The organism is Bacillus cereus group sp. BfR-BA-01430 (assembly GCF_022663115.1).
GTDB lineage: Bacteria > Bacillota > Bacilli > Bacillales > Bacillaceae_G > Bacillus_A > Bacillus_A cereus_BD.
This window is the reverse complement of the sequence record NZ_JAKUEW010000020.1, coordinates 1-49,222: the sequence shown is the minus strand read 5'-3', so window position 1 is coordinate 49,222 and position 49,222 is coordinate 1. Positions and strand designations below refer to the sequence as shown.

Genomic DNA, 49,222 nt, shown 5'->3' with positions numbered 1-49,222 from the left:
ATCAATGGACACTCAAAAAAATGGCTCCGGTACAATACCGGAACCATCTTTTAAGTGCTTGATTTTTAAAGGTCTTTTTATTAAACTGTCCATTTTATAGGGTACAGTTCAGTTTTAGGTTCTCCAGAAGTAGAAGGACAAGGAACAACAACGCATGAAACAGGTGCTTATAAAGTACCTTCATCAAATAAGAAACAGAAGCGAAGTTAACATATAAAATGAGTCATTCGTTCGAATGACTCATTTTATATGTTTTTATTTCTATTATTTTTTCATTTCTTTTATCATTTTATCTACATCTTTGTCTAAGCGTTCGAAATAGAAAAACCATAATAAGCTAACGAACAAGCAATATATCGCCATAATGCATAGATTATCTGTTATATTTTCCGCAAGGGATTTAGAAGTGAAAAAAATTCCCCGAATAAGGGAAATAATAAAGTAAGTAAGAGGACCGATAAAATGGACGAGTATGTATAGTGATTTTTTTACTTTCGTATGAGTCATTTGACATGGCTCCTTTTCATTCAAAATATCCATTTAAACTTAATAGTTTTTATCAGTGCTGCCCGCCCTTAGTTGTTATCAAGATGTTATTTTTTAATAATATCTTCAAGCTCATTGTAAAATTTTTTAAGCTGTATTGGGTTATGAATCAATATTTGGGCATCATATTTACTAATATGTTTTCTCACTCGGAATTTTAGCAAAATAGATCTTCCGTATCGTTCCAATAGTAAATTGAACTCGGGTTGATCATTTAGTAATCGTATGTTTTCGCGAATCCTTAATTGTCTTTCATGTGGATTTCCCAACAAAATGTTTAAAATCATTTGTAAAAATAGCAATGAAATCACCCTTTATATATGCGCTTAAAATTATATATTTCTGTATATTCTAATTATAACAAAAATAAAAAAGAAAAGAAATAAGACTTCTTTTCTCTTTGTTTAGTTCATTTACATATTGTCGATACTAAAACATAGCTATTTTTTCAATAAACGAAACGCTTTTTCTGTATTAGCAAAGTGAAGCTTCACAAATTCAGGAAGACGCTCTTTTCCTAATTTTTGAATGAGTTTAGCTGCGGCAATATCCACTTGCATACCTGCACCTTTTGGAATTGGCATACCTGCTTTTTTACTAAGTTTATCAAATTGTTTTACGAATGAATAACGAGCCAGAATAGATGCCGCTGCAACAGCTAAATGTATACTTTCGCCTTTTGTAGCAAAATAAACATTGTCACGTTGTACCTCTTTTTGTTTTGTTAAATATTTATAGTATGTATTAGGTTGTGTGAATTGATCGATTAAGATGCCGTCTGGCTTCGTCGGTGCAATTTTCGCTAATAAGTTGGTAATGGCCTTATTATGCAGTAAAGCTTTTAATTTCCCTTGGTTGTTTCCTTTATCAAACAGCTCGTTATATTTTTCGTTATGAAGAACGAGGGAGCTGTAAGGAACAACGTGAAGGAGTTGTTTAGCAATTGCAATAATTTGAGCATCATTTAAGTTTTTAGAATCTTTTACACCAAGTTCTTTTAAAAGTGGAATTTGTTTTGCATCTACGTATGCAGCGACAACTGTCATCGGACCGAAGTAATCTCCCGTACCAACTTCATCAGACCCTATAATAGACATTGTACCGATGGAAGCGGGCGGTGCATAACGATGTGAATCGACCGCTTTTTTTACAGCTGATTTCGGTGCTTGAGAGACAGTTTGCCAACGAGAAGCCTCTGCTTCAGCGCGTCCACCTTGAAACATAACTTTTCCTGATTTATAAGCAGTAATTGTACAAGATGATACTTTCGCCATAAAGATACCGCCTTGCGGAACTGTTGGACTAATTGCTTGTTTGTATTGTTTTTTCATCTCTTCAATGACTGTAGAACTTGTTTGTAATACGATAGAATTTGACAAAATGATCGCTCCTTTTTCAATAGTGTTATTTTTATCATATCGGATTATTCTTTCTGTTTCCATATTGGGAAAGTTCATGGTATGATAAACTTTAGGATTCTGTACGTGATTGGAGGCCGGTGAGTTGTCACAACAAAAGGGAAAGAAAAGTCGAATTAATGTAGAAATCTATGGTCAACAGTACTCAGTTGTTGGCGATGAAAGTACAAGTCATATCCGCATGGTAGCAGCGATTGTGGATGATAAAATGCGCGAACTCAATGCCAAGAATCCTTCGCTTGATACGAGTAGACTAGCGGTATTGACGGCGGTAAACGTCATACACGATTACATAAAATTAAAAGAAGAACATGAAAAACTGAAAGAAAGTATGAGACAAAAAGGAATGGAATAACATGGTTGATATCATTATCATTTTATTGCTTGTTATGGGATTTTTCCTCGGTTTAAGAAGAGGATTTATTCTACAACTTGTAAAGTTAACAAGCTTTATTATCGCATGCCTTGTTGCATACTGGTACTGTAAAGATTTAGCGCCAGCGCTAGCGAAAATGATTCCGTATCCGTTTGATCAAAATGTATCCGTTCCAGAATGGATCGATGCAAACAATATGGAGACAGTTTTTTATCAAGCAATTGCGTTTATTGTACTATTCATTGTTACAAAGATTGCACTTTCATTGCTTGGTAATTTGCTAAATATGTTTGCGGAAATACCAGTGTTAAAGCAAATGAATGCATTTGCTGGAGCAATTCTTGGTTTTTTAGAAGTATACATTATTTTGTTTGTTTTAATTATTATTGGAACGATTCTTCCGATTGAACAAGTGCAAACACCATTACAACAATCATCAATTAGCAAAATAATTGTAGACGATACACCGATTCTTTCTGAAAAGGTGAAGGAACTATGGCAGACAGGTAGCAGAGTATAACTTCTCTTTTTCGGAAAGAGAAGTTTTTTTCTATGAAGGAAAGGCGGGGAACATATGAAAATAAATAAAAAACAAGTTATTAAATTATTAGAGACAATCGCTCTTTTTATGGAATTAAAAGGCGAGAATCCATTTAAAATATCCGCGTTTCGTAAAGCGGCAGCAGCGTTAGAAAGTGATGATCGTAGCCTTTCTGAAATTGAAGATTTTACAAAGATTCCAGGCATCGGAAAAGGAACTGCAGCAGTTATTCAAGAATATATGGAAGCTGGAACGTCAGAGGTATTGCAAGAACTTGAAAAAGAAGTTCCTAGTAGCTTATTGCCATTATTAAAACTTCCAGGACTCGGTGGTAAGAAAGTAGCGAAACTTTATAAAGAACTTGGTGTTGTTGACATGGAAACATTAAAGCAAGCTTGTGAAGACAAGAAAGTACAGGAGCTTGCTGGGTTTGGGAAGAAGACGGAAGAGAAAATACTAGAAGCAATTGCGCAAGCTGGTTCTCGCCCTGAACGTTTACCGATTGCAATGGTACTTCCTATTGCCGGGGAAATAGAAGAGAAATTGTCGAATATTGCAGAAGTAATTCGTTTTTCGCGCGCTGGTAGTTTACGCCGCGTTCGGGAGACTGTGAAAGATTTAGACTTCATTATTGCAACGACAGAACCAGCAGCAGTACGTGAACATTTGCTTCAATTTGATAATATGATTGAAGTGATTGCAAGCGGCGATACAAAAGTATCTGTACGCCTGCAATATGAGTATGATATTTCAATTGATTTTCGCCTTGTGAAACCTGAGGAATTTATTACAACGCTTCACCATTTTACAGGTTCAAAAGATCATAACGTAAGAATGCGTCAAATCGCAAAAGATAATGGTGAAAAGATTAGTGAGTATGGTGTGGAAAATTTAGAGACAGGTGAAGTGAAAACATTTGAAACAGAAGAAGAGTTTTTTGCTCATTTCAACCTTCCGTTTATTCCGCCAGAAGTACGTGAGGATGGAAAAGAGATCGAACTCATTAAGGAATACCCAAACTTAATTCAGTTCTCTGATATACAAGGTGATCTTCATATGCATACAACATGGAGTGATGGCGCTTTTTCCATTGAAGAAATGGTACAAGCATGCCGCGAGCGTGGCTATAAATTTATGGCAATTACGGATCACTCCCAATATTTAAAAGTAGCGAATGGCTTAACGAAAGAGCGACTTCGTGAACAAGCAAAAGAAATTGAGCGCATCAATGCAAAATACCCAGATATCACAATTTTACGTGGGATTGAAATGGACATACTGCCAGATGCGACATTAGATTTTGATGATGAGGTATTAGCGGAGCTTGATTATGTAATTGGTGCGATTCATTCCAGCTTCTCACAAGACCGTGAAACAATTATGAAACGTTTGCGTGCCGCAATTGAAAATAAGCATGTAACAATGATTGCTCATCCAACAGGACGTCTTCTTGGACGCCGTGAGGGGTATGATGTAGACACAGATCTATTAATTGAGCTCGCAAAAGAAACAAATACTGTTTTAGAATTAAATGCAAATCCGAACCGTCTAGATTTAAGTGCGAAATTATTAAAACAGGCACAAGATGCTGGTGTGAAAATAGCAATTAATACAGATGCTCATACACTTGAGATGTTAGAAGATATGGAAACAGGTGTAGCGGCAGCACGTAAAGGTTGGATTCAAAAAGATACCGTGATTAACACATGGGATATTGAACGTTTATTAGATTTTATGAAACGTAATAAGTAACACAAGGGGGACAGGCAACTTATGTTAGAACGAACGTTGCGTGTATTAGAATATGACAAAGTAAAAGAACAGTTACTTGAGCATACAGCTTCTTCGCTTGGTCGAGATAAAGTAAAGCGTCTTATGCCAAGCACAGACTTTGAAGAAATTGTGGAAATGCAAGATACAACTGATGAGGCGGCGAAAGTAATCCGTTTAAAAGGGCATGCACCACTCGGCGGGATTTTTGACATTCGACCGAATGTAAAGCGTGCAAAAATAGGAAGTATGCTGAGCCCGCATGAATTGCTTGATATCGCAAGTACAATGTATGGCAGCCGTCAAATGAAACGATTCATTGAAGATATGGTTGATAATGGCGCCCAGCTTCCGATTTTAGAAACTCATGTTGCGCAAATTGTATCTTTATATGATTTAGAAAAGAAAATTACAGGCTGTATTGGAGATGGTGGCGAAGTACTCGATAGCGCTAGCGATAAATTGCGTGGTATTCGCAATCAAATTCGTACAGCGGAAAGTCGCATTCGTGAGAAGCTCGAAAATATGACGCGCTCTTCAAATGCACAAAAGATGTTATCAGATGCCATTGTAACGATCCGTAACGATCGCTATGTAATTCCGGTTAAGCAGGAATATCGCGGCGTATATGGTGGGATTGTTCATGACCAATCTGCATCAGGACAAACGTTATTTATTGAACCACAAGTCATCGTGGAACTGAATAACGCCTTGCAAGAAGCACGTGTGAAAGAGAAACAAGAAGTAGAACGTATTTTAATGATGCTTACAGAAGAAGTAGCAGCAGAAGCTGATATCGTATTAGCGAATGTCGAAGTGATTGCGAATCTTGATTTTATCTTTGCGAAAGCTTTGTATGCGAAACGAATGAAAGCGACAAAACCGATTGTCAATAATGAGCGTTATATGGATTTACGCCAAGCACGTCATCCGCTTATCGATCCAAAAGTGATTGTGCCAAATGATATTATGCTTGGTAAAGACTTTACAACAATTGTCATTACAGGTCCGAACACAGGTGGTAAAACAGTTACGTTAAAAACGGTTGGAATATGCGTATTAATGGCACAATCTGGTCTTCATATTCCCGTACAAGAGGAATCAGAAATTTGCGTATTTAAAAATATTTTTGCCGATATCGGTGACGAGCAATCCATTGAACAAAGTTTAAGTACATTCTCTTCCCATATGGTTAACATTGTCGATATTTTAGAGAAAGCTGATTTTGAAAGCTTAGTGCTATTTGACGAATTAGGTGCTGGAACAGACCCGCAAGAAGGGGCAGCTCTTGCCATTTCTATCTTAGATGAAGTATATAATCGCGGTGCGCGCGTTGTTGCAACAACGCACTATCCAGAATTGAAAGCATATGGATATAATCGTGATCAAGTCATTAACGCAAGTGTGGAATTTGATGTAAATACATTGAGTCCAACTTACAAATTATTAATTGGGGTACCAGGACGTAGTAATGCTTTTGAAATTTCGAAACGCCTTGGATTATCTGAACGCGTAATTAATCGTGCTCGCAATCATATTAGTACAGATACAAATAAGATCGAAAATATGATTGCGAAATTAGAAGAAAGCCAAAAGAGTGCAGAACGTGATTGGAAAGAAGCAGAAGAGCTTCGTAAGCAGTCTGAAAAGCTTCATCGCGAATTGCAACGCCAAATTATTGAATTTAATGAAGAACGTGATGAACGATTATTAAAAGCGCAAAAAGAAGGAGAAGAAAAGGTCGAAGCTGCGAAGAAAGAAGCAGAAGAGATTATTCGTGAACTTCGTCAATTGCGTAAAGCGCAGCTTGCCAATGTGAAAGATCATGAATTGATTGAAGCGAAAAGCCGCCTAGAAGGGGCAGCGCCTGAACTTGTGAAAAAACAAAAAGTAAAAGTGAAAAATACAGCGCCAAAACAACAGTTAAGACCGGGCGATGAAGTAAAAGTATTAACGTTTGGCCAAAAAGGTCAACTTCTAAAAAAAGTAAGTGATAATGAGTGGAACGTTCAGATTGGGATTCTGAAGATGAAAGTAAAAGAATCTGATATGGAATATATTAATACACCAAAGCAGCTTGAGAAAAAAGCAGTTGCAACAGTAAAAGGACGGGACTACCATGTTTCCTTAGAACTGGATCTTCGCGGTGAACGTTTTGAAAATGCGATGATGCGTGTTGAAAAGTATTTAGATGATGCACAGCTTGCTAACTATCCGCGTGTATCGATTATTCACGGTAAAGGAACAGGAGCGCTTCGACAAGGTGTACAAGACTACTTGAAGAACCATCGCGGCGTGAAAAGTTTCCGCTACGGCGATATGGGCGAGGGAGGCCTTGGCGTCACAGTTGTCGAATTAAAATAGCAAAAAGCCAAATAAAGGGGTAAACCATTATGTTTATGGACAAACTTGCAAAAGTATTGTTAGCATGTTGCGGCATATTTTTGATGATTGGGGTTATTTATTTAATGGTTTTTGCAAAGTAAAAAAGTGTCAATCTCGGCATCATACTATGCTTTGAGATTGATGCTTTTTCTTTTCGGACAATCTATAAGAAAAAGGAATAGACAATGAAAATTAACCAATTTATAAGTGAAGCACTCTCCTGTTCAAGGCGAGAAACAGACCGTCTTATTAAAGCTGGGCGCGTCGCAATGAATGATAAAGTTTGTGCGCATGGTGTACTTGTAAAGCCTGATGATGTTGTAACGGTTGATGGAAAAGTTATTGAAAAAGAAGAAAAAGAAAAAGTATATATCGCCTTTCATAAACCAGTTGGAATTACTTGCACAGCTGCAGAACATATCGAAGGGAATATTATTGGTTATATCAACTATCCCGAAAGAATCTTTCCAGTTGGTCGCTTAGATAAAGCATCAGAAGGGTTAATTTTACTAACAAATGATGGGAAGATTGCCAATCAAATTTTACACGGAGACCATGAACATGAGAAAGAATATGTCGTAACTGTTGATAAGCCGTTTACGGATTGGTTTATTCATAGTATGAGCTGCGGTGTGAAAATTAAAGATGGAATGACAAAACCTTGTAAAGTAACAGAAGTAGATTGCTCTACATTTCGCATCGTTTTAACACAAGGAATGAATCGACAAATTCGGAGAATGAGCCGTGCTTTCGGTTATACAGTAACAAAACTAAAGCGCGTTCGAATTATGAACATAAAATTAGGTGAGCTTGAGGTTGGAAAGTGGCGCTACCTTACCGATGAAGAGTTACAAGAGTTACGAGGAGCATTATAGGGAGAGTTGTTTGCTCCGTATGTTTTTTATCCCGCTATTTTAGGCCACCTCAAGATGTAGAGAAAAGCAAGGAAGATAGGTGGGAGTAGGGCTGCCGTAACAGCCCGATTGGTGAGGGCTCATAATCCGTGGGGGATGAAGAAAACCCACACGGATTAAAGTTTCACTTTATCAGAAAAAATAAAACTGTTGCTTTTTTTTCAAATAGCCCATATAATAAAAAAACAACAAGTTTCGACAATATATTTTGTAAAAGTAATGATGAGGACATGAGTTATTTTTTACGATTCTCAGAGAGGGAGGCCTTAGGCTGTGAGCTTCCTAATACGAAAAGATAAACTTACCACCTCTAAACTTCAAGAGTGAACTGCATGTGCATTGTAATTCTTGGCGGATAAAACCGTTATCAATTTACACGAGCTATAAAATGAATTTTTTGTTATACATTCATTTTATTAGAATAAGGGTGGAACCACGATTTCAACACTCGTCCCTTTGTTAGGGACGGGTGTTTTTTGCGTTCTTTTGTAAAGGAAGGACGATATGGAAAAGGGTATGTAATGAATTTTGTTTCTGAATATTCTGTTTGTTCAAGGAGGTAAATGAAAGTGAAGTCATCTTTAAAGGTATCTGAAATATTTGCAATCAGTTTAATGTTATTTGCACTTTTCTTTGGTGCAGGAAATATGATTTTTCCACCAGCATTAGGACAAGGGGCTGGAACAAATGTATGGATTGCGTTATTTGGGTTTGTCATTACAGGTGTGGGACTTCCATTACTTGGGGTCATCGCGATTGCTTTAAAAGGAGATATTAATAAACTCGCAGGTCGTGTACATCCTTTATTTGCACTTGTTTTCATCGTTGCGATTTATTTATGTTTAGGTGTATTTGTGAGTGTACCACGTACAGGCACAGTTGCTTATGAAATGGCAGTTGCTCCATTTTTACCAACTGAAGTAGCTGGTGCAAAGTATCCACTTGTTATATTTACATTTATTTTCTTTGCTGTTACATTTTATTTAGCATTGAACCCATCAAAATTAGTGGGACGCATCGGAAAAGTATTAACACCGATTTTATTAGCAATTATTGCAATTATTGTTGTGAAAGCATTGATTTCTCCAATTGGAGAGTTCCGTGCACCGACTGAAACTTATAAAGATCCACTTTTCAAAGGGTTTATTGATGGATATTTAACCTTAGATGGATTAGCGGCGCTTGTTTTTGGAAATGTCGTTGTGAATACGTTAAAAGGAAAAGGTGTTACAGATAAGAAAAGTATTGCACGAGTGACAATTATTGCAGGGATCGTTGCTGCACTTGCCTTATTCCTTATTTATTTAGCGCTTGCTTATTTAGGAGCTTCTAGTGTTTCTCTCGGAATGGGGGAAAACGGTGGTGTGATTTTAACAAATATTGTACATCATTTATTTGGTGGATATGGCATTTTATTACTAGGTGTAGCAATCGCAGCGGCATGTTTAACAACATCTGTTGGAATCGTTGCAGCGTGCGGAGAGTTCTTTTCAGGATTACTACCAAAGCTTTCTTATCAAACAGTCATTTTTATTTTCTGTGCATTAGCATTTGTGGTAGCAAACCTTGGGTTAACACAGCTCATTGCATTAGCATTACCAATTTTAATTACACTGTATCCAATTGGGATTGTGTTGATTATCTTATCTCTTGTTGAAAATTATATTCCGATTCCATTAGCAATGTACGTAGGAGGTATGATAGGAGCATTTGCAATTAGCCTGTTTGATGGTTTACACAATGCTCATATTGAATTTGCAACACTTGCACCTATTTTAGAAAAAATACCACTTTATAGCGTTGGAATGGGTTGGCTAATTCCGGGAATCATTGGTATGTTTGTCGGATATATTGTGTCTATGTTTCAAAAGAGAGCAGTTGTGATAGAGAAGTAAGCGACAGGAGTGTTTTGAAGAAGGAGCTTGTTGTACTTACAAAGTGATAATATGGTATAGTGAAACGAGGCTGCTTTTTCAGCCTCGTTTTTCGTGCTTCCTAATCCATTAGAAAGCATTTAAATAGAAAGGAAGTCATTATATGAGATCTGAAGTTGCTGTGAAAATAAAACCAAAATTTATAAAACAATTGAAAAGTGGCTATCCACTCATTTTAAAAGAGGCAATTCAAAATGTAAATGACATACAAGAAGAAGGAACGATTCTTAACATATTAGATGAGAAAAATCAATTTCTTGGAAAAGGATATTACGGTAAGCAAAATAAAGGATATGGTTGGATTTTAACGAGAAAAGAGCAAGAACACATTGACCAAGCTTTCTTTGAACGAAAAATAAAGTCAGCGTTACATAAGAGAAAAGGTTTTTATAAATCAAATGATACAACAGCATTCCGCGTTCTAAATGGTGAAGGTGATGGTCTTGGCGGTGTAATCATTGATTATTATGCTGGGTTTTATGTGATTAGCTGGTATAGCGAAGGGATATATTCCTTTAAAAATGAAATTATTGGAGCCCTTCAAAAGGTAGCAAATTTCAAAGGAATCTATCAGAAGAAGCGCTTTGATACAAAAGGGAAATATATTGAAGAAGATGACTTTGTAATAGGAGAGCGCGGTGAATTCCCTCTTTTAGTGAAAGAGAACGGTGTAAACTTTGCGGTGTATTTAAATGATGGTGCAATGGTAGGGGTATTTTTAGATCAGCGTAACGTTCGAAAACAAATTCGTGATACGTATGCAAAGGGCAGAACGGTTTTAAATATGTTCTCTTATACAGGTGCGTTCTCCGTATTCGCAGCCCTTGGAGGAGCAATCAAAACGACAAGTGTCGACTTAGCAAATCGCAGTTTAAGTAAAACAATTGAACAATTTAGCGTAAATGGCATTGACTATGAAGCACAAGATATTATCGTGGAGGACGTATTCCATTACTTTAAATACGCAGCGAAGAAACAGATGAAGTTTGATATGGTTGTACTAGATCCACCAAGCTTTGCACGTTCGAAAAAATATACATTTCGTGCAGCAAAAGACTATAAAAACTTATTAAAAGAAACAATTGCCATTACAGAAAACAACGGTATCATCGTTGCTTCTACAAACTGTAGTACATTTGATATGAAAAAATTTAAAGGCTTTATCAGTGCAGCTTTTAAAGAGATGAATGGTAAATATAAAATTTTAGAAGAACATTCCTTACCAGAAGATTTCCGTACAATCGATCAATTTAAAGAAGGTAACTATTTAAAAGTAGTCTTTATTGAAAAGCTTAAAGGATAATCCTAAAAAAGAAGCTCAATCGTAAATGAGCTTCTTTTTTATTGGACAATATGCTGCACGCGGCCAACTTGTCCGTCTTGCAATCGAACTTTAATCCCGTGTGGATGAGATGGTGAGTTTGTTAAAATATCTTTTACAATCCCTCGAGTGAGAGTACCAGTCCGTTGATCTTTCTTTAAGACAATATCTACTTCTAGACCAGGTGAAATATTCGCTCGTTTTTGCCCGTTCATTTATACACCTGTACGTCTACGTTGATTATTTGGCTTTTTTGTTTGTTGACTTTGTAATTTTTTCGTTGCCTGGTCTTTATTTTTCATACTTGCTCCATTTTTGTTTCCTTGCTTTTTCTTCGCAAGTTGCTCGCGCATTAAATCCGCCAAGCTTACTTTTTTATTTTCTGACATAGTGAGTCTCCTTTATATAAAGTACATTGCAAACATGAGTCGCGAATTTCATCATATCATTGTTAGAGAAGGAAAGGAAGTTGGTTTGCACATTCATATAATTCTTTCCACTTTATAGCAGTTACGATACAATAAAATTGTTAATGTTTGTAAAAAGGGGATAGGAGCATGCCACATCATATTTTATTAATAGAAGATGACATTTCGATTCAGGAAATGGTTGAGAAATATTTATTAAAAGAGGGATTTCAAGTTACAATTGCTTCTGATGGAGAAGAAGGCGTTGCGAAATTTTTTAATGGAACATTTGACTTGATTATTCTTGATATTATGATGCCAAAGCTAGATGGTTTAGAAGTTGTGAGAATCATTCGCGAAAAAAGTGCTGTACCAATTTTAATGATGTCCGCAAAAGATACAGATGTCGATAAGGCGGTGGGGTTAGGACTTGGTGCAGATGATTACATTTGCAAACCATTCTCTATGATTGAATTGGCAGCGAGAGCAAAGGCAAGTATTCGAAGATTTACAAAGTATTCAGTTGTGGAGCAAAAAGAAGAAATGATTGTGATTGGTGATTTGAAAATAGATCCGATTAACTTCACTGTGCATAAAAAAGAAAAACGGTTAAAACTCACTTTAAAGGAATTCGAAATTTTAAAATTGTTCGTAAAGAATCAAAATCGTGTATTTACAAAAGCACAAATATATAATCTCATTTGGAATGAAGAATACTATGGCGATGATAATGTTATTAACGTTCATATGAGAAGGTTACGTGAGAAAATTGAAACAGATCCATCCAATCCAGAATATATTAAAACATTATGGGGAATTGGCTATAAGTTGGAAGTGATATAGCATGTTTTTTCTGTTCATGATTGTTATTTTTATATTATTAGGTGTCATTTATTTTCAATATAGAATAGGGAAAAGCAAGAGTGCGAATATACGTTATACGTATGAAAAATTAGAGAATATTATAAAGCAACAAACTGGTGAGAAATTATTAGTTGTAACGGATGATAAAGAACTACAGCAATTATTAGTAGCAATTAATCATTTATTAGATGCGAAACAAAAAACAAATGCGAATCATGCGAAGGTTGAAATTTCGATGAGAAAGATGCTTTCTAACATTTCTCATGATTTGAAAACGCCGCTCACTGTTATTCTTGGATATACGGAAATGTTAAATAAAGATAAAACGATGAACAAAGAAGAACAACAAATACTGTTAGAAAAGGTACATGTAAAAACGCTAGAAGTAATGGAACTTATTCATAAATTCTTTGATTTGGCGAGATTAGAATCTGGAGATAAAGCAATTGAAATAACAAAGGTGAATATGAATGAAGTGTGCCGAGAAAAGATTTTAACGTTTTATGATTTCATAACGACGAAAGGGTTTGAGGTACATATTGATATACCGGAGAAAAATATGTATGCATTTGGGAATGCAGAAGTATTAGGTCGTGTATTAAATAATTTAATATCCAATGCCATTACGTATGGATATGATGGAAAAATACTTGGTATTACGTTAAGAGATGATGGACGATATGTATATGTTGATGTATGGGACCGCGGTAAAGGAATTAATGAATCGCATATTGATAAAGTATTTGAGCGTATGTATACGTTAGAGGATTCAAGGAATCGACTATATCAAGGTAGTGGTCTTGGACTTACGATTACAAAACGACTGGTAGAAGCTTTAGGGGGAGAAATTCACCTTTTTAGTAAACCGTATGAAAAAACAGTATTTACGATTATGCTGAGAAAAATCGATTTTTAGCTTGTAGAAATAGGATTCTACAAGCTTTTTTTGAACGTAAGGAATTTGTAAGGAAGGGGTAAGAAAAAAGAGACCTTCATTGTCTATGCTAGAAATATAAAGTGATACGAAAGGAGAAAATGAAATGACATATATATTAAAAACGAATCAGTTAACAAAGGTGTTTCAAGGAAAAGAAGTAATTTCGGGCGTAAATATGCATGTGAAAAAAGGAGAAATTTACGGGTTTTTAGGACCAAATGGTGCCGGTAAAACAACGATTATGAAAATGATTGTAAATTTAATGAAACCAACGAGCGGAGATATTGAAATTTTTGGCGAGAAGTTAACAGGTACATCATATGAAGTGTTAAAACGTATGGGAATGATTATCGAGTACCCTATTTTTTATGAAAAATTAACAGCTCAAGAAAATTTATATCTTCATTGTGAATATATGGGTTACTACGATAAGAATGGAATTGAGCAGGCGTTACATCTTGTCAATTTACAAAACGTGGAGAATAAGAAAGTAAAAGACTTTTCATTAGGGATGAAACAAAGATTAGGAATTGCAAGAGCCATTTTAACGAAGCCGGAGTTACTAATTTTAGATGAACCAATCAATGGTTTAGATCCAGTCGGGATTAGGGAATTACGTGACTTATTAAAAATGCTTTGTAAAGAATATGGAATGACTTTATTAGTCTCTAGTCATATTTTAGGAGAAATGGAGCAAATGGCAGATACAATTGGGGTCATTCAAAATGGAAAATTGATAAAAGAAGTTTCAATGAAGAGTATTAATGGAAAACAAACGGAGTATATTGAAATTTCGGTTCCAGATGTGAAGCGTGCAGCTTACATGTTAGAAAATAAACTTCACATAACGAATTACAAAATAATGAGTGGAAATATGATTCGTGTGTATGAAATGACAGTGACGCAGCAAGAAATTTCTAAAACATTAATTATGAATGATGTGGAAATTGAAAGTATAAACAAAAAACATAGTTCATTAGAAGAGTATTTTTTAAATATTGTGAATGGAGAGGGTATTCGTGCTTAATTTAATGAGGCTTGAACTTATAAAATTTAAGTTGTGGCCGATTATAAGAGGGGCGCTTATTGCGATATGTGTTTTTTCTCTATTTGTAATATTACTTATGTTTGATGGTGAGTTTACACATTATGATGAAGTATTTAGATTCATTGATATTTTTATGAGAGGAATCTATATTATGTTTGGCGCGAGTTTAATTGCAAAATTTATTATTCAAGAGTTTCAAACGAAAACAATGACAGTTATGTTTATGTACCCAATTAATCGTAAAAAAATGATGATGGCTAAAATGTGTATTATTATGATCGTTACCTTGCTTCTTATTCTCATTTCTGAAGCGATTGTTTTTTGTCTTTTTTATATATTGAATTTATATCAACCAGTTATTACAGAATCACTCACGCTAGCAATCGTTAGTAAAAACGCCATTATGCTATTTGTACACGCAGTAGCAGCAACTGGAATTAGCTTAATTCCCATTTACTTCGGGATGAAGAACTATTCAGTACGTACAACGTTTATATCAGCAATTATCATTATGTGTCTTGTAACGTCAAGTATAAATGGTGAATATTCTTTATTTCATATTATCGCGATTCCTCTTGCGCTAGCTTGTGTAGGGTTGTTTATTGCGTATAGAGCGATAAGGAAAATTGAACAAGTAGATTTGTATAAATAAAAGAAGTTTGTCAACGTAGAAAGAGATCAATTAGTGGAGGAAACAATTATGTTAAAACTTATGAAACTAGAGTGGAGAAAACATCATTTATCTCGTTATTTTACAAGTGTTGCAATTTGTATCGTAGCCATTTTTGCTGTTGTTAGCCTTATGGCATGGGGATCTAAAGTTGAAGAGGATGTCATGTTCTCTGATTATGCTGGATTCATGTCTTTAGCAAATATTTTTATTAGAATCACATTTATCATTTTTGCGGCTGTTATGTTGTCGCGCTTAATTATTGATGAGTATAAGAATAAAACAATGCAATTATTGTTCGTGTATCCGTTACAACGAAAAACGTTGATACAAGCTAAATTGGCAATCGTTTTTGGATTTTGCTTTGTAAGTACAATTATGGCTACATTTCTAATTAGTATATTGTTATTCTTTTTGAATCCAATCATGGGTTTACTTGAAGTGCCTGTTACGATAAGTGATATCATTGTTACCATTCCTGCTACCTTTATAAACGGATTTATGATAGCGGGAATCAGTTTAGTTCCTTTATATTTTGGTATGAGAAAAAAATCAACACCGACAACCATTACTTCCGCTACCATTATCGGATTTTTAGTGAATGGATCCGTTGGTGATGCAAATAGTTCCATGAGTTTATTTGATTTTATAATTGTACCAATTGTGCTTTGTATATTAGGATTTTTCATTAGTTATTTTTCGTATCGTAAAGTTGATAAAGCAGATGTATCGTAAAGAAAGATATGACCACGACTAAAATGAACTGGAGAATAAAAAGTGAAGAAAATGATAGTAGCCGCTATTTTCATAATTGTAGTTGTTGGTATAGTTTTTAGTCTCAAGGAAGTAAGAGGAAAGAGTTTTGAAAAGAAAATTTCTTTTGCAGTAGATAGTGGGGAAGAAATAGAAGTAAATAATGAAAGTTGGAATGTTGAGTTTAAAAATACGGAATCCAAAAAAGTAACAATCACAGCTGAAGGGAAACAAAAAGATAAGAAGAATGCCCCTGTAGCGATTAAAAATGATGGGAAGAAAATGATAGTAAATCAACAAGATCAAAAAGGAGGATTTATTGAAGGATTCAGCTTTGGAAAGAAAGGTACTATTTATATTTCTATTCCAAAGGCTGGAGTAGATACAATTACTTTGAATAATAGTTCTGGTGATATAAAAATAAATGATATAAAGACTAAAAATGTTATATTTTCAAATAGATCGGGAGTGCAAAAGATTGAAGGGCTATTCGCAGAAAAAGGGACGTTTTCATCAAAAGAGGGGGAACTCAGTTTAAAAGATAGCTCAGTAGAAGAACTATCTGTATCTTCTACTATTGGTGATAACTACATTACAAATGTAACCACTTCTAAGCTGAAAGCCACTTCAATAGATGGTGAAGTATCCATTAAAGATATAAAGGAAGAAAAATCATTATTTATAGAGACGAAGTCAGGAGATATCGGAGTGTCTTATAATAAAGCACCTACTTCATTAAAGATTACGGCTAGTAGTAATTCATCCGATATAACAGTGAATTTAGCCGGGTTTAAGAAAAAGACGAATACGGAAAAGTTAAAAGAAGGTACGATTGGTAATGCATTAAATAAAGTGGAGCTTTTAAGTAAACAAGGAACTATAAATATAAATTCATGACCTTGATTTTCTTTGATTTACTTTAAGTATTGTTTTGCTAGGAATAGAAGCAGTGTTCAACATAGTAAATAGAATCAGGGGAACTGATTATGGATTTGTTGCTACTTAATCTAATAGGAGGGATTATAGCCCTTTTAATCGGAGGAATTTTATATTACAGACGCCCTGAGCAGAAAGTTTTTTTACTTTTAATGGCGATAGGGGTAGTAGATATCATTATAACTGGAATGAGAATGCTTTTAAAATAGAAGGAGGGGTGAAGAAGATGTTGCAACTTATGAAGCTAGAAATGAAGAAATGTAAGCTTGGGTGGTATGTGAAGGGAGCAATCATCGCAAATATAGTGATGGTTGCGCTGTTGTTTTTTGTAAGCTATGTGTCACAAATTGAAGGAGATGTAGAACTAAGAAATCCTCAAATGATGCTTTCAATGGCTAGTGCAATGGTGCGAGGAACATTTATTGTCTTTGCAGGAGTATTAATTGCAAAACTAGTAATTGAAGAATATAAAAACAAAACAATATTACTTATGTTTTCTTATCCAATTAATCGAAAAAAAATCATTGCTAGTAAGTTATTAATCACGGCAATGTTAACGTTTGTAACAGTTTTCTTATCCAATATTTTTGTAATAGGTGTCTTCTTTATTTTGAATCGTTATATGCTAGTTATTCCGAATACAATAACGATAGCGGAGTTGATGCAAGAAGGGATAAAAGTGATTCCTTTTTCCATTGCAGCTGCAGGAGCAGGTTTAATTCCATTGTATTTTGGTATGCGTAAACATTCTGTTCCAACAACGATTTTGTCTTCCTTAATTGTTGTGATGATCGCATGTCAAAGTCAACCAGAGTTCTCATTAGCGACCTTTTTGCCACTTCAATTCGCGCTTGCGGCTATTGGCATTATGATTGCTTCTTATGGAATTAGAAATATTGAGAATGAAGATGCACTGTAAAGTTCCACATGAAACAAGTGACAGAAAAAGACAAGGTTCTCAATCGAAGGCACTGAAAAAGTGATTGCTTTGAAAAAATAACGTGTGTTTTATCAATATACAGAAAACATAAAGGAGTCCATCACCTGTATATAGTAGGTGGTGGACTCCTTTTTCTTATTAGGTAGACTTTTTCAGTGGCCTCTTCTCAATCCTTTGTCTTTTTCCGTTATTACATTTTGGGAGCTTCCATTCCTGCAGCTGCCCATTCTTCCTTTGCAGGGCCGTAAATACCAGGAACTTTCAAACCGGCTTGGCGCATAAGTACAGTCATTTGACCACGATGATGATTTTGGTGGTTGATTAAAGTCATTAAAAAGATAGAATTAGGCATTGGACGCCCAAAGAAGTCATTTATTGTAGCTAAATCTTTATCAGTCCACTGTGTTTGAATCGCTTCAACAAATGATGCATTTACTTTACGATAATTCTCCGCAATTGTTTTTGTAGAAGTTGGAACAGGATAATCTTTTGTTTCGCCTTCAAATGTTAATCCTGTACCTGATAGCATAACAGGAACTGCCGTAACAATATGCCAAGCAACTCTACCTAAAGTCCAATGGTCAGGCGTAATTTCTTGTGTTAACGATTCATCAGTTAATGCATCTAATACTTTTTGTGTAGAATCAGCCTCGTATTTCCATGTTTTTAAAAAGCCCTCAATTGTTTGAAACATGTTATCCCCCCTATAGTTATTCAAATGATAAATTCACGAGAGGAGACATTTTTCCTTCTTTTTTATTTGATCCTGTAAAAGCCCGATTGGTGAGGACGGATGAAAGATTCATTTTATGCTACATTGATGTAGTGTGTACACATATTTAGGAAGTAATGTTGAAGAAGAGCGGATTCAGTGAAAAAGAAAGACAAAAGTATAAGCAAAAATAGCATTTGCTGCATGTAATAACTATTAGGATATAGGGAATAAATTGTTGTGTATAAAAGATTGGTTGTAGACCGAATCAGCTAACGTTTTATTCGGTTACTAGAGTGTATGTTAAAGATAAAAAATGAAGGAAGGAATCACTATGTCTCAATGGTACAATCATTTTCATACAAATTGTGGTTGTAATAAAACAACATATATTCATTCATGTTGTTTTAGCTGCGATGGGACGGTTCCTAAAATTGGTCCAACCGGCCCAACGGGAATAACAGGAGTGACGGGTCCAACCGGTCCAACGGGAATAACAGGAGTGACGGGTCCAACCGGCCCAACGGGAATAACAGGAGTGACGGGTCCAACCGGTCCAACGGGAATAGCAGGAGTAACCGGCCCAACCGGTCCGACAGGTGTTAGTGTAACGGCAACGTACGCTTTTGCCAATAATACATCTGGTGGCGCTATATCTGTTCTTCTTGGTGGAACGAATGTACCGCTTCCAAATAATCAAAATATTGGTCCAGGTATTACTGTTTCTGGTGGGAATACTGTATTTACTGTTGCAAGTGCAGGGAACTACTATATTTCATATACAATTAATATAACAGCTTCGTTATTAGTAAGTTCTCGAATTACTGTTAATGGCTCACCGCTTGCGGGAACCATTAATTCTCCACTAGTGGCAACAACTTCATTTAGCGCGACAATTATTACAAAGCTTGCGGCTGGTGATGCGATTAGTTTGCAGCTATTTGGATTATTGGCTGTTGCAACTTTATCAACTAGTACCCCTGGAGCCGTTTTGACGATTATTAGATTGAGTTGACTTGGAATTAGAAAGATTAGGTAACTAGGTTCCCTCTATTGTAATGAACGAATAGGGGAACAAGTACATAAAAAGTATCGAATAGTTACATAAAAGTCAGAATATTATGATTGTAACAAGGTGATGGCTATAATATAATGAAAACAATCATCATGAATGGGCATTCATTTTATAGTTATGAAAATGAAAGGAGGAATAGGAATGGAAAAGCCTTGGTTACAGTATTACCCAGAGGAAATTCCACATACCATTGCTTATGATACGCAGCCTCTTCCTATATATTTAGAGCAGATGTCTTCACGATACCCAGAAAAGAAAGCGCTTCATTTTTTAGGGAAGGATATTACTTTTTCAGAATTGAATAGCAAGGTGAGGCAGTTTGCAAACTTTATTCAGAAACTGGGAGTGAAAAAAGGTGATAGAGTAGCGATTATGTTACCCAATTGCCCGCAAGCTGTCATAGGATATTATGGAACGCTACTTGCAGGGGGGATCGTTGTACAAACGAACCCTCTTTATACAGAAAGGGAGCTAGAGTATCAACTACACGATTCTGGAGCGAAGGTCATTCTTTGTATGGATTTCGTATTTCCAAAGGTTACAAGCGTTCAATCCACTACAAAACTTGAACATATCATTGTAACTCGCATTGCTGATTTCTTACCATTTCCTAAAAATCTTATCTATCCATTCATTCAAAGGAAGCAAACAAATCTCATCGTAAAAGTTGAAGAAAGCCATATGATTCACCTATGGAATGCAGTCGAAAAAGAGCGTGATACAGCGGTAGATATACTTTGTGATCCTGAAAATGATCTAGCCCTTTTACAATATACGGGGGGGACGACAGGATTTCCAAAAGGAGTTATGTTAACGCATAAAAATCTTATATCGAACACTTTAATGGGAATTCATTGGTTATATAATTGTGTAGAAGGGGAGGAAGTTGTTCTTGGTGTGCTGCCGTTTTTCCATGTATACGGGATGACTGCTGTTATGAATTTAAGTATTATGCAAGGGTATAAAATGGTACTGATTCCAAAGTTCGATATGAAAATGGTTTTTGAAACAATAAAGAAGCATAAAGTTACGCTATTTCCAGGAGCTCCGACCATTTATATTGCTCTTTTAAATAGTCCGCTTCTCAAAGAATATGATATATCTTCTATTCGTGCTTGTATTAGTGGTTCTGCTCCATTACCTGTAGAAGTACAGGAGAAGTTCGAAAGGATTACTGGTGGTAAGTTAGTAGAAGGCTATGGACTGACAGAATCATCACCGGTTACTCATAGTAATTTTCTATGGGAAAAACGTGTGTCAGGAAGTATTGGTGTTCCGTGGCCAGATACGGATGCACGTATTGTATCGCTTGAAACAGGAGAAATATTGCCGCCAGGTGAAATTGGTGAGATTGTGGTCAAAGGCCCTCAAATTATGCAAGGGTATTGGAATAAACCTGAAGAGACAGCAGCAGTATTGCAAGATGGCTGGTTGCATACGGGTGATGTTGGTTATATGGATGAGGAAGGATTTTTTTATGTGAAAGATCGTAAAAAAGATATGATAGTTGCCAGTGGTTTTAATGTGTACCCACGCGAGGTAGAAGAAGTACTATATGAATATGATAAAGTACAAGAAGTGGTTGTAATCGGAATTCCTGATCCGTATCGCGGTGAAACTGTAAAGGCTTATATTGTCTTAAAAGAAGATGAAGTTTGCTCCGAAGAAGAATTGGATCGATTTGCTCGTAAATATTTAGCTGCTTATAAGGTCCCAAAAGTATATGAGTTTCGAAGTGAATTACCAAAGACAACAGTTGGTAAGATTTTACGACGAGCTCTTATTGAAGAAGAGAAAAAAAAGAAAGAGGAGGAACAAACGGGCTAAGGCCCTTTCTTTTTGAAAATATAGGATTGACAATATTTTAAATAGTCAGTAATATTAAAATATGAATGACTACTCATTCAGTCATCTTCTTGAAGGGGACAGTAAAGTGAAAAAGAATAGACCGAAATATAATCAAATTATTGATGCTGCAGTGATTGTGATTGCAGAAAATGGATACCATCAAGCGCAAGTTTCGAAAATTGCAAAGCAAGCTGGCGTAGCTGATGGGACAATTTATTTGTATTTTAAAAATAAAGAAGATATATTAATTTCCTTATTCCAAGAGAAGATGGGAGAATTTATCGAAACAATTCGTCAAAAAACAGCAGGAATTGAAAGCGCTGTAGAGAAGTTATTTATGTTGGTAGAAATGCACTTCTTGCTGTTATCACAAAATGATTCTCTTGCTATTGTTACGCAACTAGAGCTTAGACAATCCAATCAAGAACTACGCCTTAAAATAAATGAGGTACTAAAAGGATATTTACAAGTCATCGATGAAATTTTAGAAACAGGTATAAGACAAGGAGAATTTAGAGCGAATTTGAATGTTCGTGTAGCAAGGCAAATGATCTTTGGAACAGTAGATGAGGTTGTAACCAATTGGGTAATGAGCGATCATAAATATGATTTGGTCGCACTTTCAAAAACGGTACATGAGCTACTTGTTTTAGCTTGTGGTTATCGTCAATAATGGGAGGGATCAAGTTGAAATTCCTATCTGTAGCAGTTGAAGATCATATTGCAGTGGTGACGTTCAATCATCCGCCAGCTAATGCAATGTCTTCACAAGTTATGCATGACGTAACTGAATTAATTGATCAAGTTGAAAAAGACGACAATATTCGTGTTGTTGTTCTTCATGGGGAAGGTCGCTTCTTCTCAGCAGGGGCAGATATTAAGGAATTTACTTCTGTTGAGGAAGCAAAGCAAGCGACAGAGCTGGCACAGCTTGGACAAGTTACATTTGAGCGCGTAGAAAAGTGTTCAAAACCAGTTATTGCGGCAATTCATGGAGCGGCACTTGGCGGTGGCCTTGAGTTTGCTATGTCTTGCCATATGCGTTTTGCAACTGAAAGTGCAAAGCTTGGTTTACCTGAGCTAACACTAGGATTAATCCCTGGATTTGCAGGAACACAACGATTACCTCGTTATGTTGGAAAAGCAAAAGCTTGTGAAATGATGTTAACAAGCACGCCGATTACTGGTGCACAAGCATTAGAATGGGGTCTTGTAAATGGGGTGTTCTCTGAAGAATCCTTGTTGGAGGAGACGATCAAAATTGCAAAACAAATTGCAGGGAAAAGTCCTGCGACAGTTCGCGCTGTGCTAGAGTTATTGCAAACGACGAAATCATCCCAATATTATGAGGGTGTGCAACGTGAAGCGCAAATCTTCGGAGAAGTATTTACAAGCGAGGATGGAAGAGAAGGTGTAGCGGCATTTTTAGAAAAGCGCAAGCCTTCATTTAGCGGTAGGTAGTACATTATTTTTTTAATATAAATTAACAGAATATTTAAATTGACGGAATCTTTCTGAAAAAATAAGGGGGTAAATGGAATGAACATCTACGTACTCATGAAACGAACATTTGATACAGAAGAGAAAATTGTAATTAAGAATGGTGCAATTTATGATGGCGAAGCGGAATTCATCATCAACCCTTACGATGAATATGCGATTGAAGAAGCCATTCAAGTAAGAGATGCGCATGGCGGTGAAATTACAGTTGTAACAGTTGGTGGTGAAGATAGCGAAAAAGAACTTCGCACTGCGCTAGCAATGGGTTGCGACAAAGCGGTATTAATTAATATTGAAGATGATGTGGAAAATGGTGATCAATTTACAACAGCAAAAATACTTGCAGAGTATTTAAAAGATAAAGAAGCAGATTTGATTTTAGGTGGAAACGTAGCGATTGATGGTGCATCTGGACAAGTTGGTCCTCGTGTAGCGGAAGCGCTAAATATGCCATATGTAACAACAATTACAAAGCTTGAAATTGATGGTGCAAAAGTGAAGATTGAGCGCGACGTTGAGGGAGATACAGAAGTGATTGAAACATCGTTACCGCTTTTAGTAACTGCGCAGCAAGGTTTAAATGAACCTCGTTATCCATCACTGCCAGGTATTATGAAAGCGAAGAAAAAGCCGCTTGAAGACATAGAATTAGATGATTTAGATTTAGAAGAAGAAGATGTGGAGGCAAAAACAAAAACAATTGAAATCTACTTACCTCCTAAGAAAGATGCAGGTAAAGTGTTACAAGGCGAGCTGCAAGATCAAGTAAAAGAACTTGTATCATTGCTCCATACAGAAGCAAAAGTAATCTAATAAAATACGAAATTATATATGCAGGAGGGAAAATCTATGGCTCGTAAAGTATTAGTAATGGGTGAGGTTCGTGACGGATCACTACGTAACGTTTCATTTGAGGCAATCGCAGCAGCGAAAACAATTGCAGAAGGTGGAGAAGTAGTTGGCCTTCTGATTGGAGAAAGTGTTGCTAGTTTGGCAAGTGAATTGATTCATTACGGTGCAGATCGCGTTGTGACAGTTGAAAGTGATACATTAAAATCATATACATCCGATGGTTATGCGCAAGCATTTTTAGTTGTATACGATGAAGAAAAACCAGAGGGGATTGTATTTGGGCATACAGCACTTGGAAAAGACTTATCGCCAAAATTAGCCGCAAAACTAGAAGCGGGACTTGTTTCTGATGTAACTGCTTTAGAAGTTGCTGGCGGTAATGTTGTATTCACTCGTCCAATTTATTCTGGTAAAGCATTTGAGAAGAAAATCGTAACAGATGGTATTTTGTTTGCAACAGTGCGCCCAAACAATATTACGCCGCTGGAAAAAGATGAGTCGCGTACGGGCGACGTATCATCTATTGCAGTCGATGTAAAAGATTTGCGTACGATTATTCAAGATGTTGTTCGTAAAACAACAACAGGTGTAGATCTTTCGGAAGCGAAAGTAATCGTTGCCGGTGGACGCGGAGTGAAAAGTGAAGATGGTTTTAAACCGTTACAAGAATTAGCTGATGTTTTAGGAGGGGCTGTTGGAGCATCTCGTGGAGCTTGTGATGCAGAATATTGCGACTACTCATTACAAATTGGGCAAACAGGTAAAGTTGTTACACCAGATTTATACATTGCATGTGGTATTTCCGGTGCGATTCAACATTTAGCTGGTATGTCTAACTCGAAAGTAATCGTTGCAATTAATAAAGACCCAGAAGCAAGTATTTTTAAAGTAGCTGACTATGGTATTGTTGGTGACTTATTTGAAGTCGTACCACTTTTAACAGAGGAGTTTAAAAAGTTAAAAGTACATTCTTAATTTGATGCTCTTTGTGTTTCAAGTGAATGACCCCTATAGATAAGAAAAGGTGGGAGATCTCTTGTCTCTCACTTTTTTCATATGTATTCTATATTTTTGTATAGTATAAAGGTACATTTTTTTGTTACAATACATAACGATACATAATATTCGCCACGTATATAAGATAATGATATACTCTTGGTAGAATACACTTGAAGGAGGAAATAAAATGGCAATTGTAAACGCAACTGACCAAAGCTTCGCATCTGAAACAAGCGAAGGTGTTGTATTATTAGATTTTTGGGCACCATGGTGTGGACCTTGTAAAATGATCGCTCCTGTATTAGAAGAAATCGATGCAGAATTAGGCGATAAAGTAAAAGTAGTAAAAGTAGATGTTGATGAAAATCAAGAAACTGCTCGTCAATTCGAAGTAATGAGCATTCCTGCTCTTTTCGTTTTAAAAGATGGTAAAGTAGTTGATCAAACATTAGGTTACAAACCAAAAGAAGCGTTAGTAGAATTAGTTTCTAAACACTTCTAAAAAGAAAAACGTTGCCCTGTTGGCAGCGTTTTTTCTTTTTATCAAAACCATTTTTCATTCATTTGTTTTAAAAAAAGTTCGGTTATTTGAAAACCAGGCCCTTCCCCTATAATAGAGTCTATGCCACAATGAGGACAAACAGCTGTATTGTTGTTATCCCACCATTCCACGATTTCTATTGGATGAAAAATTTTTAAACAATAAAAACAGCCGCATATGCAATCCTTTTCTAAGTAAGTTCTATTATGAGAGGAAAAATAGTGAGCATTTATGAATTGTTTTTCCATTATCATTCTCCATCTTCTTTTTCCGATATACTCATTACTTTATATGTAAATTATTTTTGAATCCATTATGCGTTAAGGAGAAGGAAAAGTCTATCGTAATTTGCATGTAACATTATAAATATAAATAGAAGAGATTTTCCTTTTTTCTTATTTTCCGTTACAATGAAAGAACGTATGTTGGGGAGTAACAGATATGTTTCTCTATATAAATAACAAGGATACACATGGAGAATGGAGGTATGAGAGTGCACGAACATTTAAAAGAGAAGTTAGCGATTTTACCAGACCAACCAGGTTGTTATTTAATGAAGGATAAGCAAGGAACGGTTATATATGTCGGAAAGGCGAAAGTATTAAAAAATCGTGTGCGCTCGTATTTTACCGGTTCACATGATGGGAAGACGCTTCGCCTTGTTGGAGAGATTGCTGACTTTGAATACATTGTGACTTCTTCCAATTTAGAAGCGCTTATTTTAGAATTAAATTTAATTAAAAAGTATGATCCACGCTATAATATTAAATTAAAAGATGATAAAACATATCCGTTTATTAAAATTACTGGAGAGAAGCAGCCGCGTTTACTGATTACACGAAATGTGAAAAAGGATAAAGGAAAGTATTTTGGCCCTTATCCGAACTCACAGTCTGCACATGAAACGAAAAAATTACTAGATCGTATGTATCCGCTTCGGAAATGTACAAAAATGCCGGATAAAGTATGTCTATATTATCATATGGGGCAATGTTTAGCGCCTTGTGTGAACGAAGTAACAGATGAACAAAATAAAGAAATCGTTGATAAAATTACAAAATTTTTAAATGGTGGGCATAAAGAAATCCGTTCAGAATTAGAAGCGAAAATGTATGAGGCATCTGAGAAATTGGAATTTGAACGGGCGAAAGAACTGCGCGATCAAATTGCTCATATGGATGCAATTATGGAAAAGCAAAAGATGATTATGAACGATATTGTGGATCGTGATGTATTTGGATATGCAGTAGATAAAGGGTGGATGTGCGTGCAAGTCTTCTTCATTCGAAAAGGGAAGTTGATTGAGCGTGACGTTTCTATGTTTCCGATTTATGATGAACCAGAGGAAGGATTTCTAACATTTATTGGCCAATTTTATGAGCAAAACAATCATTTTAAACCGAAAGAAATCGCCGTTCCAGGAAGTATTGATCCTGAATTAGTAGAGCGTTTTTTAGAAGTGGATGTAACGCAGCCAAAGCGCGGGAAGAAAAAAGAACTTGTTGAACTGGCAAATAAAAATGCGAAAATTGCTTTAGAAGAGAAATTTTATTTAATTGAACGTGATGAAGAGCGTACAGTAAAAGCAATTGAAAATTTAGGAGAACAGTTAGGAATTGACACACCATATCGGATTGAAGCGTTTGATAACTCAAATATTCAAGGAGCCAATCCTGTATCGGCAATGATTGTATTTATAGATGGAAAGCCTGCGAAAAAGGAATATCGTAAATATAAAATCAAAACGGTTCAAGGCCCTGATGATTATGAATCGATGCGGGAAGTTGTGCGTCGCCGCTATACAAGAGCATTAAAAGAAGGATTACCGCTTCCTGATTTAATTGTAATTGATGGCGGGAAAGGGCATCTTGCAGCGGCAAGTGATGTTTTAGAAAATGAGCTTGGATTATATATTCCGATGGCTGGACTTGTGAAAGATGAGAAGCACCGAACATCTCATTTAATCATCGGTGATCCACCAGAGCCTGTTATGCTAGAAAGAAATAGTCAAGAGTTTTATTTATTACAACGAATTCAAGATGAGGTCCATCGATTTGCGATTACATTCCATCGGCAGCTGCATGGAAAGTCAGTTATTCAATCTGCTTTAGATGGAATTCCAGGAGTGGGAGAAAAGAGAAAGAAAGTATTGTTAAAGCATTTTGGTTCCTTGAAAAAAATGAAGGAAGCTTCTGTAGGGGAATTTATGGAGGCGGGAATACCGCAACATGTAGCGGAAACCATTTATTCTTATTTAACGAACAACAAGACATTGTAGTTTACAATGTCTTCTGTTTTTTGTTATAATTTCAGAAGATTTAAAATAATATTATGTGAATGAATGTACAAAATGTAAAACAGTCAACTAAACATATGTGTCTAGTTGACTGCTAGTAGAGAGATTATACTTCAATGATGTCTTTTACATCCCATTTTACAAGGAATGTGATAGAATCCGAACGCTTCTTTTGTTCTTCATAGGATTCTGCAACAACATTTCGTTGCTTTTGAATTTGTTCAGCAATAAAGCCAGCTTCTAATTGATAAGAAGAATGGCGTTTTTGTTTTTCACGTTCTATGATAAGTGGGCCAGTTAGCTGAAAATGCATTTCTCGTCGTTTATGCTCGATGATACTTAAAGTACCCCAGCCAGCTTTTTCAAAAAAATGAATCACTTCTTCAATTGTTTCTAGTGGGTATTTTCTAGCTAAGTTTCTACCAGCCCAATATAAAATTTCATTTAATTCTTTACCGATTAAATCAGGCAATAATTCCTCACGAAGTAACTCATAAGCGAACGCGTTCAAAGAAATATCCTGTAAAGATTCTATATCGACTTTATTTTTGCTCACAATATTCCCCTCTTTCTATAGGGATTATTATATAACATTTCTCGTTTATAAAAACAGCACTTTCTACGGGAAAATATGAATATATAGGAAGAAAAAAAGAATTGGCAAATTATATGCAAATTATGTATACGTTTTCTTGACGCTTCGACAAAAATAGGAGTAAAATGAACTTGGTATCAAATTATGCTGAAATATTTCGAATAATTTTTTCAGTTTTTCTTATAGCAATAGTGAAAAAACATTATTGTTATAAACTATTCTGAAAGCAGCAGTCAAACATTCAAGGGGGGTAATGGGGACATGAAAGGCCGCGAGTATACGTTTCGTAAGTGGCACTCATTAATGGGAGTCATCCCGGTTGGTGTCTTTTTGACGCAACACTTAGTAGTAAATAATTTTGCAACAAGAGGAGCAGAGGCTTTTAACAAAGCTGCCCATTTTATGGAGCTCCTTCCATTCCGGTATGCGCTAGAGATTTTTGTCATCTTTTTACCGATACTGTACCATGCGATATATGGATTATATATTGCCTTTACAGCTAAGAATAATGCAATATCATACAGCTATTTCCGCAACTGGATGTTCGTTTTCCAAAGAATCTCAGGGGTTATCACTCTTATCTTTATCTCCTGGCATGTTTGGGAAACTCGTATTCAAGCTGCGATGGGACAGCAAGTGAACTATGATATGATGGCGAATATTTTAGGCAATCCTGTTATGTTTGGTTTCTATTTAGTTGGAGTTGTATCAACAATTTTCCACTTTGCAAATGGACTATGGACATTCTGCATTAGCTGGGGAATTACAGTATCACCACGTTCGCAACGTATCTCTACTTATATAACTTTGGCAATTTTCTTAGGTTTATCTTATGTAGGTGTGAGTGCATTATTAGCGTTTGTTGATCCGCAGCTAGCAAATCAGTAAGGAGTGGGAGAGCATGAAAGGGAAACTTATAGTAGTCGGCGGTGGCTTGGCTGGCTTAATGGCAACGATTAAAGCGGCAGAAGCAGGAGTAAACGTGGAACTGTTTTCTTTAGTACCAGTAAAACGTTCGCATTCTGTATGTGCCCAAGGTGGTATTAACGGTGCCGTAAATACGAAAGGTGAAGGGGATTCTCCATGGATCCACTTTGACGATACAATTTATGGTGGGGACTTTTTAGCGAATCAACCACCAGTTAAAGCAATGTGTGAAGCAGCACCTGGTATTATTCATTTAATGGATCGTATGGGTGTTATGTTCAACCGTACAGAAGAGGGTCTTCTTGATTTCCGTCGTTTCGGTGGAACGCAACATCATCGTACAGCATTCGCTGGTGCAACGACTGGACAACAGTTATTGTACGCATTAGATGAACAAGTGCGTCGTCATGAAGTAGCAGGACTTGTAACGAAATATGAAGGTTGGGATTTCTTACGAGCTGTTATGGATGATGAAGGTGTATGCCGAGGAATCGTTGCACAAGATTTACAATCTATGGAGATTAAAAGTTTCCGAGCTGATGCCGTGATTATGGCAACAGGGGGCCCTGGTATCATCTTCGGAAAATCTACAAACTCTATTATTAATACAGGTACAGCAGCATCAGCTATCTATCAACAAGGTGCATATTATGCAAATGGTGAGTTCATTCAAATTCATCCAACAGCAATTCCTGGTGATGACAAATTACGCTTAATGAGTGAATCCGCACGTGGTGAAGGTGGTCGTGTTTGGACATATAAAGATGGTAAACCATGGTACTTCTTAGAAGAGAAATATCCTGCATATGGAAACCTTGTACCTCGTGATATCGCAACACGTGAAATCTTTGACGTATGTGTGGAGCAAAAACTAGGTATTAATGGTGAAAATATGGTATATCTAGATCTTTCTCATAAAGATCCGAAAGAACTAGATATTAAACTTGGTGGAATCATTGAAATCTATGAGAAATTTACAGGTGATGACCCTCGTAAACTACCGATGAAAATCTTCCCAGCTGTTCATTACTCAATGGGTGGATTATGGGTAGATTATAAGCAAATGACGAATATTCCAGGGTTGTTTGCAGCAGGTGAGTGTGATTATTCTATGCACGGCGCAAACCGACTTGGAGCAAACTCTTTACTATCTGCAATTTACGGTGGTATGGTAGCCGGTCCAAGTGCAATTGAATATATAAAAGGTCTATCAAAAGCATCGGATACTGTTTCATCAGCTGTCTATGAACAAAATGAATTAATCGAAACAGAGAAATTTAACAATATTTTATCATTAGATGGTAATGAAAATGCTTATATTCTTCATAAAGAACTTGGAGAATGGATGACGGATAATGTAACGGTAGTTCGTGAAAATAAAAAACTACTAGAAACAGATGATAAAATTCAAGAGTTAATGGAGCGTTATAAACGCATTAACATTAACGATACAGCGAAATGGAGTAACCAAGGGGCTTCATTTACACGTCAACTTGCAAATATGCTTCAGTTAGCACGTGTTATTACAATTGGGGCATATAACCGTAACGAAAGTCGTGGAGCACATTATAAACCAGAATTCCCAGAGCGTGATGACGCGAACTTCTTGAAAACAACAATGGCGAAATTTGATGGCGAAGGAAATGCACCAGCATTCCATTATGAAGATGTTGATATTTCATTAATCAAACCGCGTAAGCGTGATTACACTTCAAAACACGAAGTAGCTTCTAAGGGTGAAGAGAAGGGGGATAAACAACATGCCTGAGAAAACAATCCGCCTCATCATTACACGACAAGACGGACCGAATTCACAGCCATATGATCAAGAATTTGAAATTCCATATCGTCCTAATATGAACATTATTTCAGCGCTTATGGAAATTCGTCGTAACCCAGTTGATGCAAAAGGAAATCATACAACTCCAGTTGCATGGGATATGAACTGTTTAGAAGAAGTGTGCGGTGCTTGTTCTATGGTGATTAATGGTAGACCACGCCAATCATGTACAGCTCTTATTGATAAATTAGAGCAACCAGTTCGCTTACAACCGATGAAAACATTCCCTGTTGTACGTGACTTACAAGTTGATCGTAGTCGCATGTTTAATGCGTTAAAACGGGTAAAAGCTTGGATTCCAATTGATGGAACATATGACTTGGGAGCAGGACCAAGAATGCCAGAGAAAAAACGCCAATGGGCATACGAACTTTCAAAATGTATGACTTGTGGAGTTTGCTTAGAATCATGTCCGAATGTAAATAGTAAATCTGATTTTATCGGACCTGCACCATTGTCACAAGCGCGTTTGTTCAATGCACATCCAACCGGTGAAATGCATAAGGCAGATCGCTTACGTGCCATTATGGGTGATGGTGGACTTGCTAACTGTGGTAACTCGCAAAACTGCGTACAGTCATGTCCGAAAGGAATTCCATTGACAACATCTATTGCAGCTTTAAACCGTGATACAACAATTCAATCATTTAAGGATTTCTTTGGTAGCGATAATAACTATTAATAAATATTGCCTCTTCGATTTGAAGAGGCAATATTTATATAGATGCTTTTTTAAACTGACTTTTAAATTTTCTGTTTATTCAAAAAAGGAGAGTTGATTATGAAGCAAATTTCGTATATCGAAGATTTTGAGAAATGGGAATGTGGTTTTTCATTTTATATTCCTGTAAAAGTTCGTTTTGGTGAAACCGATATGTTTGGTCATATGAATAACAGTGTAGCTTTTACGTATTTTGAAGAAGCGCGGATTGAATTTTTTAAAGAGCTTGGTTTTATGCAAGAGTGGACGCATGAGTCATCTGAAACAATGATTGTAGTTGCGGATCTTCAGTGTAATTTTTTAAAGCAAATTTTCTTTGATGAACGCTTAAAAGTATATGTGAAAGCTGGAGCAGTGGGAAATTCATCATTAGACTTACACTATATGGTGAAAAATGAGTCTGGCGAAATTTGTTTAGTGGGCCGCGGAGCAATGGTACAAGTGTCTAAGAAAACAGGAAAAGGAGAATCATGGTTTAAGGAATGGAAGCAAAAATTATTGCAAAAATAAAGAGAGCGGAATCGCTCTCTTTATTTATTATCATCCATTGCTTCTTCTAATGTTAAGTGGTGTTTATATAAGTATGTAGCATACGGATTTCCAACATAGCGTAGATGCCATGGCTCATATGCGTATCCGGTTATATCTGTTTTATCTTCTAAGTATCGAATGACAAAGCCAAACTCATGAGCATGTGCTGCAACCCATTTCCCTTCTTTTGTATCTCCGAAAATAGGTTCTAATTGGTATTTTGCTGATTTAGAACTAATATCCATTGCAAGCCCAGTTTGATGTTCGCTTGTTCCAGGAATTGCGCTAACAGAGTCAGCTTCAGCTTTTCCTTGGCGTCTAATATATGTGTTATGTAAAGATTGTTGTCGTTTATAAGAACGGTATCCCGAAACGGCTATTAGCTCTAATCCCTCTTCTTTTGCAGCTTGGAACATGTTCTCAAGGGCGATGGCAGCGTTTTTGCGAAGTAATGTTTTTTCTTTATCTTTAGGAGCGGTAAAGGAAACATTTGGTTTTATTAAATCCTTCGGTATATGGCCATCTGGCAATTTACGATGCTTATTTACTAAGACAAGTGGTGAATCTGGGTTTGTAACGAGAGAAACATTATCATCTATTTTTTGAGCTGTATGAGCTGCTTTTGGAAAGGAAGGAATTTCTGTTTTTGAATGTTTCACATGCTTTTGATCTTCGACAGCTTTCACTTCATTTCGCGTTAATGAGTGAGAGTTGAAATAAGCGAAGGATGTGATACCGATTATAGCGGTAGCGGTAGAAATAAAAACTATTTTTTTCATAAAGGTGCTTATTCTCAGTCCTTTCTTAATAAAGTTATATTGTTTTTATTATAAATCTAGTTTGTAGAAAAAGAAATATAAGAGTCGTAACGTAATAGAATTGCAAAGAAAATGTCAGAAAATGTGTAAATATGTAGTTTTTTTTAGAATAATATTTCTAAAATCTTTCATGAAATCAATTTTTTATGTAATATATATACATAAGAAGATGTAACGATTATTAAGAGTGGATGACTTCTTGGATAAGCTAGGAGTGAATGGAAATGGATTTTGCAACATTTATTGGAATTATATTAGGTTTGGTTGCAGTAATAGTAGGGATGTTTTTTAAGGGAGCTGAAGTAACAGCTTTATTAAACCCTGCTGCAGCAATTATTATTTTTGTTGGAACAATAGCAGCAGTATGTATTGCGTTTCCAATGAATCAATTGAAAAGAGTTCCGAAGTTATTTAAGGTTCTTTTTGGTTCAAATAAAAAAGATTTAAGTTATGAACAATTGTTGGAGTCATTTGTTCAATGGACATCCGAAAGTCGGAAGTACGGTATTTTATCTTTAGAACAACAATTAGATGGCATTCAAGATGAATTTCTATTACGTGGTATGAAATTTGTTATTGATGGTGTGTCAGCTGAAGATTTAGAGCGAATTTTAGAAGCTGAATTGGAAGCAATGGAGGAACGTCATGCAAAAGGTGCAGCTATATTTTCGCAAGCTGGTACATATGCACCGACGCTTGGGGTTTTAGGGGCTGTAATTGGCCTTGTAGCTGCTCTAGGTAATTTAACCGATATTGAGAAACTAGGGCATGCGATTTCAGGGGCGTTTATCGCGACCATTTTTGGTATTTTCTCAGGGTATGTATTATGGCATCCATTTGCCAATAAATTAAAGCAAAAATCTGCAGCAGAATTAGAAAAGAAACGATTAATTATCGATTGTTTATTAATGTTACAAGAAGGTACATATCCATTTATTATGAAAAATCGTATTTTAGGCGCACTTTCTGCTTCTGAGCGTAAAAAGCTAGAAAAAGGAGCGGAAAAAAATGAGGAGTAAAAAGAGTAGAAGAGGGAAAAAGAAAAAACATGAGGAACATATTGATGAAACATGGCTTATTCCATATTCTGATATGTTAACATTGTTATTTGCTCTTTTTATTGTTTTGTTTGCTATGAGTAGCCTTGATGCAGAGAAATTTAAACAGATGGCCCTTTCTTTCCGAAGTGAACTAGCAGGTGGAACCGGAAATAAAGAATTTTTAAGTGACCAGAAACCAAAAAAGAAAGAAGAGTTATCAGCGGACAGTTTGGAATCTGAAAATATCAAAAAACAAGCAGAAGCAGAAGCAAAAGCAGAAGCAGAAGTAAAACAGCGAGAAATGAACGAATTAAAAGCTGTACAAAAAAGTATTGATCAATATATTGGAGAAAAACAATTATCATCTTCTTTTAAAACAAAGCTAACGGAACAAGGCTTGATGATAACGATATTAGAGAATGTATTATTTGATTCGGGCAAAGCAGATGTGAAACCAGAATCGCTAAATATTGCGAACGAGATGTCTAATTTGTTACTTTCAGCTGCTCCGCGTGAAATTACGGTATCAGGTCATACAGATAATGTACCTATAACCAACTCTCAATTTTCATCAAACTGGGAATTAAGTACACAGCGAGCTGTAAATTTCATGCAAGTGTTGCTTCAAAATAAACAGTTAGATCCAGCGAAATTTAGTGCAACTGGATATGGGGAATATCGTCCGGCTACTTCAAATGATACATCGGAAGGGAAAGCAAAGAATCGACGTGTAGAAGTGTTTATCTTACCTTTACAAGGAACGATAAAGTAGGAGAATGTCTTCAGCTTGCAATATAGTAGATAAAAGAAAAGGATGGTGAAAGCCATCCTTTTCTTATTTTTCATCAAATGATTGTAAGCTGTTTCGACGAATTTTATCTTTCTCTGTATTGGATTTTTTGAAGTTGCAAATAAGTGATTTTATATCATATAGCAAAATGTAATATTTATCTTAAATTTTATATATAATATTATATATCTATATGATTATAATTGATAATAGGTAGTTTTCAATTTACAATTTTAAGTGAATGATGGATAGATTAGGTAGATGAGAAATGAAATATCATGATAGAGAAGGGGAGGAGTTATCATTTGAGTTTACATATACAAAAGTTAACAAAAATATTTGGCGAATCAAAAGCAGTTAATCAATTACATATTTCATTACCGAAGGGAGAAGTATTAGGACTACTTGGCCGAAACGGTGCAGGAAAAACAACGACGATCAAAATGCTTCTCGGTTTATTAACGCCGAATGAAGGGTCCATTATATGGGATGGGAAAGCTATTTCTGAAAGTGGTGTAACGATTGGGTATCTTCCGGAAGAAAGAGGTTTGTATACAAAAAGTAGAGTAGTAGATCAACTTCGCTATTTTGGTAGATTAGAAGGAATGACGAAAAAAGAAGTAGACCGCGCGATTGATTGCTGGTTAGAAAAACTCGCCATTCCGGAATATAAATATAAAATGGCAGGAGAGCTTTCAAAAGGAAATCAACAAAAAATACAATTAATTGCTGCGCTTCTTCACAATCCAGAGCTTCTTATTTTAGATGAGCCATTTAGCGGGCTCGATCCAGTTAATGCTGGAATGCTCGCAAATATAATTGAAGAGCAAATACAAAAGGGAAAAACAATTATTTTATCAAGCCATCGTATGGAACAAGTGGAAGCGTTTTGTCAACACGTCTGTATTTTAAAGAAAGGAGAAGCGGTTGTAGAAGGGAAACTAAGCGACATAAAAAAAGAATACGGTTTTCGTAATTTAACAATTGAAGATGTGATAGAAAATGAACAGGCATTGCAAGCCTTACATATTTCGTACGAAAAAGAACAAGGATTGCTCTATGTAAAGGTTCATGATGATGCAGAAGCCTTAATGATTTTGCAGAACTTACAAGGACAAGGTGTGAGCTTAAGGCAGTTTAAAATGCTTGAACCGACATTAAACGAAATATTTGTAGAAAGGGCGAAATAGTGATGCGTAAATTTTCTCATGTATTCTCATTTTATTTTAGGGAATCATTTCTATCTAAAAAGACATTAATTACGAGCGGTATTTTATTTTTACTTATATTTGGTGTCTTTGCTTTTAATCACTTTACATCTGGTGGAGATGAAAGTAAGGAGAAAGATAAGATTGCAATTGTAGGGGAAACGTCTACTTATAAAGTACAAGAAGATGAATTAAATAAGTTGTTACCAGGTGCGAAGGCAAAATTGGGTACGAAAGAAGAGTATGATAAGTTACATAAGCAAGTTGAAGAAGGTGATTTAGATGGCTTGTTTCATATAACAGAAAAGAATGGAATCCCAGAAGTGAAATATATATATAGTGGATTTCCAAGCGAAGCAGAATCTGCGGTTATAACAAAGTATTTAAAACAACAATATACGCAACTAACGATTACTACTCATAATATTTCACCGGATGTAGCACAGAAATTACAGGTGGAAATTCCACTAAAAGAAGAAGCGATAAAAGATCGTGCGAGTATATTTGGTATCGGGTATTTCTTTACATTTATACTATACATGTTTATTCTCATGTACGGGAATGCGATTGGAACGAGTATTGCATCCGAAAAGGCTTCTCGCGTTATGGAAGTTATGATTCCGAAAGTAAAACCAATCATATTGATGTATGCAAAAGTTATAGCAACAATTGCAACGGCCTTATCCCAGCTATTAATTGCAGCTTGTGGATTTTTCATTCCATATGCAATTGGTTGGGTTGATTTTGACAATTCCGGGATGTTCGGACTGTTTCTAAATTTTGAGGCGTTAAATTCATTTGTCATTAGTATGTTCTTAATCTACTTTGTGACAGGATATTTATTGTATGCAATGCTATATGCAGCTGTGGGAGCAGTTGTATCTAAAACGGAAGATTTGCAAACTGTTGCAACGCCAATTATATTTTTAGCAATGGGCGCACTTTTCATTAGTATTAAAGCATTGACAGATCCAAATAGTACACTTGTTTTCATTAGTTCTTATATTCCATTCTTTACACCGATGGTTACATTCTCGCGTATTGTTGCTGGTGAGGCAGGGGCTATAGAGATTAGTACTACATTAGCGATTTTAGTCGTAACGATTGTAATCATTAATTGGATTGCAAGTCGCATTTATGTCAATGGTGTTATGAACTACTCTGATAAAGTGAAATTTAAAGATTTAGCTAAATTTATGAAGCGTCAATAATGATAAAAGCATGATTTTCTAAGAGAATCATGCTTTTTCTTTCTGTATAAAGAAGAAATGGTATATAATAGTATGTATGTTTTTTGATAGAATGAACGTAAAGGAGGGTGTGCAGATGGGAATTAGTAGCCGTTTTACAGTAGGTGTTCATATGTTAACGTTACTTGCGATCGATCGAAACTCTCGCTGTACCTCTGAATGGATTGCTGGTAGTGTAAATACAAATCCAGTTGTGATTCGCCGAATTACAGGAATGTTGAAAAGAGCAGGTCTTGTTGATGTTCAAGCTGGAAAAGGTGGTACATCACTTGCTCGTGATTTAGATGAAATTACATTACTTGATGTATATAAAGCGGTGGAAGTAGTAGAAGAAGGACATTTATTTTCCTTCCATGAAAATCCAAATGTCGAATGTCCAGTCGGAGCGAATATTCAATCGGTATTAGAAGTTATTTTAATACAAGCGCAAGAAGCAATGGAACATGTACTTGCGAATGTAACAGTACAGCAGCTTGTGACAAGCTTGCAATCGAAAATGCAAAAATAAACAAGCGAGCCTTTTCACATAAGGCTCGCTTGTTTATTTATCATATTATTTTTCAGTATTCAATACAAATTTCCCTACAATAGCAGCAACGATACCACCAATAATTGGGGCAACAATAAATACCCATAATTGAGATACAGCCTCTCCGCCAGCGAATAAAGCTGGTGCAATACTACGAGCTGGGTTAACTGACGCATCTGTTAAATGATAGGAACAAGCACCGAATAACGGTGCTAATAAGAGCGTGGCATAAGTAATAAACAGATAAGATAAGCTAAAAATCCTGTTCCAAAGCATAAGACAGCAATAACCCAAAGGATACGAATCATACTAGAGCTTATATCAAAATATTCACCTAAACCACCACATACACCGAATAGCATTTTATCAGTTTCAGACTTACGTAGCTGTTTTGCCACTATACGATCCTCTCCTTTCATATATGAATCACCTATTTTTATATATCGGTGATTCTGTTTCCTTTTATTGTATATGGAAAAATATAGAGGGACAATTAAATGATATGAAATACAAACGCGATATATATGTATCTCATGCTAAATGAAGTAAAATTATTTTAATTTTTAGTTGATTATACAATAAGAGAGATGAAATAGAAAAGGGCTTCGTTTTAGGCCCTTTTTATTTATAGATTTCACATGAAAGAATAAATTGCATACAAATGTGTATTCGCACACAAAATGTAGCCTATTTTCATTCACCACTCGTGCGCTTTGTTCATACAATATCTTGACTAAATAAAACACCCAATTTACACATGTACAGCTCTGGCTTAAGCAAGGAGGGTTATACCAGTTGAAGGATAAAGCGTATCAATCTAAACCGTTACTCACAAAGAGAGAGAGAGAAGTATTTGAATTATTAGTTCAAGATAAAACAACAAAAGAAATTGCAAGTGAACTATTTATTAGTGAAAAGACCGTACGCAACCATATATCAAATGTAATGTATAATTATAACTAGTGAATATAATCATAAAAAATTTTCTCAACATTCTTCTGAAAATAGGGGAATACATGTTCTTATTTGTATGATAGAATATTTTGTAAATAGTGGGAGAAGGCGTTATCTGGTTGAAATAAAGGGGGCTTTTCAATTGAGATTTCACAAAAAAATTATTGGAATAATTGAAGATCGAGAAGATTTAAGCTTGAGTTATGTAGCCGAACAAATCGGAGTATCTAGACAATATATGTCAAAATTTAAAAATAAAGGGGCAATCGGTCTTTGTCAGCTCGTTAAGTTATCACACATACTAAGTGATAAGGATAAAACATCTAAAGAAACAATGGTCGAATGGTGTTTAGAGCTAGACACCACTGAATCTATAAAACAAAGTTTTGAATATGCATGTGTAACACGTAATGTTGAGCTTTTAGAAAAATTACTCACAAGGCACAAGGATGAAACAGGAACCATACGTGAATATGTGTCTGTTTATGGAATCTTGCACCAATATATTATTGGGGAAGTTCATGGAACGGAAATTATTAACCAACTAAAGAAAATCGGACACCCGAAAGATAAGCTCTTAAACATTCTGATGGATATTATGAAGTGTTATAATTATTTCCATTTGAAAAAATATAATTTAATGTTGGAATTAATCCAAGAAATTGAGAAACAGGTTATGGCTGTTGATAGCGATAGAAAATCTTATATAAAAGAATGTTATATATATCGAGTGGCGGAAATTTTTGCTCCAGTATATTTACACTATAATCATTTAGATTTAGCAAGAAAATTCGCGAATGTGATAATAGATGCTAATATTAGTGAAAAGACTATTTCAGATGCACTATACATATTAGGTATGTCATATTTAGGAGAGGACAAGGAAAAGAGCCTTAGATACTTTGAAGATAGTTACAATCTTTTAAAAAAAGTTGGAGACAAAACATACGAAAAAGAGGTGCGTTATAATCTAGATTTTGCTAAGATATATTTAGGTGAACCGTTGCCGAATGATTCAGACCCAGTATTAATACAATTTCAAAATAGTCCAGATACTCAAATGCTAAAACTACTCCAAGAATCTTTATATGACGGGGAAGAAGAGGATTTTCTGGTATACTATAGAGGAATTGTAAGCACTTCACCAAATGAAATATATGAATGTTTTCAAAAATTTCTTCTGCAATCTAATTATTTCTTCGCAAGTTTAGTTGCAAAAGAGATTTTCAAAAGAGGAGATCATTCAAGATTAATTAAGTCAATGATGGGTTTTAAGGGGAACATAGGAAAGGGAGTGTTTTGCAGTGAAAAAGATAGCTTCTACAATCTTAGTTGCATTAACAGTATTCACAGTGTTGAACGGATATATCCTAGAGAAACCAGAACACTACAAACAAAATAAAACAATAGCATATATGGAAGAGACGATTAAACCTGGAGGGTGAATCGTTTAAAAATTAAAGGCTGAGTAAATTCTCAGCCTTTTTCTTTTAGTCAACTAAAATGAAAAATCGAAAAGTAATGTACTTTTCAGAATATTCCCTGGAGGAAATGTTATTATATATTTACAGAGAACGGAAGGGGGATATATTTATGGGAACAGAAGAGATATTAAAATCGTTCCTAAAATGTATTACTGAAGCTTCTCAAAAAGAAGAAGATCTACAACGATACATTGAAATTGCATTTGATATTAAAACAAACTAAAAAATAGCGATGTTATAGCCTACACCACTATTTTTTAGTTGGGGTATTTAATTTTTCAAGACTTTCCATGATAGACAGCATATTTTGCAGAACAATTTCTTGATGTTCTTCTGGTAATTGTTCTAAGCGTGACTTTACCCAGTGATATTTCTTGTTAAAATCCTCATCTATTTCACGAGAGTCAGACCTTCCTAAGATAAAATCAACAGGTACTTCAAAGAAATTAGCAGCACGTTCCACTGTCTCGCGGGAAGGTGGTTTAAAACCTGTTTCAAACTTTGAAATACTACCAGCAGTAACGCCAATCGCTTTCCCAACTTCGGTCTGGGTTAACTTACGTTCTTTTCGTAATTGACGAAGTCGATCTTTAAACTCCACAATAATCACCTCATACAAGTGGTTTGTTGAGTTTATTATAATATTTCCTATGGGGAAAATCAATGGCATAAAATAACCGATTATTTAATAAAATTCGAAAAAATATCCCTTGAATTTTCCCGCAGGGAATGTTAATGTATTTTACACAGATATAGAAAGGAGTCATCTAATGAGGGTAAGTGTAGAAGAAACAAAATTAAAAACTGCATTTAAAAAGTCTGGATATAAGTATCAAGAATTGGCAGATGTTCTTGGGATTTCTTGCAGTTACTGTTACAAGCTTATTAATAACCATCAGTATAAGAAAAAAATATCTTATAACTTAGCTTCTAGAATAGCAACTGCGTTAAAAGCAGATGTAGTTGATTTGTTTGAGGAACAAGTCGATTTTTTTTAGTGAAAAATGTTCCCTGTGGGAATACCAATTTGAAAATCGAAGTGTTGTCTCGGTGAAAACCAATCATATGGTGTTATCAAGAGGTGATGATGTTGGTGGTTAAGCAAACAAAATTAAGAATTGTTGAAGAAGTCTATGGGGATCAAAGAATTGAAGATGTGTTTGCAGAACTGTACCGGATGCGCTATGGCATAAAAGTAAAAGTTACAAGGAAAAACTCTACCTTAGTTGCAAAAGAACTAGAAAAGTAGGTTTTAGACTTCATTGAGCACAGCTTAATGAAGTTTGGATATATATTGGACGAGCTTGAAAGGAGGTGAAGAATATGAAAAGTGGCAAAAAACCAACAAAACGCCAAAAAGTTCAAATTAAGTCATATGGTTTAAATCCTGAAAATTGGCTGATTTATAAGAATTTGGATGAAGAATTACACTTAGTTCATCGTTACACAAATACCACACGTGTAATTCCGAATTTATAGATTAGGAGGGAAACGAAATGGATCAATTACAAATATTAGAGTTTAACGATCAAAGGGTTTTAACAACTAAGCAGTTAGCAGAAGTATATGGATGCACAGAAACGCATGTAAAACAAAACTTTAATAACCATAAAGAAAAGTTTGAAAAAAATAAACATTACATTTTATTAAAAGGTGAGGAACTTAGGGTATTCAAACGCAGAGTAGATAATATCTACCTCGTGCCAAATAACGTAAATCAATTATATTTGTGGACTGAAAGAGGTGCAAATAGGCATTGCAAGATTCTTGATACAGATAAGGCTTGGGAACAGTTTGATCACTTAGAAGAAACATATTTCAAAGTACGGGAAAGACAACAACAACTCCCTACTGATCCAATGAGTGTTTTAAAACTTACTTTTCAAGCATTAGAAGGTCAACAACAGGAAATAGAGGAGATAAAGTCGGATGTACAGGACTTGAAAGAGAATACACCATTATTTGCAATTGAATGTGATGAAATTTCTAATGCTGTAAAACGTAAAGGAGTTGTATTGCTAGGTGGGAAGCAATCCAATGCCTATAGAGATCGTGGATTAAGAGGAAAGGTGTATCGTGATATTTATAATCAATTATACCGCGAATTTGGTGTAAAAAGTCATAAGGCGATTAAACGTTGTCACTTAAATATAGCGATAAAAATAGTTGAAGAATATACACTTCCAATTGTATTAAGCGAAAAAATATCCTTTATAAATGCACAAATGGATTTTATAGAAATACAGTAAGTAACATAGTTTTCATTCCTCAAATTTGAGGAACCAATTTTTTAAAAAAAGGTGGCGAAGGTAATGGATCAGTTACGTGTTATTGAAGGAGTAAAAAAGGACAAGCCTGATTATGCCGAGATATACCTCAGAATGTTTATGAATACCGTTCACGAGCTAAAGGAACAGGATGAGAAAAAGAGGTCGTTAAGCAAGGATACGTATAAAAAAGCGATTTTTTCAGGTGTTAGATATATTGCAGGATCAAAAAATGATATTTCAAATTACGATTACTTAATGAATAGATTCATTTTAATAGGCTATTTGAAAAATTTAATGAAGGTGTTAACGCCGAGGGATTTTATAACTATATTTCCAATCGATAAAGAATATGATGGTGATCGTTACGAAATGAAAGATTATTTTTTCACTATGGATGAAATTAACAAAATTGGAATGGATAAACCTATTGGTGAAAAAATTCTAGAGTTTTTATGGGATTATCAAAACTTTAAAGATATAACACGATTCAATTTAGCTGCTATGAGAATTTTAAATAACCTACAGAAAATGAAAGGTAAAAAAACATTGACTGAAGAGTTCGTTGAGCGATTAGGTATTGATACTTATACGAAGCATAAAGAAAAGAGCGGAAAAGAATATATTACCAATGATCGCACTGGTGAAACTCAAGAAGTTAAGAAAACTAGACCGAGATATTTAAAACCAGTTAACTAATAAAAATGAGCGTATTGAAAGGAGGTAAGAAAGAATGAGAATCGATTATCAGAATGCTATAGTTGCAGATTATCTCAAACTACTTGATGTACGTAAGAAGGGTGGACAAGCACGTTTATTTGCAGATATACGCATTACTTGTTTATCGGCTGCGCTTGGTTTTGGAGGGCAAAAAAAGTAACTTGCGCCAACAAGTTACCGAAAAATATTTATAAAAAACACTTATCAGAAGTATAGCATACATGTCCATTTTAGGAAAAGAGGGGGTATATTTATGCCCTTTATTAACGGAGTGCTGAGATAAATCCAAATTTGGATTTATCCCTAAAACTCCTTTGCATCTTGCAATATCAAGAATGTAAGAGGTGAAATTATGGCCATTTACAGACCAGTTCAAACAGATTTTTGGACAGATGTTAAGGTATCTGAGGATATGACACCAGAGGATAAGTTATTCATGGTTTACCTTTTAACAAATCCTCATACCACTCAATTGGGTGTATATGAAATTACAGCTAAAATAATAGCGTTTGAGATTGGTTTATCAATTGAATCAGCAAGAGCGTTGCTTGATCGTTTTGAAAATCATCATAAATTAATTAAGTACAACAAAAAAACTCGTGAAATAGCTATTAAAAATTGGGGTAAATACAACTTGACTAGAGGTGGCAAACCAATCGAGGATTGTCTCAAAAAAGAGGTTGATAAGGTGAAAGACTTGTCCCTTGTAAAATTCATTTTAGAAAGAACAGAGAATAAAAAACTAGCAGAGAAAATCAGCATTTACGCGGGTTTTGACGATACGTCTACGTCACGTAAATATATAGCTACGATACGTGGACAAAAAGAAAAAGAAAAAGAAAAAGAAAAAGAAGAAAAATATATAGTCGAGATAGTGAACTATCTCAACATCACATGTAAAAAAAATTATCGCACTTCAACTAAGAAAACTCGAAAATTCATTAAAGCGAGGTTATCTGAAGGTTATACGAAAGATGATTTTAAAAAAGTCATTGATATAAAGAAATCACATTGGTTCGGTGATCCAAAAATGGATGAATATTTGAGGCCAGAGACGCTATTTGGCACAAAATTTGAAAGTTATTTAAATAGCAAACCTAAAGCAAGACGAGCGACCGAAATGACAAATGAAGAACGATTGCAGCACTTTGAAAAAGAAGCAGCAGAACAAGGCGAAGACGATTTACCATTCTAGAGGTGTATGAAATGAGGAGAGAGGAATTATTTCAGAAGGTATTTAGTAGTGATCGTGCTGTAAGAAATTCAGTAAATGTAACTGAACTCATGGAAGCGATGATTATACCCGGTGAGGGAGCTACATGTAAAACTTGTAATATCTATGTCCCAATGATGCAGTTACCGATTTATCTTTTAAAGCCATTAAAAAGTGTGCCAGGAATAAGTGCTAAAGGGAAAGTACAGCCAGTATGTCCGAAGTGCTTGCGAAAGCCTTCTGCCGCAAAAGATGAGATTAGATATCAAGATATTGTAGAATCGGCTCAGAAAAGATTACGAGATGGAGAAAGAAATCGTTATTTAATGCCTACACCTCAGAGATACATAAATGCTACCCTTGATAACTTTGAAATGCGATTTGGAACGGAAAGAGCTGTAAGTGGTGCAAAGTATCTTATAAATAACATTGATGTAAAAGAAGGAAAAGGTTTGTTTATAAAAGGTGGATTTGGAGTAGGTAAGACCAGACTATGTTATTCGATTAAACATGCTTTAGATGATATTGGAAAGAGCGTCATTGTATATAATGTAACGCAGCTTTTAGATCGCATCCGTTCGACATTTAATAGTGACAAGGAAAGTAAACAGGAAATTATGGCATTACTTATGAAATGCGATGTATTGATTTTAGATGATTTAGGAGCAGAAAAGCCCAGTGATTATACTGCTGAGTTTTTATATACGATTATAGATTATCGGAATAGTAACTTCAAACGAATGGTTATTACAAGTAACTGTAGTGACGAAGAATTACAGGAGCGTCTTGGTCAACTACAGGGTGGAAGAATTTTAGACCGATTAAAAGAAGCTTGCTATTCTGTACAAATTACGGCAAGGAGTGCGAGGGAATGAAAGAAAAACAAAAGGTCGATAAAAGAGAGAGTTTAACAAAGGAATGCAAAAAGCTACTTGTAGAACTGTTCGTGAGAGCGAAAACAGATGAAAGAGTACAACATTTTTTAGATGATTTTGGAGAGTTTCTCAAAAAAGAAAACCAATCAAACGAAGAATTTAAAGCGGGACTGATTCGGTTACAAGAAAAGCATTTTCCTAACTTCGAAAAAGGAGTATATACAATGGACAAGGAGATTAAAAACGTTCGTGAAATGTCTGACGAGGAATTTATGAAAAAATATGAAAGGCTGGTTCATCATTGTGTGTGGAGGAGGTACGGAAAGAAACTTAACTCTATAAAGAATGATACAGCCTTAGATATAGAAGACCTAACACAGTTTGGAATGATTGGATTAATAAAAGCGAGAAAGCAATTTAATACGGAATATGGATGTCAATTTTCAACCTATGCTGTACCAAAAATTTTCGGTGAAATAGGAAGAGCGATTCGAGATCATCAAAAAGTAAGAACACAACGCATCGTATACGATATAAAAGGAAAAATTATCCGTCAAAAATTAGAAGGCAAGACTCCTGTGGAAATCTCAGAAATTCTAGGGGAGCCAGTAAATTTGGTTAAGATAGCTTTGAAATACCAACCATCTACATTATCTATGGACCAAGTAATTTATGATTCAGGGAATAAAAATGGAAAGATTACATTAGAACAAACGCTTGAGGAACGAAATAAAGTGAATATCGAGAATGAAACAGTTAATCAAGTCGTGTTAAAAGATTTTCTAAGTACATTGCAGCATACAGAATATATTGTTTTGGACATGCACTTTAAAAATATGACTCAACAAAAAATTGGCAATAAAGTTGGAGTCAGTCAAGTACAAATTAGTCGTATTTTACAAAGAATTCACAATAAGGCAGAAGTGTTCGGTAGGGAACGAGGTTTTAGAAAATGATGTACAAATTGCAGGGCAGTCGATATTTGAGATTGGACAGCGATTGAAACATGTGAAAGAAAACGATCTAACACATGGTGAGTTTGGCAAATGGTTAAAAGACCATGTGAATTTTACAGAAAGACAAGCAAGACGTTTTATGCAGGTGGTTGATGAGTTTAAAACGGACGACGTCGTCCGAATTGGTTCTTCAAAAATATTTGAGGTATTACAGTTACCTCAAGAAGTCGATCGCCAACAATTCATCGAACAACCACACATCATCCCATCAACAGGAGAACAAAAAACTGTCGATGAAATGACGGTTCGTGAAGTGAAGACAAATAGAATATGCAGGCGAAGAATTTTCGCTCCTAAATTTTCAGGAGTCAAATTACAAGAATCGCAAAGGGAATTAGAACAATCAAGAAAAACAGATAAAGTCGCAATGAAACAACTGAAGAGTTTAAAGATGTTGGTACGTACCCAAAATTGAGTCAATCAAAAATATTTCAAATCATTGCATTGCCATCAGAAATAGATCGTCAACAATTATAGGCGTAATGATAGGATTAGTAGAAAAATTGAATAGAAAAAATAAATGGGAATAGGAATGGACAGTTATTAAACCATAATTGAACAAAATAGTTATTCGGTAGAAAAGGAGCGTGGGATTATTGAAAGCTACATGTATAAGATGTGGTAGAAGAGTTGTAATGAGCATCCCACAGTTATGTATTCAATGTAAATACGAGTTAACTAGGATAACTAAAGTGTCGTGGTTCAGAGAAATTAAGGAGTAAAACTTTAATTCGGAGGGGAACGGAATGGAAATCAAAGTGAATGAACAAGCTCAAAAGTTTCATTTAGCAACAAATCAAGGGGATTGGCAACCAATGATAGGACACGCTATACAAATCGATGAATTCACATTATGTGCATGCCCTATGTTCGACACTGTTTTCGGAACTGTACTTAATATATCTGAAGTTACAACCGGTCACAGGGTATTGTTGCCGATACCAGTTGTTGGGGACGCTTACGAAAAAACAAGCACAGCAGCAGGTACAGTTGCATTCTTAAGAACGGAAGTTGCTGAAGAAATAAAAAGAGTAATAAACAAAGTTGGAAAACAAAAAATCATAGAACAAATCGAAAAATCAAAGAAATACAATGCAGAACATTTACCGGAAATGCCACCGATTGAAGATGTAGATAGGGATTGGATGTCGGATGAAATCAGCGATGTAACTCATTAATTAAGACAAAATCCTTATTTGACAACAAATAAAAAGAGCGCTGTTCGAGAGCGCTCCTTATGCCTCTATAACGAAAGTGACGAGCTCACGTTATACAGAAAGGTATTAGTATTGTATGTCAAAGCATGAAAGCGGTGAATGGATTTAGACAAAATCGTTATTTGTGCGACACGTTTCCTTATAAGTGTGTATCACGAAATAGGAATGAAAGTCGCACGTACAGTGCTAAGCGGGGGAAAAGATGGAGATAACTTCAAAGTCTTACCTATCGCAACGGTCGGAAAGGAGGATTATGATGTATCCATTTTATGTAGATGGTGAAAAGGTATTTTCATTCTCTTATAAGCCAAGTAAAGGCGTTGTGAAAGATGATGATACTGGCAAGTGGTACGAAATAATCAAAGTTGAGCAAGGGCGTGGGCGCAAAGTTTACGGAAAAGAAACTATTAATTTGGACGGTATGAATTGGCAACCTTATAAAGATTAATCGAAAGGGGAACGGAAAATGAAATATGCAAAGGTTAGCGGTAATAATGTGGTAATCAAATTGCCAATTGATATGTTAGTAGTCGCTTTTAATGATAATCCAAATAATTATGATGAAGAAATTAAAGTCAAATATAAAAGAAAGTTTGCTGAAGGATTTGCTCAACATGTAAATGAGCATAGTGGCAATGCAGAAACTGGTTTAACGGTGTTCCAAGAGTGGATTGACCAAATTTTTGAAGAGATGATTGAAGGTGACTCATCTTACATTAAATATCCTAAGGAAGAATTTTAACAAAATAGTTATTTGAAAGAAAAGAGTGAGAATATGGACGAACTAAATAGAATTGCTCATTTATTACCTTTTGAGGTACTTACAGATATAAAAAGCCGTTTAACTGATTGGGTCGCAAGTGGCGGAAGCTGGGATGACCCCTATATAAAACAACAAGTTAGATATGCCAAAAGAGTAGCAGAAAGAATGGAGGGGGAAGAAAAATGACGATTAAATGCTTTTTTGAGGATTATGATGGAGAAATTGTTCTTAGTGATGTAAGAAATTTCAAAGATGCAGATGACTTTGTTAAACAGGCTGAAACGTATGTGGCCGAAACTAGAGGTTTTCGGATTCCGATACTTCAACCTACTGTAACGGACATCCTCGTAGGTGAAGAAGAATGGAAACCAGAAGATGATCCTGATTTTGAAGGTAAGAAAATTACAGTTTATTGCTCTGTAATTGATCAGGAGAATAGTGAAGAAACTAAAGGAGAATCTGATAGGTGGTGTGAGAATAGAGTTGAAGCCTATAAGCATTATGTAAAAACAGATATGCAAGCACTTGAAGGGTATGAGAATCGGATTAAATCACTGCAAAAGGAACTGCAAGATCTTGAAAAGCAAAAAGAAAGGAAAATGTCTCAAGTAGAAAAACAAATATTCCAATTGTACAACCAAGGTTGGGAAATGAAACATGGAGTTTGGGTGGAAGTGAACAAGCGATAAAAGAGCAGCCAACAAGAGTTAACTGCTCCGATCAAAATGAAAACCTAGATGCATAGATAGTATATGTTATTGGTTATATTCAAGGAGGAATGGATATGAAATACTTTGAGTTTAATAAGCATGAATATTATGCGTTAATTGCGGTAAATGGCGATGTGGATAAAGCGATTGAAATATATGTAGAAAATGTCG

62 protein-coding genes, 1 pseudogene and 1 other annotated feature are annotated in these 49,222 nt (G+C 35.4%); of the genes and pseudogenes, 51 read left to right on the top strand and 12 right to left on the bottom strand.

Features of this window, described 5'->3' with window-relative positions:
* Window positions 1-96: 96 nt before the first annotated feature.
* The gene (locus tag MR058_RS21020; protein WP_242145683.1) at window positions 97-210 is read left to right on the top strand and encodes a YuzL family protein; all 114 of its coding nucleotides are present in this window, start codon (window positions 97-99) and stop codon (window positions 208-210) included.
* A 54-nt stretch (window positions 211-264) separates the two neighbouring features.
* Here MR058_RS21020 and MR058_RS21015 read toward each other — a convergent pair whose 3' ends face one another.
* The 3 genes from MR058_RS21015 to rnhC all read right to left on the bottom strand — a co-directional run bounded on the left by MR058_RS21015 (window position 265) and on the right by rnhC (window position 1,925).
* A complete protein-coding gene (locus MR058_RS21015; protein WP_242145682.1) occupies window positions 265-507 on the bottom strand; it encodes a hypothetical protein in 243 nt (80 codons plus the stop codon).
* An 86-nt stretch (window positions 508-593) separates the two neighbouring features.
* The gene (locus MR058_RS21010) at window positions 594-848 is read right to left on the bottom strand and encodes a hypothetical protein (protein WP_242145681.1); all 255 of its coding nucleotides are present in this window, start codon (window positions 846-848) and stop codon (window positions 594-596) included.
* A 138-nt stretch (window positions 849-986) separates the two neighbouring features.
* Window positions 987-1,925, bottom strand: coding sequence for a ribonuclease HIII (gene rnhC / locus MR058_RS21005; RefSeq protein WP_242145680.1), 939 nt, complete (start codon window positions 1,923-1,925; stop codon window positions 987-989).
* 124 nt (window positions 1,926-2,049) lie between these two features.
* On the opposite strand from rnhC, the gene zapA reads away from it, so the two are divergent.
* The 7 genes from zapA (at window position 2,050) to MR058_RS20970 (ending at window position 11,187) form a co-directional block, all read left to right on the top strand.
* A complete protein-coding gene (gene zapA / locus MR058_RS21000; protein ID WP_041810059.1) occupies window positions 2,050-2,319 on the top strand; it encodes a cell division protein ZapA in 270 nt (89 codons plus the stop codon).
* Window position 2,320: 1 nt separating this feature from the next.
* Window positions 2,321-2,860 carry a CvpA family protein gene (locus MR058_RS20995; RefSeq protein WP_242145679.1) on the top strand — a complete coding sequence of 180 codons (540 nt, stop codon included), beginning with the start codon at window positions 2,321-2,323 and terminating at the stop codon, window positions 2,858-2,860.
* 54 nt (window positions 2,861-2,914) lie between these two features.
* Window positions 2,915-4,633, top strand: coding sequence for a DNA polymerase/3'-5' exonuclease PolX (polX, locus tag MR058_RS20990; RefSeq protein ID WP_242145678.1), 1,719 nt, complete (start codon window positions 2,915-2,917; stop codon window positions 4,631-4,633).
* Window positions 4,634-4,654: 21 nt separating this feature from the next.
* The gene (locus MR058_RS20985; protein WP_242145677.1) at window positions 4,655-7,015 is read left to right on the top strand and encodes an endonuclease MutS2; all 2,361 of its coding nucleotides are present in this window, start codon (window positions 4,655-4,657) and stop codon (window positions 7,013-7,015) included.
* A 206-nt stretch (window positions 7,016-7,221) separates the two neighbouring features.
* Window positions 7,222-7,911, top strand: a complete 690-nt coding sequence (locus tag MR058_RS20980) for a 23S rRNA pseudouridine(2604) synthase RluF (protein ID WP_242145676.1) — start codon at window positions 7,222-7,224, stop codon at window positions 7,909-7,911.
* Between the two features lie 249 nt (window positions 7,912-8,160).
* Window positions 8,161-8,409 (top strand) — a binding site (T-box leader).
* A gap of 110 nt (window positions 8,410-8,519) precedes the next feature.
* Entirely contained in the window at window positions 8,520-9,845 is a 1,326-nt protein-coding gene (gene brnQ6, locus MR058_RS20975; RefSeq protein WP_242145675.1) for a branched-chain amino acid transport system II carrier protein BrnQ6, read from the top strand.
* Between the two features lie 142 nt (window positions 9,846-9,987).
* The gene (locus MR058_RS20970; protein WP_242145674.1) at window positions 9,988-11,187 is read left to right on the top strand and encodes a class I SAM-dependent rRNA methyltransferase; all 1,200 of its coding nucleotides are present in this window, start codon (window positions 9,988-9,990) and stop codon (window positions 11,185-11,187) included.
* Window positions 11,188-11,225: 38 nt separating this feature from the next.
* Here the strand turns inward: MR058_RS20970 and MR058_RS20965 are convergent, their stop codons facing one another.
* On the bottom strand, window positions 11,226-11,420 hold the full coding sequence (locus MR058_RS20965) for a YwbE family protein (protein ID WP_006096211.1): 195 nt from the start codon (window positions 11,418-11,420) through the stop codon (window positions 11,226-11,228).
* Window positions 11,421-11,594: a hypothetical protein gene (locus MR058_RS20960; protein ID WP_242145673.1), complete on the bottom strand. Its 174-nt coding sequence runs from the start codon at window positions 11,592-11,594 to the stop codon at window positions 11,421-11,423.
* A 168-nt stretch (window positions 11,595-11,762) separates the two neighbouring features.
* Here MR058_RS20960 and MR058_RS20955 point away from each other — a divergent pair, with 168 nt between their 5' ends.
* The 8 genes from MR058_RS20955 (at window position 11,763) to MR058_RS20920 (ending at window position 17,739) form a co-directional block, all read left to right on the top strand.
* Window positions 11,763-12,455: a response regulator transcription factor gene (locus MR058_RS20955; protein ID WP_242145672.1), complete on the top strand. Its 693-nt coding sequence runs from the start codon at window positions 11,763-11,765 to the stop codon at window positions 12,453-12,455.
* A 1-nt stretch (window position 12,456) separates the two neighbouring features.
* Window positions 12,457-13,392: a HAMP domain-containing histidine kinase gene (locus MR058_RS20950; protein WP_242145671.1), complete on the top strand. Its 936-nt coding sequence runs from the start codon at window positions 12,457-12,459 to the stop codon at window positions 13,390-13,392.
* A gap of 124 nt (window positions 13,393-13,516) precedes the next feature.
* Window positions 13,517-14,440, top strand: a complete 924-nt coding sequence (locus MR058_RS20945) for an ABC transporter ATP-binding protein (protein ID WP_242145670.1) — start codon at window positions 13,517-13,519, stop codon at window positions 14,438-14,440.
* Window positions 14,441-14,537: 97 nt separating this feature from the next.
* A complete protein-coding gene (locus tag MR058_RS20940; protein WP_242145669.1) occupies window positions 14,538-15,113 on the top strand; it encodes an ABC transporter permease in 576 nt (191 codons plus the stop codon).
* Between the two features lie 48 nt (window positions 15,114-15,161).
* Window positions 15,162-15,866 carry an ABC transporter permease gene (locus tag MR058_RS20935; RefSeq protein ID WP_242145668.1) on the top strand — a complete coding sequence of 235 codons (705 nt, stop codon included), beginning with the start codon at window positions 15,162-15,164 and terminating at the stop codon, window positions 15,864-15,866.
* A gap of 42 nt (window positions 15,867-15,908) precedes the next feature.
* Window positions 15,909-16,781 (top strand): DUF4097 family beta strand repeat-containing protein, encoded by an 873-nt coding sequence (locus tag MR058_RS20930; RefSeq protein WP_242145667.1) that lies wholly within the window; start codon window positions 15,909-15,911, stop codon window positions 16,779-16,781.
* Window positions 16,782-16,870: 89 nt separating this feature from the next.
* Complete coding sequence (locus MR058_RS20925; protein ID WP_242145666.1) at window positions 16,871-17,029, top strand: hypothetical protein; 159 nt, start codon at window positions 16,871-16,873, stop codon at window positions 17,027-17,029.
* Window positions 17,030-17,046: 17 nt separating this feature from the next.
* The gene (locus tag MR058_RS20920) at window positions 17,047-17,739 is read left to right on the top strand and encodes an ABC transporter permease (protein WP_242145665.1); all 693 of its coding nucleotides are present in this window, start codon (window positions 17,047-17,049) and stop codon (window positions 17,737-17,739) included.
* Window positions 17,740-17,950: 211 nt separating this feature from the next.
* Here MR058_RS20920 and MR058_RS20915 read toward each other — a convergent pair whose 3' ends face one another.
* Window positions 17,951-18,454 (bottom strand): DinB family protein, encoded by a 504-nt coding sequence (locus MR058_RS20915; RefSeq protein WP_242145664.1) that lies wholly within the window; start codon window positions 18,452-18,454, stop codon window positions 17,951-17,953.
* A 352-nt stretch (window positions 18,455-18,806) separates the two neighbouring features.
* On the opposite strand from MR058_RS20915, the gene MR058_RS20910 reads away from it, so the two are divergent.
* The 7 genes from MR058_RS20910 (at window position 18,807) to trxA (ending at window position 25,248) form a co-directional block, all read left to right on the top strand.
* Entirely contained in the window at window positions 18,807-19,487 is a 681-nt protein-coding gene (locus tag MR058_RS20910) for a BclA C-terminal domain-containing protein (RefSeq protein WP_242145663.1), read from the top strand.
* Between the two features lie 201 nt (window positions 19,488-19,688).
* Complete coding sequence (locus MR058_RS20905; protein WP_242145662.1) at window positions 19,689-21,374, top strand: long-chain-fatty-acid--CoA ligase; 1,686 nt, start codon at window positions 19,689-19,691, stop codon at window positions 21,372-21,374.
* 106 nt (window positions 21,375-21,480) lie between these two features.
* Complete coding sequence (locus MR058_RS20900) at window positions 21,481-22,068, top strand: TetR/AcrR family transcriptional regulator (RefSeq protein ID WP_472927017.1); 588 nt, start codon at window positions 21,481-21,483, stop codon at window positions 22,066-22,068.
* Window positions 22,068-22,856 carry an enoyl-CoA hydratase gene (locus tag MR058_RS20895; protein ID WP_242145660.1) on the top strand — a complete coding sequence of 263 codons (789 nt, stop codon included), beginning with the start codon at window positions 22,068-22,070 and terminating at the stop codon, window positions 22,854-22,856. Before MR058_RS20900 ends, MR058_RS20895 begins: the two co-directional genes overlap by 1 nt.
* Before the next feature lie 78 nt (window positions 22,857-22,934).
* Window positions 22,935-23,708 (top strand): electron transfer flavoprotein subunit beta/FixA family protein, encoded by a 774-nt coding sequence (gene etfB / locus MR058_RS20890; RefSeq protein WP_242145659.1) that lies wholly within the window; start codon window positions 22,935-22,937, stop codon window positions 23,706-23,708.
* A gap of 36 nt (window positions 23,709-23,744) precedes the next feature.
* On the top strand, window positions 23,745-24,722 hold the full coding sequence (locus MR058_RS20885; protein WP_242145658.1) for an electron transfer flavoprotein subunit alpha/FixB family protein: 978 nt from the start codon (window positions 23,745-23,747) through the stop codon (window positions 24,720-24,722).
* Window positions 24,723-24,933: 211 nt separating this feature from the next.
* Complete coding sequence (gene trxA, locus MR058_RS20880; RefSeq protein ID WP_242145657.1) at window positions 24,934-25,248, top strand: thioredoxin; 315 nt, start codon at window positions 24,934-24,936, stop codon at window positions 25,246-25,248.
* Between the two features lie 41 nt (window positions 25,249-25,289).
* On the opposite strand, the gene MR058_RS20875 is transcribed toward trxA, so the two are convergent.
* Window positions 25,290-25,535 carry a cytoplasmic protein gene (locus tag MR058_RS20875; RefSeq protein ID WP_242145656.1) on the bottom strand — a complete coding sequence of 82 codons (246 nt, stop codon included), beginning with the start codon at window positions 25,533-25,535 and terminating at the stop codon, window positions 25,290-25,292.
* Between the two features lie 245 nt (window positions 25,536-25,780).
* Between MR058_RS20875 and uvrC the strand changes: the two genes are divergently transcribed.
* The gene (gene uvrC / locus MR058_RS20870; RefSeq protein ID WP_242145655.1) at window positions 25,781-27,565 is read left to right on the top strand and encodes an excinuclease ABC subunit UvrC; all 1,785 of its coding nucleotides are present in this window, start codon (window positions 25,781-25,783) and stop codon (window positions 27,563-27,565) included.
* 124 nt (window positions 27,566-27,689) lie between these two features.
* On the opposite strand, the gene MR058_RS20865 is transcribed toward uvrC, so the two are convergent.
* A complete protein-coding gene (locus MR058_RS20865; protein ID WP_242145654.1) occupies window positions 27,690-28,139 on the bottom strand; it encodes a YslB family protein in 450 nt (149 codons plus the stop codon).
* A gap of 300 nt (window positions 28,140-28,439) precedes the next feature.
* Between MR058_RS20865 and MR058_RS20860 the strand changes: the two genes are divergently transcribed.
* The 4 genes from MR058_RS20860 to MR058_RS20845 all read left to right on the top strand — a co-directional run bounded on the left by MR058_RS20860 (window position 28,440) and on the right by MR058_RS20845 (window position 32,176).
* On the top strand, window positions 28,440-29,066 hold the full coding sequence (locus MR058_RS20860; RefSeq protein ID WP_242145653.1) for a succinate dehydrogenase cytochrome b558 subunit: 627 nt from the start codon (window positions 28,440-28,442) through the stop codon (window positions 29,064-29,066).
* Between the two features lie 13 nt (window positions 29,067-29,079).
* Window positions 29,080-30,873 carry a succinate dehydrogenase flavoprotein subunit gene (sdhA, locus tag MR058_RS20855; RefSeq protein WP_242145652.1) on the top strand — a complete coding sequence of 598 codons (1,794 nt, stop codon included), beginning with the start codon at window positions 29,080-29,082 and terminating at the stop codon, window positions 30,871-30,873.
* Window positions 30,866-31,627, top strand: a complete 762-nt coding sequence (gene sdhB / locus MR058_RS20850) for a succinate dehydrogenase iron-sulfur subunit (RefSeq protein WP_242145651.1) — start codon at window positions 30,866-30,868, stop codon at window positions 31,625-31,627. Before sdhA ends, sdhB begins: the two co-directional genes overlap by 8 nt.
* 99 nt (window positions 31,628-31,726) lie before the next feature.
* Window positions 31,727-32,176, top strand: a complete 450-nt coding sequence (locus tag MR058_RS20845; protein ID WP_242145650.1) for an acyl-CoA thioesterase — start codon at window positions 31,727-31,729, stop codon at window positions 32,174-32,176.
* A 20-nt stretch (window positions 32,177-32,196) separates the two neighbouring features.
* Here MR058_RS20845 and MR058_RS20840 read toward each other — a convergent pair whose 3' ends face one another.
* Window positions 32,197-32,976: a M15 family metallopeptidase gene (locus MR058_RS20840; protein ID WP_242145649.1), complete on the bottom strand. Its 780-nt coding sequence runs from the start codon at window positions 32,974-32,976 to the stop codon at window positions 32,197-32,199.
* Window positions 32,977-33,239: 263 nt separating this feature from the next.
* On the opposite strand from MR058_RS20840, the gene motA reads away from it, so the two are divergent.
* The 5 genes from motA (at window position 33,240) to MR058_RS20815 (ending at window position 37,811) form a co-directional block, all read left to right on the top strand.
* A complete protein-coding gene (gene motA / locus MR058_RS20835) occupies window positions 33,240-34,034 on the top strand; it encodes a flagellar motor stator protein MotA (protein ID WP_242145648.1) in 795 nt (264 codons plus the stop codon).
* On the top strand, window positions 34,024-34,827 hold the full coding sequence (gene motB / locus MR058_RS20830) for a flagellar motor protein MotB (RefSeq protein ID WP_242145647.1): 804 nt from the start codon (window positions 34,024-34,026) through the stop codon (window positions 34,825-34,827). The genes motA and motB overlap by 11 nt, the downstream gene beginning before the upstream one ends.
* 323 nt (window positions 34,828-35,150) lie before the next feature.
* A complete protein-coding gene (locus MR058_RS20825) occupies window positions 35,151-36,035 on the top strand; it encodes an ABC transporter ATP-binding protein (protein ID WP_242145646.1) in 885 nt (294 codons plus the stop codon).
* 2 nt (window positions 36,036-36,037) lie between these two features.
* The gene (locus MR058_RS20820) at window positions 36,038-37,264 is read left to right on the top strand and encodes an ABC transporter permease (protein WP_242145645.1); all 1,227 of its coding nucleotides are present in this window, start codon (window positions 36,038-36,040) and stop codon (window positions 37,262-37,264) included.
* Window positions 37,265-37,379: 115 nt separating this feature from the next.
* A complete protein-coding gene (locus MR058_RS20815; RefSeq protein ID WP_242145644.1) occupies window positions 37,380-37,811 on the top strand; it encodes an Rrf2 family transcriptional regulator in 432 nt (143 codons plus the stop codon).
* A gap of 45 nt (window positions 37,812-37,856) precedes the next feature.
* Here the strand turns inward: MR058_RS20815 and MR058_RS20810 are convergent.
* Together MR058_RS20810 and MR058_RS20805 are read right to left on the bottom strand one after the other, a co-directional pair.
* Window positions 37,857-38,057, bottom strand: a pseudogene (locus MR058_RS20810) (aquaporin); the annotation flags it as partial.
* On the bottom strand, window positions 38,045-38,230 hold the full coding sequence (locus MR058_RS20805) for a PspC domain-containing protein (RefSeq protein ID WP_242145643.1): 186 nt from the start codon (window positions 38,228-38,230) through the stop codon (window positions 38,045-38,047). The gene MR058_RS20805 and the pseudogene MR058_RS20810, both read right to left, overlap by 13 nt.
* Window positions 38,231-38,627: 397 nt before the next feature.
* Between MR058_RS20805 and MR058_RS20800 the strand changes: the two genes are divergently transcribed.
* Entirely contained in the window at window positions 38,628-38,795 is a 168-nt protein-coding gene (locus MR058_RS20800) for a helix-turn-helix domain-containing protein (RefSeq protein ID WP_242145642.1), read from the top strand.
* A gap of 133 nt (window positions 38,796-38,928) precedes the next feature.
* Entirely contained in the window at window positions 38,929-40,188 is a 1,260-nt protein-coding gene (locus MR058_RS20795) for an AimR family lysis-lysogeny pheromone receptor (RefSeq protein WP_242145641.1), read from the top strand.
* Window positions 40,189-40,520: 332 nt separating this feature from the next.
* Here the strand turns inward: MR058_RS20795 and MR058_RS20790 are convergent, their stop codons facing one another.
* Window positions 40,521-40,871 (bottom strand): helix-turn-helix domain-containing protein, encoded by a 351-nt coding sequence (locus MR058_RS20790; RefSeq protein ID WP_242145640.1) that lies wholly within the window; start codon window positions 40,869-40,871, stop codon window positions 40,521-40,523.
* A 169-nt stretch (window positions 40,872-41,040) separates the two neighbouring features.
* Between MR058_RS20790 and MR058_RS20785 the strand changes: the two genes are divergently transcribed.
* The 16 genes from MR058_RS20785 (at window position 41,041) to MR058_RS20710 (ending at window position 49,030) form a co-directional block, all read left to right on the top strand.
* Window positions 41,041-41,268, top strand: coding sequence for a helix-turn-helix domain-containing protein (locus MR058_RS20785; RefSeq protein ID WP_242145639.1), 228 nt, complete (start codon window positions 41,041-41,043; stop codon window positions 41,266-41,268).
* A gap of 95 nt (window positions 41,269-41,363) precedes the next feature.
* Window positions 41,364-41,519: a hypothetical protein gene (locus tag MR058_RS20780; protein ID WP_242145684.1), complete on the top strand. Its 156-nt coding sequence runs from the start codon at window positions 41,364-41,366 to the stop codon at window positions 41,517-41,519.
* A gap of 74 nt (window positions 41,520-41,593) precedes the next feature.
* Complete coding sequence (locus tag MR058_RS20775) at window positions 41,594-41,749, top strand: DUF6906 family protein (protein ID WP_242145638.1); 156 nt, start codon at window positions 41,594-41,596, stop codon at window positions 41,747-41,749.
* A gap of 17 nt (window positions 41,750-41,766) precedes the next feature.
* Complete coding sequence (locus MR058_RS20770) at window positions 41,767-42,519, top strand: ORF6C domain-containing protein (protein WP_242145637.1); 753 nt, start codon at window positions 41,767-41,769, stop codon at window positions 42,517-42,519.
* A gap of 63 nt (window positions 42,520-42,582) precedes the next feature.
* Window positions 42,583-43,236 (top strand): hypothetical protein, encoded by a 654-nt coding sequence (locus MR058_RS20765; RefSeq protein ID WP_242145636.1) that lies wholly within the window; start codon window positions 42,583-42,585, stop codon window positions 43,234-43,236.
* Between the two features lie 34 nt (window positions 43,237-43,270).
* On the top strand, window positions 43,271-43,417 hold the full coding sequence (locus MR058_RS20760; protein WP_242145635.1) for a hypothetical protein: 147 nt from the start codon (window positions 43,271-43,273) through the stop codon (window positions 43,415-43,417).
* A gap of 192 nt (window positions 43,418-43,609) precedes the next feature.
* On the top strand, window positions 43,610-44,452 hold the full coding sequence (locus MR058_RS20755; RefSeq protein ID WP_242145634.1) for a conserved phage C-terminal domain-containing protein: 843 nt from the start codon (window positions 43,610-43,612) through the stop codon (window positions 44,450-44,452).
* 11 nt (window positions 44,453-44,463) lie between these two features.
* Window positions 44,464-45,345, top strand: coding sequence for an ATP-binding protein (locus MR058_RS20750; protein WP_242145633.1), 882 nt, complete (start codon window positions 44,464-44,466; stop codon window positions 45,343-45,345).
* Window positions 45,342-46,301 carry a sigma-70 family RNA polymerase sigma factor gene (locus tag MR058_RS20745; RefSeq protein WP_242145632.1) on the top strand — a complete coding sequence of 320 codons (960 nt, stop codon included), beginning with the start codon at window positions 45,342-45,344 and terminating at the stop codon, window positions 46,299-46,301. The genes MR058_RS20750 and MR058_RS20745 overlap by 4 nt, the downstream gene beginning before the upstream one ends.
* Window positions 46,198-46,776, top strand: coding sequence for a DUF3102 domain-containing protein (locus MR058_RS20740; protein ID WP_242145631.1), 579 nt, complete (start codon window positions 46,198-46,200; stop codon window positions 46,774-46,776). Before MR058_RS20745 ends, MR058_RS20740 begins: the two co-directional genes overlap by 104 nt.
* 331 nt (window positions 46,777-47,107) lie before the next feature.
* Entirely contained in the window at window positions 47,108-47,539 is a 432-nt protein-coding gene (locus MR058_RS20735) for a hypothetical protein (protein ID WP_242145630.1), read from the top strand.
* Window positions 47,540-47,677: 138 nt separating this feature from the next.
* Complete coding sequence (locus MR058_RS20730; RefSeq protein ID WP_242145629.1) at window positions 47,678-47,860, top strand: hypothetical protein; 183 nt, start codon at window positions 47,678-47,680, stop codon at window positions 47,858-47,860.
* Window positions 47,835-48,026 (top strand): hypothetical protein, encoded by a 192-nt coding sequence (locus tag MR058_RS20725; RefSeq protein ID WP_242145628.1) that lies wholly within the window; start codon window positions 47,835-47,837, stop codon window positions 48,024-48,026. The genes MR058_RS20730 and MR058_RS20725 overlap by 26 nt, the downstream gene beginning before the upstream one ends.
* Before the next feature lie 18 nt (window positions 48,027-48,044).
* Complete coding sequence (locus tag MR058_RS20720; protein ID WP_242145627.1) at window positions 48,045-48,320, top strand: hypothetical protein; 276 nt, start codon at window positions 48,045-48,047, stop codon at window positions 48,318-48,320.
* A 33-nt stretch (window positions 48,321-48,353) separates the two neighbouring features.
* A complete protein-coding gene (locus tag MR058_RS20715; protein WP_242145626.1) occupies window positions 48,354-48,527 on the top strand; it encodes a DUF6877 family protein in 174 nt (57 codons plus the stop codon).
* Window positions 48,524-49,030, top strand: coding sequence for a hypothetical protein (locus MR058_RS20710; protein WP_242145625.1), 507 nt, complete (start codon window positions 48,524-48,526; stop codon window positions 49,028-49,030). The genes MR058_RS20715 and MR058_RS20710 overlap by 4 nt, the downstream gene beginning before the upstream one ends.
* Window positions 49,031-49,222 lie beyond the last annotated feature (192 nt).

Coding starts and splice junctions, on each gene's coding strand:
- MR058_RS20720 (WP_242145627.1), top strand. CDS start 48,045: ATGAAATATGCAAAGGTTAGCGGTAATAATGTGGTAATCAAATTGCCA.
- MR058_RS20965 (WP_006096211.1), bottom strand. CDS start 11,420: ATGAACGGGCAAAAACGAGCGAATATTTCACCTGGTCTAGAAGTAGAT.
- MR058_RS20725 (WP_242145628.1), top strand. CDS start 47,835: ATGTATCCATTTTATGTAGATGGTGAAAAGGTATTTTCATTCTCTTAT.
- MR058_RS20775 (WP_242145638.1), top strand. CDS start 41,594: ATGAAAAGTGGCAAAAAACCAACAAAACGCCAAAAAGTTCAAATTAAG.
- MR058_RS20715 (WP_242145626.1), top strand. CDS start 48,354: ATGGACGAACTAAATAGAATTGCTCATTTATTACCTTTTGAGGTACTT.
- MR058_RS20710 (WP_242145625.1), top strand. CDS start 48,524: ATGACGATTAAATGCTTTTTTGAGGATTATGATGGAGAAATTGTTCTT.
- MR058_RS20915 (WP_242145664.1), bottom strand. CDS start 18,454: ATGTTTCAAACAATTGAGGGCTTTTTAAAAACATGGAAATACGAGGCT.
- MR058_RS20980 (WP_242145676.1), top strand. CDS start 7,222: ATGAAAATTAACCAATTTATAAGTGAAGCACTCTCCTGTTCAAGGCGA.
- MR058_RS20940 (WP_242145669.1), top strand. CDS start 14,538: ATGTTTGATGGTGAGTTTACACATTATGATGAAGTATTTAGATTCATT.
- MR058_RS20860 (WP_242145653.1), top strand. CDS start 28,440: ATGAAAGGCCGCGAGTATACGTTTCGTAAGTGGCACTCATTAATGGGA.
- MR058_RS20895 (WP_242145660.1), top strand. CDS start 22,068: ATGGGAGGGATCAAGTTGAAATTCCTATCTGTAGCAGTTGAAGATCAT.
- etfB (WP_242145659.1), top strand. CDS start 22,935: ATGAACATCTACGTACTCATGAAACGAACATTTGATACAGAAGAGAAA.
- MR058_RS20945 (WP_242145670.1), top strand. CDS start 13,517: ATGACATATATATTAAAAACGAATCAGTTAACAAAGGTGTTTCAAGGA.
- sdhA (WP_242145652.1), top strand. CDS start 29,080: ATGAAAGGGAAACTTATAGTAGTCGGCGGTGGCTTGGCTGGCTTAATG.
- MR058_RS20995 (WP_242145679.1), top strand. CDS start 2,321: ATGGTTGATATCATTATCATTTTATTGCTTGTTATGGGATTTTTCCTC.
- MR058_RS20760 (WP_242145635.1), top strand. CDS start 43,271: ATGAGAATCGATTATCAGAATGCTATAGTTGCAGATTATCTCAAACTA.
- MR058_RS20845 (WP_242145650.1), top strand. CDS start 31,727: ATGAAGCAAATTTCGTATATCGAAGATTTTGAGAAATGGGAATGTGGT.
- MR058_RS20985 (WP_242145677.1), top strand. CDS start 4,655: ATGTTAGAACGAACGTTGCGTGTATTAGAATATGACAAAGTAAAAGAA.
- MR058_RS20935 (WP_242145668.1), top strand. CDS start 15,162: ATGTTAAAACTTATGAAACTAGAGTGGAGAAAACATCATTTATCTCGT.
- MR058_RS20960 (WP_242145673.1), bottom strand. CDS start 11,594: ATGTCAGAAAATAAAAAAGTAAGCTTGGCGGATTTAATGCGCGAGCAA.
- MR058_RS20955 (WP_242145672.1), top strand. CDS start 11,763: ATGCCACATCATATTTTATTAATAGAAGATGACATTTCGATTCAGGAA.
- MR058_RS20750 (WP_242145633.1), top strand. CDS start 44,464: ATGAGGAGAGAGGAATTATTTCAGAAGGTATTTAGTAGTGATCGTGCT.
- MR058_RS20910 (WP_242145663.1), top strand. CDS start 18,807: ATGTCTCAATGGTACAATCATTTTCATACAAATTGTGGTTGTAATAAA.
- MR058_RS20730 (WP_242145629.1), top strand. CDS start 47,678: ATGGATTTAGACAAAATCGTTATTTGTGCGACACGTTTCCTTATAAGT.
- MR058_RS20735 (WP_242145630.1), top strand. CDS start 47,108: ATGGAAATCAAAGTGAATGAACAAGCTCAAAAGTTTCATTTAGCAACA.
- MR058_RS20840 (WP_242145649.1), bottom strand. CDS start 32,976: ATGAAAAAAATAGTTTTTATTTCTACCGCTACCGCTATAATCGGTATC.
- motA (WP_242145648.1), top strand. CDS start 33,240: ATGGATTTTGCAACATTTATTGGAATTATATTAGGTTTGGTTGCAGTA.
- MR058_RS20920 (WP_242145665.1), top strand. CDS start 17,047: ATGTTGCAACTTATGAAGCTAGAAATGAAGAAATGTAAGCTTGGGTGG.
- MR058_RS20770 (WP_242145637.1), top strand. CDS start 41,767: ATGGATCAATTACAAATATTAGAGTTTAACGATCAAAGGGTTTTAACA.
- MR058_RS20815 (WP_242145644.1), top strand. CDS start 37,380: ATGGGAATTAGTAGCCGTTTTACAGTAGGTGTTCATATGTTAACGTTA.
- MR058_RS20785 (WP_242145639.1), top strand. CDS start 41,041: ATGAGGGTAAGTGTAGAAGAAACAAAATTAAAAACTGCATTTAAAAAG.
- MR058_RS20885 (WP_242145658.1), top strand. CDS start 23,745: ATGGCTCGTAAAGTATTAGTAATGGGTGAGGTTCGTGACGGATCACTA.
- trxA (WP_242145657.1), top strand. CDS start 24,934: ATGGCAATTGTAAACGCAACTGACCAAAGCTTCGCATCTGAAACAAGC.
- MR058_RS20875 (WP_242145656.1), bottom strand. CDS start 25,535: ATGGAAAAACAATTCATAAATGCTCACTATTTTTCCTCTCATAATAGA.
- sdhB (WP_242145651.1), top strand. CDS start 30,866: ATGCCTGAGAAAACAATCCGCCTCATCATTACACGACAAGACGGACCG.
- motB (WP_242145647.1), top strand. CDS start 34,024: ATGAGGAGTAAAAAGAGTAGAAGAGGGAAAAAGAAAAAACATGAGGAA.
- MR058_RS20950 (WP_242145671.1), top strand. CDS start 12,457: ATGTTTTTTCTGTTCATGATTGTTATTTTTATATTATTAGGTGTCATT.
- MR058_RS20925 (WP_242145666.1), top strand. CDS start 16,871: ATGGATTTGTTGCTACTTAATCTAATAGGAGGGATTATAGCCCTTTTA.
- MR058_RS21015 (WP_242145682.1), bottom strand. CDS start 507: ATGACTCATACGAAAGTAAAAAAATCACTATACATACTCGTCCATTTT.
- MR058_RS20820 (WP_242145645.1), top strand. CDS start 36,038: ATGCGTAAATTTTCTCATGTATTCTCATTTTATTTTAGGGAATCATTT.
- MR058_RS20755 (WP_242145634.1), top strand. CDS start 43,610: ATGGCCATTTACAGACCAGTTCAAACAGATTTTTGGACAGATGTTAAG.
- MR058_RS20905 (WP_242145662.1), top strand. CDS start 19,689: ATGGAAAAGCCTTGGTTACAGTATTACCCAGAGGAAATTCCACATACC.
- polX (WP_242145678.1), top strand. CDS start 2,915: ATGAAAATAAATAAAAAACAAGTTATTAAATTATTAGAGACAATCGCT.
- MR058_RS20970 (WP_242145674.1), top strand. CDS start 9,988: ATGAGATCTGAAGTTGCTGTGAAAATAAAACCAAAATTTATAAAACAA.
- MR058_RS20765 (WP_242145636.1), top strand. CDS start 42,583: ATGGATCAGTTACGTGTTATTGAAGGAGTAAAAAAGGACAAGCCTGAT.
- MR058_RS20745 (WP_242145632.1), top strand. CDS start 45,342: ATGAAAGAAAAACAAAAGGTCGATAAAAGAGAGAGTTTAACAAAGGAA.